This is a genomic window from Shewanella sp. VK101 (genome assembly GCF_056497865.1).
This window is the reverse complement of sequence record NZ_CM151402.1, coordinates 414,700-462,500: the sequence shown is the minus strand read 5'-3', so window position 1 is coordinate 462,500 and position 47,801 is coordinate 414,700. Positions and strand designations below refer to the sequence as shown.

General features: G+C 54.7%; 43 protein-coding genes (2 of these 43 only partly in view). 10 read left to right on the top strand and 33 right to left on the bottom strand.

Annotation, left to right across the window (positions count from 1 at the left end; genetic code table 11):
• Both secA and ACSHSR_RS02165 read right to left on the bottom strand, forming a co-directional pair.
• On the bottom strand, positions 1-1,921 hold the 5' portion of the coding sequence (gene secA / locus ACSHSR_RS02170) for a preprotein translocase subunit SecA (protein ID WP_208137864.1). It extends 803 nt beyond the left edge of the window; the window shows 1,921 of its 2,724 coding nt (coding positions 1-1,921); it begins with the start codon at positions 1,919-1,921; its stop codon lies beyond the left edge, outside the window.
• Positions 1,922-1,979: 58 nt separating this feature from the next.
• Positions 1,980-2,879, bottom strand: coding sequence for a M23 family metallopeptidase (locus ACSHSR_RS02165; protein ID WP_028781130.1), 900 nt, complete (start codon positions 2,877-2,879; stop codon positions 1,980-1,982).
• Positions 2,880-2,907: 28 nt separating this feature from the next.
• Between ACSHSR_RS02165 and ACSHSR_RS02160 the strand changes: the two genes are divergently transcribed.
• Complete coding sequence (locus ACSHSR_RS02160; protein WP_025010897.1) at positions 2,908-3,360, top strand: DUF721 domain-containing protein; 453 nt, start codon at positions 2,908-2,910, stop codon at positions 3,358-3,360.
• An 8-nt stretch (positions 3,361-3,368) separates the two neighbouring features.
• Here the strand turns inward: ACSHSR_RS02160 and lpxC are convergent, their stop codons facing one another.
• The 15 genes from lpxC to mraZ form a co-directional block, all read right to left on the bottom strand.
• Complete coding sequence (gene lpxC / locus ACSHSR_RS02155; RefSeq protein ID WP_025010896.1) at positions 3,369-4,289, bottom strand: UDP-3-O-acyl-N-acetylglucosamine deacetylase; 921 nt, start codon at positions 4,287-4,289, stop codon at positions 3,369-3,371.
• A gap of 178 nt (positions 4,290-4,467) precedes the next feature.
• Positions 4,468-5,640 carry a cell division protein FtsZ gene (gene ftsZ, locus ACSHSR_RS02150; RefSeq protein WP_109247709.1) on the bottom strand — a complete coding sequence of 391 codons (1,173 nt, stop codon included), beginning with the start codon at positions 5,638-5,640 and terminating at the stop codon, positions 4,468-4,470.
• A 35-nt stretch (positions 5,641-5,675) separates the two neighbouring features.
• The gene (ftsA, locus tag ACSHSR_RS02145; protein ID WP_025010894.1) at positions 5,676-6,911 is read right to left on the bottom strand and encodes a cell division protein FtsA; all 1,236 of its coding nucleotides are present in this window, start codon (positions 6,909-6,911) and stop codon (positions 5,676-5,678) included.
• 3 nt (positions 6,912-6,914) lie between these two features.
• Entirely contained in the window at positions 6,915-7,679 is a 765-nt protein-coding gene (locus tag ACSHSR_RS02140; protein WP_106408513.1) for a cell division protein FtsQ/DivIB, read from the bottom strand.
• Positions 7,680-7,775: 96 nt separating this feature from the next.
• Positions 7,776-9,245: a UDP-N-acetylmuramate--L-alanine ligase gene (gene murC / locus ACSHSR_RS02135; protein ID WP_101058280.1), complete on the bottom strand. Its 1,470-nt coding sequence runs from the start codon at positions 9,243-9,245 to the stop codon at positions 7,776-7,778.
• Positions 9,242-10,345 carry an undecaprenyldiphospho-muramoylpentapeptide beta-N-acetylglucosaminyltransferase gene (gene murG, locus ACSHSR_RS02130; protein WP_345873468.1) on the bottom strand — a complete coding sequence of 368 codons (1,104 nt, stop codon included), beginning with the start codon at positions 10,343-10,345 and terminating at the stop codon, positions 9,242-9,244. The genes murC and murG overlap by 4 nt, the downstream gene beginning before the upstream one ends.
• A complete protein-coding gene (gene ftsW, locus ACSHSR_RS02125) occupies positions 10,342-11,559 on the bottom strand; it encodes a cell division protein FtsW (protein ID WP_345873466.1) in 1,218 nt (405 codons plus the stop codon). Before ftsW ends, murG begins: the two co-directional genes overlap by 4 nt.
• Positions 11,549-12,868: a UDP-N-acetylmuramoyl-L-alanine--D-glutamate ligase gene (gene murD / locus ACSHSR_RS02120; RefSeq protein WP_115389378.1), complete on the bottom strand. Its 1,320-nt coding sequence runs from the start codon at positions 12,866-12,868 to the stop codon at positions 11,549-11,551. Before murD ends, ftsW begins: the two co-directional genes overlap by 11 nt.
• Before the next feature lie 6 nt (positions 12,869-12,874).
• Complete coding sequence (mraY, locus tag ACSHSR_RS02115; protein WP_071237737.1) at positions 12,875-13,957, bottom strand: phospho-N-acetylmuramoyl-pentapeptide-transferase; 1,083 nt, start codon at positions 13,955-13,957, stop codon at positions 12,875-12,877.
• Positions 13,958-15,334 carry a UDP-N-acetylmuramoyl-tripeptide--D-alanyl-D-alanine ligase gene (locus ACSHSR_RS02110; RefSeq protein ID WP_025888157.1) on the bottom strand — a complete coding sequence of 459 codons (1,377 nt, stop codon included), beginning with the start codon at positions 15,332-15,334 and terminating at the stop codon, positions 13,958-13,960. It abuts the gene before it with no gap.
• Entirely contained in the window at positions 15,331-16,800 is a 1,470-nt protein-coding gene (murE, locus tag ACSHSR_RS02105; protein WP_025888155.1) for a UDP-N-acetylmuramoyl-L-alanyl-D-glutamate--2,6-diaminopimelate ligase, read from the bottom strand. Before murE ends, ACSHSR_RS02110 begins: the two co-directional genes overlap by 4 nt.
• Positions 16,797-18,533: a penicillin-binding transpeptidase domain-containing protein gene (locus tag ACSHSR_RS02100; RefSeq protein ID WP_025010888.1), complete on the bottom strand. Its 1,737-nt coding sequence runs from the start codon at positions 18,531-18,533 to the stop codon at positions 16,797-16,799. The genes murE and ACSHSR_RS02100 overlap by 4 nt, the downstream gene beginning before the upstream one ends.
• Entirely contained in the window at positions 18,530-18,844 is a 315-nt protein-coding gene (gene ftsL / locus ACSHSR_RS02095) for a cell division protein FtsL (RefSeq protein ID WP_025010887.1), read from the bottom strand. The genes ACSHSR_RS02100 and ftsL overlap by 4 nt, the downstream gene beginning before the upstream one ends.
• Before the next feature lie 8 nt (positions 18,845-18,852).
• A complete protein-coding gene (gene rsmH, locus ACSHSR_RS02090) occupies positions 18,853-19,794 on the bottom strand; it encodes a 16S rRNA (cytosine(1402)-N(4))-methyltransferase RsmH (RefSeq protein WP_025010886.1) in 942 nt (313 codons plus the stop codon).
• Between the two features lie 29 nt (positions 19,795-19,823).
• Positions 19,824-20,282 carry a division/cell wall cluster transcriptional repressor MraZ gene (gene mraZ, locus ACSHSR_RS02085; protein WP_025010885.1) on the bottom strand — a complete coding sequence of 153 codons (459 nt, stop codon included), beginning with the start codon at positions 20,280-20,282 and terminating at the stop codon, positions 19,824-19,826.
• A 604-nt stretch (positions 20,283-20,886) separates the two neighbouring features.
• On the opposite strand from mraZ, the gene ACSHSR_RS02080 reads away from it, so the two are divergent.
• The gene (locus ACSHSR_RS02080) at positions 20,887-21,186 is read left to right on the top strand and encodes a hypothetical protein (RefSeq protein ID WP_479631210.1); all 300 of its coding nucleotides are present in this window, start codon (positions 20,887-20,889) and stop codon (positions 21,184-21,186) included.
• 31 nt (positions 21,187-21,217) lie between these two features.
• Here the strand turns inward: ACSHSR_RS02080 and ACSHSR_RS02075 are convergent, their stop codons facing one another.
• From ACSHSR_RS02075 to leuA, 10 genes are all read right to left on the bottom strand, one after another.
• On the bottom strand, positions 21,218-22,798 hold the full coding sequence (locus tag ACSHSR_RS02075; RefSeq protein ID WP_479631209.1) for a nicotinate phosphoribosyltransferase: 1,581 nt from the start codon (positions 22,796-22,798) through the stop codon (positions 21,218-21,220).
• A 12-nt stretch (positions 22,799-22,810) separates the two neighbouring features.
• Positions 22,811-23,677 carry a ribose-phosphate diphosphokinase gene (gene prs, locus ACSHSR_RS02070; RefSeq protein ID WP_170946761.1) on the bottom strand — a complete coding sequence of 289 codons (867 nt, stop codon included), beginning with the start codon at positions 23,675-23,677 and terminating at the stop codon, positions 22,811-22,813.
• A gap of 152 nt (positions 23,678-23,829) precedes the next feature.
• Positions 23,830-24,543 carry an NUDIX hydrolase gene (locus ACSHSR_RS02065; protein WP_037475415.1) on the bottom strand — a complete coding sequence of 238 codons (714 nt, stop codon included), beginning with the start codon at positions 24,541-24,543 and terminating at the stop codon, positions 23,830-23,832.
• Between the two features lie 89 nt (positions 24,544-24,632).
• On the bottom strand, positions 24,633-26,138 hold the full coding sequence (glpK, locus tag ACSHSR_RS02060) for a glycerol kinase GlpK (protein WP_025888149.1): 1,506 nt from the start codon (positions 26,136-26,138) through the stop codon (positions 24,633-24,635).
• Between the two features lie 26 nt (positions 26,139-26,164).
• The gene (locus ACSHSR_RS02055; RefSeq protein ID WP_144218863.1) at positions 26,165-26,635 is read right to left on the bottom strand and encodes a nuclear transport factor 2 family protein; all 471 of its coding nucleotides are present in this window, start codon (positions 26,633-26,635) and stop codon (positions 26,165-26,167) included.
• A 243-nt stretch (positions 26,636-26,878) separates the two neighbouring features.
• Positions 26,879-28,225, bottom strand: coding sequence for an outer membrane protein transport protein (locus tag ACSHSR_RS02050; protein ID WP_044733538.1), 1,347 nt, complete (start codon positions 28,223-28,225; stop codon positions 26,879-26,881).
• Positions 28,226-28,732: 507 nt separating this feature from the next.
• Complete coding sequence (gene leuD / locus ACSHSR_RS02045; RefSeq protein WP_144218861.1) at positions 28,733-29,338, bottom strand: 3-isopropylmalate dehydratase small subunit; 606 nt, start codon at positions 29,336-29,338, stop codon at positions 28,733-28,735.
• Position 29,339: 1 nt separating this feature from the next.
• On the bottom strand, positions 29,340-30,749 hold the full coding sequence (leuC, locus tag ACSHSR_RS02040; protein WP_107111599.1) for a 3-isopropylmalate dehydratase large subunit: 1,410 nt from the start codon (positions 30,747-30,749) through the stop codon (positions 29,340-29,342).
• The gene (leuB, locus tag ACSHSR_RS02035; RefSeq protein WP_025888147.1) at positions 30,749-31,843 is read right to left on the bottom strand and encodes a 3-isopropylmalate dehydrogenase; all 1,095 of its coding nucleotides are present in this window, start codon (positions 31,841-31,843) and stop codon (positions 30,749-30,751) included. Before leuB ends, leuC begins: the two co-directional genes overlap by 1 nt.
• Complete coding sequence (gene leuA, locus ACSHSR_RS02030; RefSeq protein WP_025888145.1) at positions 31,840-33,408, bottom strand: 2-isopropylmalate synthase; 1,569 nt, start codon at positions 33,406-33,408, stop codon at positions 31,840-31,842. The genes leuB and leuA overlap by 4 nt, the downstream gene beginning before the upstream one ends.
• 470 nt (positions 33,409-33,878) lie before the next feature.
• Here leuA and ACSHSR_RS02025 point away from each other — a divergent pair, with 470 nt between their 5' ends.
• Positions 33,879-35,642 (top strand): diguanylate cyclase domain-containing protein, encoded by a 1,764-nt coding sequence (locus ACSHSR_RS02025; RefSeq protein ID WP_144218859.1) that lies wholly within the window; start codon positions 33,879-33,881, stop codon positions 35,640-35,642.
• Here the strand turns inward: ACSHSR_RS02025 and recQ are convergent.
• On the bottom strand, positions 35,624-37,411 hold the full coding sequence (gene recQ, locus ACSHSR_RS02020; RefSeq protein ID WP_370629027.1) for a DNA helicase RecQ: 1,788 nt from the start codon (positions 37,409-37,411) through the stop codon (positions 35,624-35,626). The genes ACSHSR_RS02025 and recQ overlap by 19 nt on opposite strands.
• 204 nt (positions 37,412-37,615) lie before the next feature.
• Between recQ and ACSHSR_RS02015 the strand changes: the two genes are divergently transcribed.
• Complete coding sequence (locus tag ACSHSR_RS02015) at positions 37,616-38,080, top strand: thioesterase family protein (RefSeq protein WP_025888143.1); 465 nt, start codon at positions 37,616-37,618, stop codon at positions 38,078-38,080.
• 106 nt (positions 38,081-38,186) lie between these two features.
• The gene (gene rarD, locus ACSHSR_RS02010; protein WP_025888142.1) at positions 38,187-39,071 is read left to right on the top strand and encodes an EamA family transporter RarD; all 885 of its coding nucleotides are present in this window, start codon (positions 38,187-38,189) and stop codon (positions 39,069-39,071) included.
• Between the two features lie 53 nt (positions 39,072-39,124).
• On the opposite strand, the gene ACSHSR_RS02005 is transcribed toward rarD, so the two are convergent.
• From ACSHSR_RS02005 to radC, 5 genes are all read right to left on the bottom strand, one after another.
• Positions 39,125-39,655: a PH domain-containing protein gene (locus tag ACSHSR_RS02005; protein ID WP_219012714.1), complete on the bottom strand. Its 531-nt coding sequence runs from the start codon at positions 39,653-39,655 to the stop codon at positions 39,125-39,127.
• A 115-nt stretch (positions 39,656-39,770) separates the two neighbouring features.
• A complete protein-coding gene (gene argA, locus ACSHSR_RS02000) occupies positions 39,771-41,090 on the bottom strand; it encodes an amino-acid N-acetyltransferase (RefSeq protein WP_221051594.1) in 1,320 nt (439 codons plus the stop codon).
• 481 nt (positions 41,091-41,571) lie between these two features.
• Complete coding sequence (gene rpmG / locus ACSHSR_RS01995) at positions 41,572-41,745, bottom strand: 50S ribosomal protein L33 (protein WP_025010872.1); 174 nt, start codon at positions 41,743-41,745, stop codon at positions 41,572-41,574.
• A 6-nt stretch (positions 41,746-41,751) separates the two neighbouring features.
• Complete coding sequence (gene rpmB, locus ACSHSR_RS01990; RefSeq protein ID WP_028769274.1) at positions 41,752-41,988, bottom strand: 50S ribosomal protein L28; 237 nt, start codon at positions 41,986-41,988, stop codon at positions 41,752-41,754.
• 122 nt (positions 41,989-42,110) lie between these two features.
• Positions 42,111-42,788 carry a RadC family protein gene (gene radC, locus ACSHSR_RS01985; RefSeq protein WP_093983855.1) on the bottom strand — a complete coding sequence of 226 codons (678 nt, stop codon included), beginning with the start codon at positions 42,786-42,788 and terminating at the stop codon, positions 42,111-42,113.
• Positions 42,789-42,916: 128 nt separating this feature from the next.
• Here radC and coaBC point away from each other — a divergent pair, with 128 nt between their 5' ends.
• The 5 genes from coaBC to folE form a co-directional block, all read left to right on the top strand.
• The gene (coaBC, locus tag ACSHSR_RS01980) at positions 42,917-44,113 is read left to right on the top strand and encodes a bifunctional phosphopantothenoylcysteine decarboxylase/phosphopantothenate--cysteine ligase CoaBC (RefSeq protein WP_479631501.1); all 1,197 of its coding nucleotides are present in this window, start codon (positions 42,917-42,919) and stop codon (positions 44,111-44,113) included.
• Entirely contained in the window at positions 44,110-44,568 is a 459-nt protein-coding gene (dut, locus tag ACSHSR_RS01975; protein ID WP_025888140.1) for a dUTP diphosphatase, read from the top strand. The genes coaBC and dut overlap by 4 nt, the downstream gene beginning before the upstream one ends.
• Before the next feature lie 24 nt (positions 44,569-44,592).
• Positions 44,593-45,186, top strand: coding sequence for a nucleoid occlusion factor SlmA (gene slmA / locus ACSHSR_RS01970; RefSeq protein WP_025010868.1), 594 nt, complete (start codon positions 44,593-44,595; stop codon positions 45,184-45,186).
• Between the two features lie 129 nt (positions 45,187-45,315).
• Positions 45,316-47,286, top strand: coding sequence for an alpha/beta hydrolase family protein (locus ACSHSR_RS01965; protein ID WP_123115546.1), 1,971 nt, complete (start codon positions 45,316-45,318; stop codon positions 47,284-47,286).
• Positions 47,287-47,478: 192 nt separating this feature from the next.
• Positions 47,479-47,801, top strand: partial view of a GTP cyclohydrolase I FolE gene (folE, locus tag ACSHSR_RS01960; RefSeq protein ID WP_025010867.1) — the 5' portion only. The gene runs 328 nt beyond the window's last position; the window shows 323 of its 651 coding nt (coding positions 1-323); its start codon is at positions 47,479-47,481; its stop codon lies off the right edge, out of view.

Below are 47,801 nucleotides of genomic sequence, written 5' to 3'. Positions count from 1 at the left end.
TATCGAAGTTACGGGCTTCCACTTTGCGCTGGGCATTCTCAATCGCACGAGATACCCAAGGATGTTCGATGGCTTCGCCTTCTTCCATGCCCAACTTCTTCATCATGTTGGCAACGCGATCTGAAGCGAAGATCCGCATCAGGCTGTCTTCCATCGACAGATAGAAACGTGATGAACCCGCATCGCCCTGACGGCCGGAACGACCACGCAGCTGGTTATCGATACGACGGGACTCGTGACGTTCTGTGCCCAGAATGTGCAAACCACCGGCAGCAACCACGGCATCGTGACGCTCTTGCCAGTCAACACGGATCTTGGCGATCTGCTCCTCGGTTGGGTTTTCCAGTTCCTCAACTTCCGCTTTCCAGCTGCCACCCAAGACGATATCCGTACCACGACCGGCCATGTTGGTGGCTACGGTTACCGCTCCACTACGTCCGGCCTGAGCAACAATTTCAGCTTCTTTTTCGTGGAATTTGGCGTTCAGTACCTTGTGAGGGATCTTTTCCCGGTCCAACAGGTTGGACAGCAGCTCAGACTGCTCGATGGAAACTGTACCGACCAATACCGGCTGACCACGTTCACGGCACCCTTTGATGTCCTGGATAATGGCGGCGTACTTTTCTTTGGCAGTGAGGTACACCAAGTCAGCCATATCGTTACGGATCATAGGCCGGTTGGTGGGGATGACTACGGTATCCAAACCATAGATATGCTGGAATTCGAAGGCTTCGGTATCGGCAGTACCTGTCATACCGGCCAGTTTTTCATACTGACGGAAGTAGTTTTGGAAGGTGATAGAAGCCAGGGTCTGGTTTTCATTCTGGATCTTCACGCCTTCTTTGGCTTCCACCGCCTGATGCAAACCTTCAGACCAACGGCGCCCCTGCATGGTACGACCTGTGTGCTCATCGACGATGATCACTTCGCCGTCCTGCACAACGTAGTCGACATCACGTTCAAACAGGGTGTGAGCGCGCAGCGCGGCGTTGACATGGTGCAGCAGAGAGATATTGGCAGCCGAGTAGAGCGAATCCCCTTCGGCCAGCAGTCCGGCCTGGATCAACAGGAGTTCAATTTTTTCCTGGCCACGTTCAGTCATGTGAACTTGCTTGGCCTTTTCATCAACACTGAAGTCACCCTCACCGACATAGTCGTCCGAGTCTTCTTTATCCTGGCGGATCAGATTAGGGATCAGTGTGTTGACCTTGATGTAGAGCTCAGAGCTGTCTTCCGCGGCGCCGGAGATGATCAGCGGTGTACGGGCTTCATCAATAAGAATGGAGTCGACTTCGTCTATCAGAGCATAATGCAATGGACGCTGTACCCGCTCCTGTGGTGAAAACGCCATGTTGTCGCGCAGATAGTCGAAACCAAATTCGTTGTTGGTACCGTAAGTGATATCTGAGTTATAGGCAGCTTTCTTTTCCAGCTGACCAAGACCGGCGACGTTAACCCCAACCGTCATTCCAAGGAATTCAAACAGTGGGCGGTTAGTGTCGGCGTCACGGCGAGCCAGATAGTCGTTCACGGTAATAACGTGAACGCCCTTACCGGTCAGCGCATTGAGATAGGCCGGCAGCGTGGCGGTCAGAGTCTTACCTTCACCGGTGCGCATCTCGGCAATGCGGTTGCTGTCCAGCACCATACCACCTATCAACTGCACGTCGAAGTGGCGCATCTCGAACACCCGCTTGGAAGCCTCTCGCACAGTGGCAAAGGCTTCGGCCATGATGTCGTCAAGGGTTTCCCCTTTTTCGAGCCGATCACGGAACTCCTGGGTTTTGGCCTTGAGCTGCTCATTGCTGAGTTGCTCATATTCACCTTCGAGCGCGTTGATCTTGTTGACTATCTTGCCCAGGGTTTTAAGGGTGCGGTCGTTACGACTACCAAATACTTTTGTCAGTAATTTACCTAACATCTGAATCACTTATTCTGTTGTAGGCCAAGCCTCTTGCGAGTCTGGCGGCCAGTTCCAATTAACCTGCTTTGCGGTAGACGTACTTCTTGGGATCTATCTGCTGTCCACCCCGCAACACTTCGTAATGCACATGAGGTCCTGTCGAACGCCCAGTGCTTCCCATGGTGGCAATTTTCTCGCCCTTGGCGACCACATCACCTACAGTTACTGACAAAGCTTTATTATGGCCATAGCGGGTGCGCAATCCGTTACCGTGATCTATCTCCACCAACTCACCATAGCCAAACATATTCCCGGCCCATGTCACCACACCACCACCGGTGGCGATCACATCGGCTCCTTCTGTACCCGCAAAGTCTATGCCTTTATGCACAGTTCTGCGGCCATTGAAAGGATCATTACGTAAACCGTAGGGCGAAGATAACCAACCTTTATTGATTGGCCGCCCTGATATATAACGCTCTTCATCTATATGGAGATTGGAAGCCACTGTTTCAAGCAGTGACAACTGAGCATTATTGCTATCAATTCCTGATGCCAGCCGATCCATATCAGAGATCAGCTGCTCCAGCTCTATGCTGGTACCCAGCTCGCTCAAACCACCCAGACCTACCTCGGCGCCGAAATCGAACTGTTCTTCAAGTTGGTAATTCTGGGCAAGAGTTTGCCCGAGAGCCTCAAGCCGGGTCAGTTTGGCCTGCATTCTGGCGACATGCGCCACCAGAGTTGCCAACTGAGTCTCTGTTGCTTGCTTGAGTTCTTTGACTTGTTTCTGTTGCTGCTCACGAGCCTGACGCTCGTTGTCGACGTTAGCCTGTTGCGACTCAAATCGCTCGGCGTTGTAATGATAGAGCCCAGTGCCCGCAGCGAGGAGCAAAATAGGCAACAGCAACCAGCGTTTGCCCGGTTGCCAGCGCGTCACGCCATTCCGACCTTGAATAAAAACTGTTACACTCATAGCCTAATTCAGCCATCTTATTATCGTAATGAAGAAGCTCCCTCAGCACCTCAGCCAATTACTGCATCAGTCGGGACGTTTGCCCGATCTGGCCGAGAAAGCGGAGCTTTTGTTGTATCTGAACCAGCATGTCAAACAACTGCTGTCAGGCCCTGTCAGCGAACAGCTGAAAGTTGCCAATCTGCGCCAAAGTGTGTTGGTTATTGAGACCCCTTCCGCCGCTTGGGCCGCCAGGATTAACTTTCAAAAAACCAAACTTCTTGCCCAACTTCAGGCAGAAACGCTCCCAATGCTTACCGCTATTGAGGTTAAAGTCAACCCGGCACTGGCAACATCGGGGGCAAAACCCCAAGTGGTTCACAGACAACTGAGTGAAACTGCAGCTTCACATATTAATGCACTGGCCGAACACACCGAGGGCGAGCTGGGCCAGAAACTAAAACGGCTGGCTGCATTAGCCAGCCGTAAAAGGCAGTCCTAGTTTTACGATTAAGCCATCACGACATTGGATGGCATCATAAAGCTGACAGGCACATCCGCTTCTTTTTCGAAGCTGACCAACTCCCAGGCATCCTGCTGAGCAAGCAATGCCCGCACCAGCTGGTTGTTCAGGGCATGCCCCGTCTTGTAGGCACAGAATTCTCCGACTATGGCGTGACCCGCCACATACAGGTCACCAAACGCATCCAGAATCTTGTGCTTAACAAATTCATCCTCATAACGCAGGCCATCGGGGTTGAGGACACGATATTCATCAAGCACAACCGCGTTTTCCATACTGCCGCCCAATGCCAGGTTGTTGGCACGCAGATACTCGATATCACGCATAAAACCAAAGGTTCTGGCACGACTGATATCTTTCACAAAGGCAGAAGAGGAAAAATCCATCACCATATGCTGTTGACTACGGGCGATTTCAGGGTGATTGAAATCGATGGCAAAATCGACTCTGAAACCTTTGAAAGGTCGCAGTTCAGCCCACTTATCACCGTCTTCAACACGCACTGTGCGCTTGATTTTCAGATATTTCTTGGCCGCTGACTGATCTTTGATCCCCGCGCTTTGCAGCAGGAATACAAAAGGGCTGGCACTGCCATCCATGATAGGGATCTCGGGAGCATCCACTTCAATAACGGCATTGTCGATTCCCAAACCCGCGAGTGCAGCAAACAGATGCTCAATCGTTGAGATGCGAACACCTTCATCATTGACCAGAGCCGTACACATAGTCGTTTCACGCACCTGCTCTGCCTTGGCAGCAATCTCCACTGCCGGCTGCATATCGGTGCGCACGAGTACGATCCCTGTATTGACTGGTGCGGGCTTGATAGTCAAAGTCACCTTATTGCCGGAGTGCAAACCGACACCGGTGGTCTTTACCATTTTTTCAACAGTTCTTTGAAAAATCATTTAGTTACCCGTATTCATCTCAACAAAAAGCCCTGCCTTTGACGATAAAATCGACACTCGTCAGGCGCGGCTGGTCGGATATCCTAGCATAAATTGGTAATTTCACAAAAATTTACCTGCCTTTGCTTAACAGAAACAAAGGAGATCACCCAATTTACACCAGCGATAACCGCCAGTATCAGTCGGCTTGCTTACGCAAAAACGCCGGAATATCCAAATAATCAAGCTCGTTTTTGTGCGGGTTGGGCGCAGGCTGTGACGCAGGAACCGCATTGCTCTTGTGAGATACAGGCGTAACAGCTTCTTCCTGAGGCACGTAAGCTTCGACCTTAGGCTCTGGTACAGGTTCCTGACGTGGAGCAGGTTTGGATACCAGCTGAATGTCAGGTTTTCTTTCCGAACCTATGCCGGTAGCAACTACAGTGACTCGCAGCTCATCGCTCATTTCCGGATCTATAACAGCACCAACTACCACTGTCGCGTTGTCAGAAGCGTAAGCCTTGACGTGGTTACCCACAGTCTCGAACTCTTCGATGCTCATATCCATGCCGGCAGTGATATTGACCAGTACGCCGCGGGCGCCTGCCAAGTCGATATCTTCCAGCAGCGGACTGGCAACGGCCGCTTCGGCAGCTTCTTCGGCGCGGTCTTCACCACGAGCCACCCCTGTGCCCATCATGGCGTTACCCATTTCGGACATAACGGTTTTCACGTCGGCGAAGTCGACGTTAATCAGACCGGGACGGGTGATCAGCTCAGCGATACCCTGCACCGCGCCCAAGAGTACGTTGTTGGCGGCAGCGAAGGCATCCAGCAGTGATGTACCACGGCCCAATACCTTGAGCAGCTTCTCGTTGGGGATAGTGATCAGCGAGTCAACATGTTTGGCCAGCTCTCCAATACCCTGATCGGCATAGGCCATACGCTTCTTGCCTTCGAATGGGAAAGGCTTGGTGACCACGGCCACTGTCAATATCCCTTCTTCGCGGGCAATCTGCGCCACCACAGGAGCAGCACCTGTCCCCGTACCACCGCCCATACCGGCAGCGATGAAGATCATATCCGAGCCCTTGATGGCCTCACGGATATTTTCACGATCTTCTTCGGCAGCAGCGCGACCGACTTCCGGGTTGGCACCGGCACCCAGGCCCTTGGTGACATCGCGCCCCAGTTGAATTGTGGTGCCCGCGGCAGACTTACGCAGTGCCTGGGCATCTGTATTGGTGGCAACAAACTCAACACCTTCGATGTTGTGTTTCACCATATGTTCGACGGCATTACCACCGCCACCACCGACGCCGATGACCTTTATCACCGCCTCGTCAGAATGAGTATCCATGATCTCAAACATGGTTGAATTCTCCGTATTACCTGCGTTTACGTAAGTTAAAACTCACCTTTAAACCAGCTCTGAACCCGATTCCAGAGACTGGTCACCCCTTGACGCTCGGGTCGTTCAAACTGACGTTCGATAACCCTGCGCGCGCCGTAATGTAACAGCCCAACACCTGTGGAGTAGATGGGCTGATCCACATATTCATACAAACCTTTCACCGGCAGCGGTGATGCCACCCTGACCGGCATGCCGAACGTGGCTTCGGCAACATCCACCGCCCCTTCGATAGAGGCTGTGCCACCGGTCAACACTATGCCGGCGGCAATTTGATCTTCCAGGCCACTGTCCTTGAGCTCTTTGAATACCAACTCGAACAGTTCCTGATATCTGGGTTCAACCACTTCGGCCAGAGTATGACGCGACATGGTCCTTGATGGCCGGCCACCTACGGACGGCACCTCTATGCTGTCTTCACGGCTCACCATGGAGCTGCGGGCACTGGCATGCTGCACTTTAATCTGCTCGGCATGCGACAGCGGCGTGCGGAAAATTTTGGCGATATCACTGGTTACCTGATTGCCGGCCACCGGCACCACGGCGCAGTGACGCAGAGCGCCATTGGTATACACAGCGATATCTGTGGTGCCACCACCGACATCCACCAGACAGACACCCAGATCTTTTTCATCATTGGTCAGTACCGCATCGGCCGAAGCGATACCGGAAAACACCAGGTCGTCCACCTTGAGGCCACAGCGCTCAACACTCTTGGTGATGTTCTTGGCCATATCATTGGCGCAGGTAACTATATGCACCTTGGCTTCCATCCGCATGCCGGACATGCCGATAGGGCTGCGGATCCCTTCCTGAACATCTATGGCATATTCCTGCGGCAGTACGTGCAAAATGCGGCGCTCGGTGGGGATCTTCACCGAACGGGCCGTGTGAATGACGTTGTCCACGTCTTCCTGGGTCACCTCTTCATCATTGATGGAGACCATGCCGTTTTCGTTCTGACAATCAATATGCTTGCCGGAAATGCTCAAATACACCGAAGACACCTGACAGTCTGCCATCAGCTCGGCCTGATCCAGGGCCCGCTGCACACTGCGCACGATAGAATCGAGGTCGTTGACCCCGCCTTTATCCATGCCGCGTGATGGATGATTACCCAGACCGACGACACTGATTTCGCCATCAGGCAAGACTTCACCTATGATCACAGCGACCTTGGATGTCCCTATGTCCAATCCGACGATCAGATTTCTATCTTGGTTCTTGGTCATTAATTAACGGCTCTCTTCTTGTGCGTCTTCCCAGCCTACTGCCAGACCCGTGTCATAGCGTAGATCCACTCTGGCGACACTCTTTTCCTGTTTAACCAACTCGGGATACACGTTGATAAAACGCTGTATCCGCGCCATCTTGTCCTCTCGTCCCAACTCCAGCATGATGCCGTTGCCCAAAGTCGCCTCCCAGGCATGTCTCGGGCTGAGACTCAATCTATCCAGCTTGAAGCTGTTTATCCGCAGCAGTTCATCCATCTGCCGAAAGGAGATTAATACCTCCTTCGCCATAGGTTCAGGTCCCGCCAGCCAAGGCAGATTTTCCAGCCCGGGTTGCGGTGGCGCCAGGAACACCTCGCCGTGTTCATTGAGCCATTCATCCTGATTCCAGTGCGCCACGGCGACCTGCTCCTGCAGATAAACCTTCAGCTTGGCCGGCCATTCGCGCCGAACCGAGGCCCGGTATACCCAAGGCAGGGCCTCCAGCGCCTGCTGCACCTCGGCCACATCAGCACTGAAAAAGCTACGCTGCATCAAGTCCTGCAAGGCGCCACGGATTTCCGCATCCGTGGTGTACTGGCGCTCGCCTTTTATCGCCACTGCCTCAATGGGCAAAGCCTCGGCATCATTCAGCACCAGTCCCAGTTTCCAAGCCGCCATGCCGAATGCCGCCAGTACCAACAGCAGAAAGCCAATCCCGCTGCAGAGATACCAATTGACTCCGGCTAGCCTTGCCCGGCCCTTGTGCAACCTGTCCTTCAGCGCCATGGTCCTGCCCGTTAGCTTGGCGGAAAACCGGCCATTATATAGGGCTGGTTTTCTTGGTCAAAAGATACTGTTTTCAAGCCATTAAGCGGCGAAAATCTATTCAGCAATCGTATCTTTCTTATCATCACTAAACCCCAGTTTGCTGCTCGCCAGTTGGCGCGCCAGGGCGCCTATGTTACCTGCGCCTTGGGTCATCAGCAGATCGCCGTCCTTGAGCACATCCGGCAGTATCTCCTGCAACTGCTCCGGCGTAGCGACATAGATAGGGTCGACCTGACCACGTAATCTGATGCTGCGGCACAACGCGCGGCTGTCAGCTCCCGCGATAGGTGCTTCACCGGCGGGATAGACCTCCAGCAGCAATAGGCCATCGACCTGAGACAATACTTCGACAAAGTCCTCGTACAGATCCCGGGTGCGGCTATATCTGTGTGGCTGATAAGCCATCACCAGGCGCTTATTAGGCCAACCGGCACGAGCCGCCTTGATAGTGGCTGCGACTTCGCTGGGATGATGGCCGTAATCATCAACCAGCATCACCTCGCCCTTGGGAGTATCGAAGGCCCCCAGGTGCTGGAAGCGGCGGCCAATTCCCTGGAACTCCGCCAGCGCCTGCACTATGGCGGCATCATCTATATCATCTTCACTGGCCACGGCAATCGCCGCCAAGGCGTTCAGCACATTGTGCCGTCCCGGCAGATTCAGCAGCAGCTCCAAGTCGTCCCGCCCCTTGCGACGCACGGTGAAACGGCATTGATGCCCTTCCTGGCTAAAGTTGAGTGCCTGCACATCAGCCTCATCACTGAAGCCATAGGTCACCATGTGGCGACCAATACGCGGCATGATCTCTTTCACCACAGGATCATCGATACAGAGCACGGCCACGCCGTAGAACGGCAGGTTATGCAGGAAGTCCACAAAGGTGGTTTTCAACTTCTCAAAATCGCCGCCATAAGTATCCATATGGTCGGCTTCAATATTGGTTACCACACTCACCATGGGCTGCAGATGCAGGAAGCTGGCATCACTCTCATCGGCCTCGGCGATAAGGTAACGGCTGTGCCCCAAGCGAGCATTGGTGCCGGCACTATTGAGCAGACCACCTATTACAAAGGTCGGATCCCGCTCGGCCTGGCCATAAACACTGGCGATAAGGCTGGTTGTAGTGGTTTTGCCATGGGTGCCGGCAATCGCCACACCATGACGGTAACGCATCAGCTCGGCCAGCATCTCGGCACGGCGCACTATCGGAGTGCGGCTGGCTCTGGCGGCCGCGACTTCCGGGTTATCCGCTTTAATCGCGGTGGAAACCACCACCACATCAACGTTCACCACAGCCTCAGCACTGTGGCCAATAATGATGCGAGCACCCAGAGCCGCCAAACGCTCAGTCACGGCATTTTCAGCAATATCTGAACCACTGACCTGATAACCTTCGTTGACCAGAACCTCGGCAATGCCCCCCATGCCGGCACCACCTATGCCAACAAAGTGAATACGACGCACCCGGCGCATTTCCGGGATCATGGCGCGAAGCTGGGCGTATTTCTCTGCTCTGTTATTCATCTATTTCCTTTCTCTGCCAGTTCGATACAGACTTGGGCGACTTTATCTGTCGCATCCAGCACGGCGGCCGCTCTGGCTCTTTGCCCCATCAGGGCCAATTCATTTCTATCACTGCCAAGCAAGGCCAGCTTATTCGCCAGCCTGGGCACATCGACAATCGGCTGCGGCAACAGGAAGGCCGCGCCCGCATCCACCAACACCTGGGCGTTGCGGGTCTGGTGATCATCCACCGCATGGGGATAAGGCACCAACAGGCTGGGTAGGCCAACGGCCGCCAGCTCGGAAACGGTTAAGGCTCCGGCGCGGCAGATGACCACATCGGCCCAGCGATAAGCGGCTTCCATATCATCGATAAACTCAGCGACTTTGACTCTGCCGTCCTGTCCCAGCTGCTGATATTCAGCTTCCACCGGCACCTGATTACCCTTACCCACCTGATGCCAAACTGTCACTGACTGTGACTTGCTGACCTCGGCAACCACGGCCGGCATAAGGTCGTTGAATACCTTGGCCCCCAGGCTGCCACCGACGACCAGAATTTTCAGCGCATCCTGATGCTGAGCTCTGGGCTGCCCACCCAGAGTGATAAGCTCCTGGCGAATAGGGTTGCCCACCACTTCGGCTTTACCCGGCTCGAAGGTGTTGGCAAAGGCGCACAGCACCTTAGTGGCGATACGGGAAAGCAGCTTATTGGTCATCCCCGGAATGGCGTTTTGCTCATGCAACACCAGCGGAATACCACTGAGCTTGGCGGCAACGCCGCCCGGACCGCTGGCAAAGCCGCCCATGCCCAACACCACATCCGGCCGAAATTCGCGGATGACCCTGCGCGCCTGGATAATCGAGCGCAGCACCTTGAAAGGCGCTGCCAGCTTGCGCACTACTCCGTTGCCGCGCACGCCCTTGATGTCAATAAAATCTATGTCAAAGCCGTGTTGAGGCACCAAGCGTGCCTCCATCCGGTCTGCCGTGCCCAGCCAACGCACCTGCCAGCCCTGCTGTGCCAGGCGTCGGGCCACTGCCAACGCCGGAAAAACGTGACCGCCGGTACCACCGGCCATCACCAAAATACGTTTGTTATTCAAATTGTTACCTTTCATGACTTCAGCCTCCCATGCACCGCCTGGATCAGGCTGAGACGCCGCTCATGATCTATCCGGATCAGCATCATGACCGCAGCCGTCATCACCCAGAGACTACTGCCGCCATAGCTGATAAAGGGCAGTGTCAGCCCCTTGGTCGGCAAAATGCCGATACTGGCGCCCACGTTCACCACAGTCTGGAAACAGATCCAGATCCCTATGGCGTAGGCCAGATAACCCTCAAATGCCCGATCCATGGCCAAGCATTGACTGCCGAGACGAATTGCCCGCAGCGCCACAAACAGCAGTACCGCCAGCACAGCGATAATGCCCATAAATCCAAGCTCTTCCCCTATAACGGCAAAGATAAAGTCAGTGTGCGCCTCCGGCAGGTATTCCAGTTTCTGGATACTGTTGCCAAGTCCCTGACCAAACCAGTCGCCGCGGCCATAGGCCATCAGCGACTGAGTCAACTGGTAACCACTGCCGAACGGATCCTGCCAGGGGTCGAGGAAGGAAGTTACCCGCCGCATCCGGTAGGGCTCCCGCAGAACCAAAGCCACAAAGGTCATAACCCCTGCAAGGATCAACGCAAAGAAGTCCAGCAAACGGGCGCCGGCCAAAAACAGCAGCCCGACTGTGCCAACAAACAGCACCACCACAGTTCCCAGATCCGGTTGCATCAGGATCAAGAAGGCATAGACGGCAAAAACCGCAATCGGTTTGTAAAAGCCCTTGGCGTTTTCACGCACTTCCTGATGCCGCCGTACCAGATAACCGGCCATGTAGACCGCAAAAGCAAACTTGGCTATCTCGGCTACCTGAATTCTCACCGGCCCCAGAGACAGCCAGCGGGTCGCCCCGTTTACTGTGGTGCCCACTATCAGCACAGCCACCAACATGACTCCAACCAGCAACAGCATCAGCGGACTCAGTTGCTGCCAGCGCTGCATCTCTACCTGCAACACCACTGCGGCTATCACCACGCAACCCACCAGATAAAACAGATGACGGGTCACAAAGTGAAACGGATTACCTGTCAGGCTCTGGGCTTCCGGCATAGAAGCCGACATCACCATCACAAAGCCAAAGGCGATCAACGACAAAACGGCAAGCAGCAAACGCCGGTCATACAGTTGCATGCCCTGCGATTGCTTCTCACCGAACCAGTCGGGCCAGCGCCACTTGAGGCTGGTCCCGAACAGGCTGAGTTGTCGTTCATCACTGCTCATCCAGCGCCTCCACCAGTTGGCGGAAATCATCGCCTCTGGCCATAAAGTTACTGTACATATCCAGGCTGGCACAGGCCGGTGACAACAAGACTATGTCTCCGGAACTCGCCAGCTCGGCGGCTTTGCTCACGGCTTCTGCCATGGAGCCAACCTTGATGGCGCCCTCTTTCAATGCCGCAATCTTGTCACCGTCTCGCCCCAGGGTAATAAGGTGAGTCACAGAGCCGAGCGCATTGGCAAGCGGCCGGAAATCGGCTCCTTTACCATCACCACCGGCAATCAGGATCACATCACCGAGGTAGTCGCTGAGCCCTTCGAGCGCAGCCACGGTAGCGCCCACATTGGTGGCCTTGGAATCGTTGATCCAGGTGGCGCCATTCTTGACCGCCACCAGTTCACATCTGTGCGGCAAGCCTTTGTACTCGCGGGCCACTTTGGCCATGGCTTCCTTATCAACTCCGGCCGCATCGGCCAACGCCATGGCGGCCAGCAGATTGGCGTGGTTATGGCTGCCGAGCAGTGCCACATCCATCAGATTCATGATTTCACTGCTGCCGTGGAAAATCTTGCCGTCGGTGATCCCCCACTCATCCCCTTCGGGGTTACCCAAACCAAAGCTGTTGTTGTTCATGGGTGACATGGGCTGAGTTTGCGGATCATCCCGGTTGAAAATCGCCAGTCGGCTCAGTTCATAGAGACGCAGTTTGGCCTGGCGATAGGCTTCCAGGTCGCTGTATCTGTCCATGTGGTCTTCAGAAATGTTCAGGCAAGTTGCCGCCAAACACTTGAGACTATGAGTGGTTTCCAACTGGAAACTGGATAGCTCCAGCACATAGTGGCTGACGTTTTCGCCCAAAAGCTCCAACGCCGGCACCCCTATGTTGCCGCCGATGGCGGCTTGCTTGCCACCGGCTTTGAGCATTTCACCGACCAGAGTCGTCACAGTCGACTTGCCATTGGAGCCGGTAATCGCCAGCACACATGGGCCCTTGTCGGCGATGGCGCGGGCAAACAGTTCCACATCGCCGATCACTTCTATGCCCATATCCAACGCCGCCCTTACTTCGGGGGTATCCATGGGGATCCCGGGACTGATGATGATCTGCTCGGCCTGCACCAGACCACGGCAATCGAAACCACCGAAGCAAAATTCCAGATCCGGAAACTCATTTTTCAGCGCCTCGGCACCGGGTGGATTGCGGCGGCTGTCCATCACCATAGGGGCATGCCCCTGAGCCACCAGATAGCGCACCACAGACAAGCCTGTGGCCCCCAATCCCAACACTATGTGCGAACAGCGACTCATCATGACTGTTTACCTCAACTTCAGGGTGGCCAATCCCAGCAGAACCAGGAACAAAGAGATAATCCAGAAACGCACTATCACTCTGGGCTCGGGCCAACCTTTCAATTCATAGTGGTGGTGTATGGGTGCCATACGGAAAATCCGTTGGCCACGCAGCTTATAGGATCCAACCTGAAGGATGACTGACACAGTCTCCATTACGAATACACCGCCCATGATCACCAGCAAGATTTCCTGTCGTACCAGCACTGCCATGGTGCCGAGCGCCGCGCCCAGTGACAACGAGCCCACGTCGCCCATAAACACTTGTGCCGGATAGGTGTTGAACCAAAGGAAACCAAGACCGGCACCGACTATCGCGGTGCAGACAATCACCAGTTCACCGGCGCCAGGCAGATGCGGAATATGCAGATAGCCGGCAAATTGCGCATGGCCGGAGAGGTAAGCAATAAGCGCGAACGCCGCCGCAACCATAACGGTCGGCATAATCGCCAAGCCATCGAGGCCGTCGGTCAGGTTAACCGCATTGCTCGAACCCACTATGGTGAAATAGGCCAGTACCACAAAAAATAGCCCCAGCTGCGGCATCACATCCTTGAAGAAAGGCACCACCAATTGGGTTTCACCCGGCAGGGCCGCGGTGGCGTAGAGATAAAAGGCCACAGCAATTGCCGCCAGCGACTGTAAAATGTACTTCCAACGGGCCACCAGCCCCTTGGGATCCTTACGCACCACCTTGCGGTAATCATCGAGGAAACCGATGAGGCCAAAGCTGCCCAGAACGAATAACATCACCCAGACATAACGGTTACCGAGATCGCCCCACAGCAGGACACTGATAAAGATCCCCGCCAGCACCAGCAATCCACCCATTGTTGGGGTGCCACGCTTACTGAAATGTGACTCAGGGCCATCGTTACGCACCACCTGGCCTATCTGCAAAAGCTGCAAACGTTCAATCAACTTGGGCCCCCACCAGAGCGCGAAGCTGAGGGCGGTTAACAACCCCAGAATAGCTCTGAAGGTCAAATAGGAAAACACGTTAAACCCGGTATAAAACTGGGTTAGATACTCCGCCAGATACACCAGCATCTACACTAACTCCCCACGCCCGAAGGCTGATTTAAGGGCCTCGACCACACGCTCCATACGCATGCTGCGTGAACCCTTGACCAATACAGTGACACTCCCTGACAACTGATTGATATATTTGATTAAACTTTCCACCAAACGCCCTTGGGTATCCAGATGTTCCGTACCAAACCCCTGGCTGGTGTTCTGGGTTAATTGACCGCTGCAAAACAGGGCATCTATCCCGGCCTCCCGGGCATACTCACCCAGCTCGCGATGCAAAAGGGGGGCATTGTCGCCTAATTCCCCCAAATCGCCCAGTACCAGAATGCGATTTCCGTGAATTTCGTGAAGCCAGTTGATCGCAGCCTTGACCGAGGCCGGATTGGCGTTATAGCTATCGTCGATCAGCTGCACTCGCCCAAGCTCAGTGGGCAGCATGCGTCCCTTGACCGGCTGCATCTGTTGCAAGCCAGAGATAATGCTTGCCATATCCAGGCTCAGCGCCAGGCAAACCGAAGTTGCCGCCAGGGCATTGGCCACCTGGTGTCGGCCGGCCAGCGGCAGCGCCAGCGAATACTCCTGTTGCTGCCAGCAAAGAGTGCAGCGATAACGCCCCGAGGCATCGGCCTGTAAATCTTTGGCTGTCAACTCGGCTGCTGCGTCAATGCCATAGCTTAACTGACGGTAGCCTAACGCAGCCTGACGCATTACCTCGGCGTATCTGTCATCGGCATTGATAATGGCGCAGCCGTCTGGGGCCAAGTGATTGAAAATCTCGGATTTGGCCGCCGCCACACCGGCCTCTGAGCCAAACCCTTCGAGGTGGGCGCTGGCAACATTGTTCACTAGGGCAACATCCGGGCGCACTATGGCCGAGGTGTAATCAATTTCACCCTTGTGGTTGGCACCAAGCTCAAATACCGCGTATTCGTGTTCAGGCTCCAGTCGCAAGGCTGTCAGCGGCACGCCTATATCGTTGTTGAAGTTACCGGCTGTGTAGAGCACCTTGGCATGTTGCGACAATATGGTCGCCAACATCTCCTTGACGCTGGTCTTGCCGTTGGAGCCGGTCAAGGCAACACACTTGAGTGATACCAGGCTGCGTACCATAGCCGCCAGTTGCCCCAGGGCCTGGTGAGGGTCGGCCACCAGCAGCTGCGGCACATCGAGTGCCAACTCGCGGCTGACCAGGAGCGCTGCGGCGCCATTTTTGACCGCCGTTGGCGCAAACTCATGGGCGTCGAAGCGCTCACCCTTGAGGGCGATAAACAAACCTTTGGTGCCTATATCGCGGCTATCTGTGCTGACACTCTCAACCAGCTGCTCTGCGGCAGTCGCTGGAATCAACTTGGCATTCAGCGCCGTGGCTATCTGTTGCAGAGTTAAAGGGATCATGCCTTGCCTCCGCTAAGTTCCAGCGCCAAGGCCCGCTCATCGTAGTGATGACGGCTTCCTGCCACTTCCTGATAGGTTTCATGCCCCTTGCCGGCCAGCAAAATCACATCTCCCGCCTCGGCCTGGGCGCAAACCTGTTTAATGGCTGTCACCCTATCGACACAGGAGAATGCCGCCTCGGGTTGAGTCAGCCCGGCCATGACTTCATCAATGATGGTTTGCGGCTCTTCGCTGCGAGTATTGTCACTGGTGACCATCAAGCGGTCGGCAAAAGCCTCGGCAGCGCGGGCCATCAGCGGCCGCTTGCCCCTGTCACGATCGCCGCCGCAGCCAAAGACACACCAGAGGCGGTTGTCGGTATGCAGCCGCAGCGCCTTGAGCGCTTGCTCCAGCGCATCCGGGGTGTGGGCATAATCCACCACCAGCGAAAAACCTTTGTTCGACGGGAAACACTCCATCCGTCCGGGCACGGGCTTCAGGGCCGGTGACAGCGACAGCAGCTTTTGCAGCGGATACCCCATGGCATAGAGCGCCGTCAGCGCCGCCAACAGATTGGAGAGATTGAATTCGCCCAGCAGCGGGGTCTCCAGCACGCCTTTGCCTTCCGGCCAGTGGATCTCGGCGCGCACGCCCTTGGCGTGATATTGAGGATTAACAGCAACAACTGCCGCTCTGGGATCTTGCTTAATGCTATAGCCGAGCAACTTGGCCTTGGGCAGTTCCTCGAACCAGGCCTGCCCTGTGGCGTCATCCAGGTTAATCACCGCGTGTTTGAGACAGGCAAACCGCATCAGCCTCAATTTGGCGGCGGCATAAGCCTCCATAGTATGGTGATAATCCAAATGATCCCGGCTCAGGTTGGTAAACACAGCCACTTCAAAGGGCGCGGCTTCTACCCGCCCCTGCACCAAACCGTGGCTGGATACTTCCATGGCACAGACGCTGACATCCATCAGCTCAAAAGCCTTGAGCTGGGCCATTACGGCCAAGGCATCACTGGTAGTATTGGTCGCTTCCTGGAGTTTCCCCAGCAAACCGTTCCCCAAAGTGCCCATGACACCGGCCTTTTCGCCGAGCAAAGACACCCACTGGGCGATTAGCTGGCTGACAGAAGTCTTGCCATTGGTGCCGGTAATCCCCACCAGACGAGGCTTGACCGCGTGAATGCCATAGAACTGGGCCGCCAGCGCCGATAGCTGCCGACTCAGTTGAAAAAAGTAGATGGTTAAGCCTTGCTCCCGCTCCACCTTGCCGTGGGCATCCGGATCGTCCGTATGCAGCAAGGCAGCCGCGGCTCCCTTGTTGAAGGCGGCGGCAACATACTCCCGACCATCGGCCTGATGTCCGGGAACGGCCACGAAAAGGCCGCCTTCAACCACTTTCCGGCTGTCTAGACAGGGCTCGGCCACCGCCTCCGCGCCGGAGTAATGAAACCAGGGAGCCAGCAGATCCCGCAATAACATCATTCTGCTCTCCTAGGTACCTGAGCCAGTTGCACGCGAGTATCATCACTCACAGGCTCCACATTCAACATCTGCAACGCGCCGGACATCACCTTGCCAAACACAGGTGCCGCCACCACGCCGCCATAATATCTGTCCCCTTTGGGCTCGTTGATCACCACTACCATGGCAAGCCTGGGGTTATTGGCCGGCGCGACACCGGCAAACAGGGCAACATAATCATCGCCATAGCCACCGGCTATCGCCTTACGACTGGTGCCCGACTTACCGGCAACCGGATAGCCTTCAATGTGCGCCCGAGTACCTGTGCCGCCCTTCTCGGTCACGCCCACCAGCATGTTGATCACATCGCGGGCCACGTCCGGGGCTATTACCCGGGTGCCTTCCGGCGGTTGCTTCAGTTTAAGAATCGATACCGGGTAAAGCATGCCGCCGCTGCCCAGAGTGGCGTACATACGCGCCAATTGCAGCGGGGTAGCGGTCAGGCCATAGCCGAAGGACAGAGTCGCCCGTTCAAAGTCGGACCATCTGTGTCTGTCCTGCACCAAACCGGCACTCTCGCCGGTCAGGTTGATCCCTGAATAGTTGCCGAGCCCCATGGACTGATAGGTGCCCAGCAGCTGCTGCACCGGCATTTCCAGTGCCAACTTACTGATCCCCACGTTACTGGACTTGATCAAAATCTTCGCCAGTGACATATCGCCATAGTTGCGAGCATCCCGCACCTGCCGACCACCGATACGCATCCAACCGGGTGATGTCGGGATTAGCTCATCGCTCTTGACGATTCCGGCTTCCAGCGCTGCTACCACCACAAAGGGTTTCACCGTCGAACCCGGCTCGAAGGTGTCTGTCAGGGCGCGGTTACGCATCCTGTGGCTCTGCAGATTTTCCCGCGAGTTGGGGTTATAGGAGGGGGTGTTGACCATCGCCAGCACTTCACCCGTGTGCACATCCAGCACCACCACAGAACCGGATGTTGCCTGGTTCATTTCGGTGGCACGCTTGAGCTCACGGTAAGCCAACTGTTGAATACGCTGATCTATGCTGAGCACCAGATCATTGGGGCTCTCGCCCTCCTGGATAATATCCAGCCGCTCAACCACCCGGCCGTCACGGGACTTGCGCACCTTCTGCTTGGAGGGAGTGCCGGTCAGCCAGCTATTGTAAGTGTTTTCAATGCCTTCGATGCCGACATCATCGATATTGGTGATCCCGACCAGCTGAGCGCTGATCTCACCGGCCGGATAGTAACGGCGTGATTCAGACTTGAGGTAAATACCGGGTAGCTTCAGTTGTTCGATATAGTGCGCTACCGCCGGGGTAACCTGGCGCTTGAGGTAGGTAAAGCGTTTCTTGGGGTTGGACTGCACCCTTGCCAACAGGTCATCCAGCGGCTCGTGCAATACATCGGCCAGCGCCCGCCAACGGCGCATATCATTGAAGCCATCCTTGTCGTGAACCACCTTGGGGTCGGCGTAGACGGCACGTACAGGCACGCTGACGGCCAGCATCTCGCCGTTGCGGTCAGTGATAAGCCCTCTTTGCACCTCGTTGGAGGTGGTTCGCAGAGTGCGCATATCACTCTCATGACGCAGTTTTTCCGGTTCTATCACCTGGATGTAGGCGGCACGTCCAACAAGCGAGACAAACAACAGGCAAACAAAAGCCACCACCACTTGCAGTCGCCAGTGGATCAGTTGGGGCTTTTGAATCCTTTTAGCCTGTTTTCTCATGGGAGTCTCACTACCACCTCTTCATTGGGTAAGGGCCTTATCATGTCCAATTCCTTGGTCGCAATCCGGGTTATCCGGCTGTGCTCTGCCTGCGACTGTTCTTCCAGCAACAGGTTGCGCCACTCGATATCCAAGCGATCCCTTTCCTGTAACAGCTTGTCCAACTCACTAGTTTGGGTACGGCTGATGTGGCTGGTATATACCACGGCAACCGCATTACCCAGTACCAGCATGCCCAGCAAGAGGATCCATTTGTGCTGCCAAAGATCCTGCAGCACTATGCGCGCCAGATTGAGTTGCGACTTACTCACCGTCAACCTCAGTAAGGCAAACGCTCGGCAATTCTGAGTACAGAACTGCGGGCCCGGGCATTAACGGCAATCTCTTCATCCGACGGTTTCATCGCCTTGCCTATGGGCAACAGCTGCCGCGAGCGGTTGAGCTCGGCCTCGGTCACCGGCAAACCGTAGGGCACTTCCTCGCCTTTGCTGTGACGGCGGATAAAACGCTTCACCATGCGATCTTCAAGAGAATGGAAGCTGATGATCGACAGCCGTCCCTTGGGCGCCAGTACTTGCAGTGCCCCTTCCAGTGCTTGATCTATCTGATCCAGCTCGCTATTGATATAGATGCGAATCGCCTGAAACACTCGAGTTGCCGGATGCTTGTTGCGCTCTTTGTGTTTGGTGATCCTTTCGATCAAGCCGGCCAAATCTTTGGTGCGCAAAAACGGCTTCTCATCACGGTCGGCGGCGATACAACGGGCGATATGGCGGGCGTTTTTCTCTTCACCATAGGTCTTGAATACCCAAGCCATATCTTCGACTTCGGCCCTGGCGAGCCATTGAGCCGCCGTTTCGCCCTGGCTGTTATCCATCCGCATATCCAGTGGACCATCACGCAGAAAACTAAAGCCACGCTCGGCATCGTCAAGTTGCGGTGATGACACACCGAGATCCAGTAAGACACCGTCTATCTTGCCCACCAGCCCAAGTTGCTCAACATAGTCGGCCAACTGGCCAAAACCGCCATGGACTATGGTGAAACGCGGATCATCGGCAAACTGTTTGGCAGCTTCAATGGCCGCCGGGTCTCTATCGATGGCAATCAGCCGCCCCTGTTCTCCCAGGCGGGAAAGGATCTGACGTGAGTGTCCGCCTCGACCGAAAGTGCCGTCGATATAGATGCCATCTGGGCGGATATTGAGCCCGTCTACCGTTTCTTGAAGCAGGACAGACAGGTGGGCAAAGTTTTGGCTCATCACTCTCTTCTTTAATCTGGTCTCACTCATCAGAGTGAGAAATCAGCCAGCCGCTCACTGGCGGTCAATCCCTGGCTCTTAATCATCTCCAGGCTGTCGGCCAGCTGCTGCTGCCAGACCTGCTCATCCCAGAGTTCGAATTTGTTCAACTGCCCAACCAACATGGTCTTCTTTTCCAAAGAGGCGTATTGCCTGAGCGGCGGAGTCAGCAAAACCCGGCCGTTGGCATCCAACTCACATTCCTGGGCATAACCCAACATCAGGCGCTTCATCGCCCGCTCCTGTGGTTGAAAATCAGACAGACCGAGCAGCTTGTCGGCGACTTTGTTCCATTCGTTTATCGGATAGATCAACAGGCAGGGAGATTGGATATCCACAGTGATTACCAGCTTGCCTTGATGATCGGCATGCAGAGGCTCGCGGTATCGCGTTGGCATAGCGATCCGCCCCTTGGCATCCAGATTCAAAGCACTTGCGCCGGAAAACACTTGGTTTCATCCTTGCTCAGTTAATAGATCCACAAATATCCACAAATTCCCACAGATGCTAAGTTTAGGGATAGTCAACAAGGATTGTCAAGCAATGCAAACTCGAATAAAGCCAGTCACCAAGCGGGTTAGCAGCGTGTCACAACATTTTTTGAACAGCCGAATTCCAAGTGGCAAAAAGTGGTGCTACGGCCCCTGGCAGTGGAAAATTTCAACACTGACAGGGGAGATTTTCACAGTGAAAAGAAACGATTGTGGAGAAGTTTCCCGGATCCGGGCATTCTGGAGTGCGATCCAGTGCAAACTTCTGTGGCGGCAAAACTCGGCCAGGATAAACCACTATGCCAACCTAACAGCCGTATCTGAGGGTTAAATGTTAAATCATGGTTAACTAAAATTTCTTGCCCATATCAGAACGACAGGCTTTTCCTACATAGTGTTCAGAGCCTGAGTCAAAGATTTCAGCACTGTTTTGATACAGCCGGAACCCCAAAGGATAAATTCAGTCTAATTTTTAGGCAAAACAGGCCGATAAAGGATACAGAATAGGCTAACAGTTAAAGCATCTAACCGGCGCAAAAAGCCGCCGGCACGGGGAACTCTAATGGGATTGGACAGCATTTACGCCATGTTGGCGCGCCCGGTCAAGGCGATATTTCAGCCCAAACGCGAAGTGGAGCAGGTCAAGACCAGCTCCGCCATAGCGCCCGACAGCCACGAAGCCCCGCAATCGCAACTGCCTCCCGAAATAGACAAGCGTGAAAAAGTCGCTGATCGCCGCAAAGAGCAGAAAGGCTTTGCCCACGAGCGGCGTAAACATAACCGCCGCCAGGAAGATGAAGAAAGGGATGACTCCAGGGCGCAGGAAGAAGGCAAGGGTCAGATCATAGATATCGATGTCTGACCCTGCCGGTAAATGTCATTGAATCAAGGCTTCACAGCTGCGCCGCCACCCGCTGACGTATCTCGGCCAAATTGGTTTCGCGAAGTAGTTTGCCATCCTCATAAACGGTTTGCAGCAGCCCCTGGGCTTCTTCAGTCACCGAAACATCGTCTCTCAGCACTAGCTCCCCGTCTTGCATAACCACTTGCAGTAGCCCCTTGGCGGAACGCTTTTGGCTATCAGTCTTGGGTGCCTTGAAAATCGCCAGCGGCTTGCCGTCTTTTATCACGTGGGTCGCCTTGACTGCCGAGCCATGGGTATCTCGGGTGACATACTGATAGCTGTATGAGCCAATCCCCAGCACGACTTTGGAAGCAAAACCTTTATCCATCAAACGCTGCAGTATTTGTCGTTGGCGCTCGAGCGTGATGGCATCGCCATAAATGGCACCCACATGGTTATCCAATAACTTGTAACCCTTGTCGGTCAAGGTGCCACCAAAAATGACCCACAGGCACTCGATAAGCCCCTTCACCTCGCAGGCCATCAGGGTTTGGCGCTGCAGACCGATAAACTCACCATGCCAACTTATCGCCTCATAACCGTTATCGGCCGCCTTTTGCAATGCTTCATCCAGGCCACATTCGCGGATAAGTGATTCAGGCGCCAGCTTATAACCGCTGAGAATGGTCACGGGATCGCCGGAATCGGGACGGATCACCAGGGTGCCGTCACGCTCGAGGATCTCCTGCTTGAGTTCAGGTAAGTACTGAGTCACCAGAGTCCAGAAATCCCAGGTATCGGACACCACACTGAGGATCCCCTTGGGAGACTGGGTCTGCATCAGATAACGGAAGAAGGCGATCTCCCCTTCGAGGATCCAGGAACAGGTCACCGAGTGCTCAGTGGCATCCACTGAGGCGCCGACCAACTCCTTATCGACATCGGCACCATAGTACTTCTCGGCAAACAGCACCGCCGGAATGGTGTCGGTTCCAACAAAACCGCTGGCCAAATGGCCAAAACCACTCATGGCAGCGGCCTGCTTACCGAACATGCCGCGAAAACTGAAGTCATGCCCCTGAAACGCTACCATCTCGGCAGGCAGGCCTGTCTTGTCGGCGAACTCTTTAAAGGTACGCAGGTAAGCAACGGCCGTGGTGGCACTGGTTTGTATCGGCCAGTTTTCACAACTGAGCACGGTTTCTATCATGTTGGTCAACCAGGGGAAATCCGGATGGGTGTTGACTATGGTCAACGGCGGCACCAGATAAGGCACCAGAGTACCCTCTTCCAGCGCCTTGATCCTCAGCGGTAAATACCCAAGGTCGTGGAGTTTTTCCAGATAAGAAACATCGACACTGTACCCCAGCATGGCACTGAGTATGCGCTTATGGGCGGCCACGGCCTGCGCCTTCGGCTGACTAAAGAAGCTGTCCCACTCCTCCATCAAATAGCTCTTGATAAAATACTGCAGTCCAACAAAGGCGACTTTGTCATTGTCTGCTATGTTGGCATTGCGACCGCTGCGGGAAGTGAAGTTGGCATACACCTCGGTCACCTGAGGATGATAGGCGCGACCATGAAACTCTTTGTAGACATCCTTCTGCATTGAGGGGGCGATGATACTCATAATAAACTCCTTTTATTCAAACAGTTTCAAGGTGTGCAGCTCGACAATTTGCGACTCAAACGGATGCAATGGGCACACAGAATCTGTGGTAAACACGGCATCAATCAAACCTTCCAGCGGTTCGATTCCGCGGGAAAACAGGCCATGGGTCACATAGAGTCCCACTCGGGCGGCGCCTTTTTGTTTCAAAAGCCGCGCCAGCTCGATAAAGGTTCTGCCACCGTCACAAATATCATCCAGGATCAGCAGACTGCGGCCAGCGACATCGGCGTCCAACTCGGATGCCAATATGGCGCCCGTCGCCGGATCCCGGCGTTTACTGGCCTGAAACACTTCGGCCTCAATCCCGGCGGTACTCAGCGCATCGGCAACCTTGGCTATCTTGTGGCTAGCGCCCTTGTCCGGCGCCAGCAGTGCCGCCTGGTGGGTTTGCAGCCACTGCTTCAGCTGCGCAAACTGACAAACCAGCTGCGCCTGATGTACCTGCTCGGCCTCCAGCAGTTGCTCACTGACCACCGAGTGCAGATCCCAGCAGCGGATCTGGCTGAAGCCGGCATTTCGCAGCAACCCCGCCATCACGGCGGCGGAAAAGGCCTCACCGGCGACGCAAACCCTGTCTTGGCGGGCATAGGGGAAATAGGGAAGTTGCAGTGAAACCTGAATGCCGGGGGCGGCGCGGTCCAAAGCATCTTTGATCAGCAGCAGCTGCATGATGGCATCACTGCTCTGCAACCTGGCGTAGATAATCGCGCTCTGTACCTGTTGTCCATCAAAACCCGCCAGACGCACATGCTGCTCACCACCAGCAAACTGCCATTGCTCAACAGTCAAAGCCTGTCGGGTTGCATCTTTGTTTACTAGCTCAATACTGATATCCATATCGCTCACCATTAAGTGTCTTAGTGACACTTAATCTAAAGCAACGAGCTGGAGTGGTCAAGCTTATTTTGAGTCAAAAGGACACTTATCTAAAAAGAAGAATTAAAACAATGGATAAGATAGTGGTAAACCAAAGAAGCTCAAATGAAGTTTCAAGCTTCCAGGTTGCGTACAAAGCGATAATCGGCAGCTTCAGGCAATACCCGGTAGAGCTGGGGTGGGCGACCGACTTCGACCCGGCCCTCTCCACAGGGGGCGAGCACGCCGGCCTGCTCGATTCGCCGCCGGAAAGATTTCTTCTGCAGTGGCTTACCCAGAATGGCTTCATGCACTCGCTGCAACTCGGCCAGGGTAAACAATTCCGGCAGGGCAAAAGCCGCCACCAGGCTGTATAGCGCCTTTTGGCGTAAGCGCTCCTGTGCCAAGGCTATGATATCGGCGTGATCAAAGGCCAAGTGTTCGGGCAGCGACTGCAAGCTGAACCAGCGGCTCTCTTCAGACCCTTCCATGACGGGCTCAAGATGAGGCATCAGCGCATAATAGCTGATGGTGACCGACCAGCCTCTGGGATCCCGGCGGCCATTACCTATACTCTGTAACTGCTCCAGGTAGGGTGGCACTATGCCGGTCTTTTGCTTAAGTTTGCGCTTGGCCGAAGCATCGATATCCTCATCCTGCTGCAGATCGATAAAGCCTCCCGGCAATGCCCACATCCCTTTGCAGGGAAACCCGGAACGCTTGACCAAGAGCACACACAATTCCCCTTCTCGCACACAGAGCAGCACGCTATCGACACTGGTCAACGGCAGCGGATAATCATGGATATTGTATTGCGCCAGATATTCGGCTTCGGTCGTCACTGTCATGGCGGGCTCACTTTGGTGTCTTTGGGGCACTATTTTGAGTCACTATTCAATGGGAGACAATAACAGCCGACAAGAAACCACCCGGCACATCACAGTTCGTCGGTTTCATGCCAGTGGCGACAACGGTCCACTGCCTTCTGCCAACCGCGGTAATAAAGCTCCCGCCGTCCTTCATCCATGGCCGGCTCGAAGCAACGTTCAACATCGCTCCGGTGAGAAAGATCTTCCACCGAGTCCCAGAAACCACAGGCAAGACCGGCCAAAAATGCCGCTCCCATGGCGGTAGTTTCGGTCAAGGCCGGCCGCAGTACCTGAGTATCTGTGATATCGGCCTGGAACTGCATCAGGAAGTCATTACTCACGGCGCCGCCATCCACCCTCAGCTGCTTGAGTGCAACAGCGCTGTCTTTACTCATGGCATCCAGCAGATCCCGGCTCTGATAGGCGATGGATTCCAGCGCCGCACGTATGATGTGGTTGCGGTTTACGCCGCGGGTCAATCCTTGCAAGGAGCCACGGGCGTTGGCGTCCCAGTAAGGGGCTCCCAGCCCGACAAATGCCGGCACCAGATAAACCCCATTGGTATCTTCTACCTTGGAGGCAAAGTACTCTGTGTCCTGGGCATCACGAATAAGCCCCAATTCGTCCCTCAGCCACTGTATGGTCGCGCCGCCCATAAATACCGAGCCTTCCAGCGCGTATTGCACCTCGCCCTTGGGGCCTACAGCCACAGTTGTCAGCAACCCATGCTCTGAGCGCACCGCCTTGTCACCTGTGTTCATCAGCAAAAAGCAGCCGGTGCCATAGGTATTCTTGGCCATGCCGGGTTCGACGCACAGCTGGCCGAACAGCGCCGCCTGCTGATCCCCGGCCATGCCGGCGATGAGAATTTCACTGCCCTCACCGGCAATCCGGGTTGTGCCATAGATAGCCATCGACGGCTTGACCTCGGGCAACAACGAAGCAGGGATGTCCAGCGCCTGTAACAGGGTCTGATCCCAGCATTGTTTGTGGATATTGTAGAGCATGGTGCGCGACGCATTGGTGGGGTCGGTCACATGCACCTTGCCCTCGGTCAGCTTCCATACCAGCCAGCTGTCGATAGTACCAAAGAGCAACTCGCCTCTTTCGGACCGCTCGCGGGCACCCTCGACATTATCCAGCAGCCACTTAATCTTGGTGGCCGAAAAATAGGGATCCAGTAACAAACCTGTATTGTCGCGGACATAGTCCTCCAGCCCCTCGGCCTTGAGCTGCTCACAGATCTCCTTGCTGCGCCGGCACTGCCAAACAATGGCGTTGGCAACTGGCTTACCTGTGAGCTTATCCCAGATGACAGTGGTTTCCCGCTGATTGGTAATGCCGATGGCCGCCACTTCGTCACTGTGGATCCCGGCGCGGGCGATGACCTCTATCAGTGTCGAACTCTGGGATGCCCAGATTTCCATGGGATCATGCTCGACCCAGCCGGGTTGCGGGTAGTGCTGACTGAACTCTCGCTGGGAGACGGCCACGATATTGGCCTGTTGATCGAAAATAATCGCCCGTGAGCTGGTAGTACCCTGATCCAGGGCAATAATATATTTCTTTTGCACGTGAAAGCTTTCTTGGGTTGGCTGAATTAATTTTGCTGCCAAGGCTGATCGCCTCGGGGTAAGCCGATTTCCGCTTCGGGAATATCACACTCCTGCGCCGGGTAGTACCAGACGGCGGCAATCTTATCGCCCCTCAAGGTATAAACGCCCATATTACATTGGCTATTTTGCTCGCCATCCTGCTGCCAGCTGACCTTTTCCAGGGTGCTGACATAGTTACCCGAGCTCAGCGAGCCAAGAATACTGGCCTTGGCCCCCGGCAAAGTTTGAAAATAGTCGGTCATAGCCGCGCCCAATTCCGAATGCCCGGAAGCCTGCAGATCGACCTTGGTGATGCTGACATTAAACCAAGTCACGTCTTCCGTGGTTTGCGCCAACATCAGCTCAATCTTTTGCTCATTGAAACCTTGAATAAACATACTGACAGGATCTGACTCGGCCAAACTCGGCATTGAAATCAGTGAGATAGTACTGGCAAACAGGAATGGATATTTCATGGGCTTATTATTTTTTGTTGGCAATAGCATGAATATAAGCCCTGAGCTCGGCCACGCCAAGTATAAAACAGCCCTGAGCGCGCTCCTATCAGCGATTAAACAGCCCTGATCTCGCTCCACCAGCGATTAAACAGCCCTGAGTGCAGCCGCGCCAAGTTTAACACCGCCTTGAGCCAGACTTGGCCAGATATGAAAAAGCCCCGCTTGGCGGGGCTCTTGTCTCATTCCTTGGCCGGAATGGTATTACATCTTATAGGTCACTTGCAGACCCGCCAACCAGACGTGGCCGCTGGCATCGCCCTGGAAGGCAACCTGAGCCAGGCCCATCAGATCCTGAGTCTCGTTGATAGGGGCATCACCGTGGGCACGGATATAGGTCAGACCCAGATCCACTGTCAGGTTCTTGCTGGGTGCATAACCGGCACCCACGCTGAACCAGAGACGGTCGGTATCTGGAATAGTGATAGTACGGTATTCATCGTCAACCGCTGTCTTATCCAAGGCCACACCGGCACGCAACAACCACTCGTTGTTCAGCTGGTAGCTGGTACCCAGAGCAAAGCGCCAGTTGTCTTTGAAGTTTTCTTCCTTCACCAGATCGGATTCCAGGCCGCCGATAGGCTTCTGCTCACCAGGGAAATAAGCCACCAGCTTGTTGAACACACTCCAGTCGGTCCAGTTGATGCTGGCGTGCATCGCCCAGTTGTCAGTCAACTGATGGTAAGAAGCCAGCTCGGCAAATGCCGGCAGCTCCAATGGCAGGTAGCCTTCAACCTCGGCTGTACCGCCGGTATAAAGGGCGCCACGGGCTTGGCCGTCCAGATCCAGCTCAACCCGGCTGTGATAGGCGATACCCAGGCGGTGATTAGCATTGATCTGCCAGCTGGCACCTAGCTGCCAACCATAACCAAAGTCATCACCTTCCAGATGCTTGAGCTCGGTGCCGGCGGCAGGCAGACGAGAAGTCACCTCTGCCGGCAAGCCAGGGATAGCACGAACACCTTCTATCCAGCCAGGAACCGAAGCACCGATCTCACCGTCACCATACACACCGCGCAGACCGGCACCCACAGTGAAGTGCTCATCAATGCGGTAAGCAATATTGGTGTTCAGCTCTACAGTAGTCACCGCTGTCTTGTTACCAAAAATGGAGGCGGCATGGGCGGCCGGCAGTTCGGTAGACAAACCATAGTTGGAGTTCAGTGCCAAACCCCAAGTCCAGCTGTCGTTGAGCTGGTTGGAGTAATAGAAGTTAGGCACTAAAGCGTTGTCAGCCACATCCAATGCATCGGCATTCATGGTCATGGCCTGAGGCAATAAAGGCGACGCCAACGAAACCTGACCCAAGGCGTCAACTTCCGGCATCACATAGATGGCACCGGCAGAGATCTGCCGACCTTCAAGATAGCTGAGCATGGCAGGGTTACGCCCCTGAGCCGCAGGGTTATCGGCCATGGCCGCTTCACCGGCGAAGGCACGTCCAAGTCCGGTCGCTGAAGATTCTGCCAGTTGGAAACCAGCTGCTTGAACCTGAGTCGTTGCTCCCACAAAGCTGGCCGCAATGGCGACAGCAATAAGTTGTTTCTTCATTGTTATTCTCTGTCTGTTTATTTAGCAATTTCTGAATAGAGTAATAACTCCATTTTGTTGCGGCGCAGTTTACTGACACAGAATATCTTTGCAAGCAGCAAGCAAAAAACAGGATAAACAACCACAAAAATCGAGAAAGAAAGACAAAAAAGTGACACAAGTCACTCTGTAGGTGCTTAAAACAGAGAGGGAACGGCATTGATGTTTGCTGAAAAGTATTGAAATCCAAAAGAAAACAAAACTATCAATTTGAAAAATAACTATAAATTATCAACTAACCATAAAAACACTTGTTCACTTAATTCAAGTCAGACAAACAGCATAAATCACTAAGCATTCAAAGTTGCAGTCTACTTCCCTATGAACAAAACCTATAACCAAATGTTTTTAAAAAATAAATTATAGGTAATTACAGTCAACATGCTTGTTTGGAACACAAGAGAGCAGACCTGTTACCAAGCCACTGGTCTGCTCTTGTACAAGTGTACGCTGAAATAACAGGCGGGATTAGGTGCGCCAGCCCGGCAGCCCGGCTTCATAATCGGCGATGGCCTGCTCATGGGACAGAGTCAGGCCGATAGCATCCAATCCATTGAGCAGCTTATGACGGGCAGATTCAGCCAGTTGAAATGCAAAGTGTTTCCCGGAGGGTGAAACAACCTGGCACTGCTGCAGGTCGACTTTGATTTCACTGCCTTCGGTCGCCGTTACCTCCTCAAACAACTGCTGCACCTCAGCGGCCTCAAGGATCACCGGCAATAACCCATTATTGATGGCGTTGCCGTAAAAGATATCGGCAAAGCTGGGCGCAATAATCACCCGCAAACCATAGTCGGCCAGGGCCCAAGGCGCGTGTTCACGGCTGGAACCACAACCGAAGTTTTCCCGCGCCAGTAAAATAGAGGCTCCCTGATATCTGGGTTGGTTCATCACAAAGGCAGGATCCGGCTGCTCACCGGCATCGTCCAGATAGCGCCAGTCGTGAAAGAGATGGACACCGAAGCCATCCTTGGTGACCTTGGACAGAAACTGTTTGGGGATGATCTGATCCGTATCCACATTGGCGCTATCCAATGGCACCGCAATTCCCTGATGAATAGTAAAAGCCTGCATTTTATTTCTCCTGGCCAGCGTGGCGGATATCGACAAAGTGCCCGGCAATGGCGGCAGCGGCTGCCATGGCAGGACTCACCAGATGGGTACGACTGCCGCGTCCCTGCCGCCCCTCAAAGTTACGGTTACTGGTTGAGGCGCAGCGATCGCCGCTTTCCAGGCGATCATCATTCATCGCCAGGCACATGGAGCAGCCCGGCAAGCGCCACTCAAACCCGGCCTCGACAAACAGTTTGTCCAAGCCTTCGGCTTCGGCCTGAGCCTTCACTTGTCCCGAGCCCGGCACCACTATGGCGGTCACGCCGTCAGCCACCCGCCGACCACGGATCTGCGCCGCGGCGCTACGCAGATCTTCGATGCGCGAATTGGTGCATGAACCGATAAAGACCTTGTTGATGGCCACATCCGTCATCAGGGTGCCCGGCGTCAAACCTATGTAATTCAGCGCCTTTTCCATACTGCCGCGCACTGTGGCATCGGCCTCCTCGGCGGGGTTGGGCACAGGTTTATCTATGGCCACCACCTGGCCCGGATTCGTGCCCCAGGTCAGTTGCGGCGCGATTTCACTGCCTTCCAACTCCACATAGGCATCGAAGATGGCATCTTCATCGGACTTGAGCGTCTTCCAGGCTGCCAGGGCGGCATCCCAATCGGGGCCCTTGGGCGCAAACTGACGTCCCTCAAGATAGGCGAACGTGGTTTCATCCGGCGCGACCATGCCGGCCTTGGCACCCATCTCAATCGCCATGTTGCACAGCGTCATGCGCCCCTCCATCGACAGGGCGCGAATCGCATCACCGCAAAACTCCACCACATAGCCGGTGCCGCCATCCATGCCTATCTTGCCGATAATCGCCAGTACCACATCCTTGGCGGTAATGCCCTCACCCAGTTGCCCCTTGACCTCAACTCTCATGGTCTTGGCCTTGAGCTGCCGCAGCGTTTGGGTGGCCAGCACATGCTCTACCTCTGAGGTGCCAATACCAAAGGCCAGCGCGCCAAAGGCACCGTGGGTAGCTGTATGGGAATCGCCACAGACAATAACCGTACCCGGCAGGGTAATGCCCAGCTCAGGCCCCATCACATGCACTATGCCCTGATTGGGGTGGTGAATGTCATACAAACGCACACCGAATTCGCGACAGTTCTGTGCCAGGGTTTCAACCTGAGTGCGCGCCATGGGGCTCAAGGCGTCCAGACTGGCGCTCTTGGTCGAGGTGTTATGATCCATGGTGGCAAAGGTCTTATCCGGTGCCCGAAGTGTGCGCCCGGCCATCTTCAGACCACTGAAGGCCTGGGGTGAGGTCACCTCGTGCACCAGATGACGGTCGACGTAAATAATCGGTGCTTCCCCCGCCGGCGTCGCCACCAGGTGGGCATCCCACACCTTTTCATACAATGTTTTGCCCATTACACCCCCTCCCGAATCGCATTGGCGATATAGTCGCCCATCTCTGCCGTGGTCTTGGCATTATCCCGCTGCTCCGGCGCCAGCAACTCACAGGTAAAGAAGCCATCTGCCAGCGCCTTGCCAACGGCGCGCTCTATCGCTGCCGCCGCCTCTTCCTGCTGTAAGCTGTGGCGCAACATCAAGGCCGCCGACAGTATCTGCGCTACCGGGTTGGCAATCCCCATGCCGGCAATATCCGGGGCACTGCCACCGGCCGGTTCATAGAGACCAAAACCACTGCTGTTGATGGAAGCCGATGACAACAGCCCCATGGAGCCGGTCAACATGGCGATTTCATCGGAAAGTATGTCGCCGAACAGGTTGGAGCACAGCATCACATCAAAGTCCCAGGGGCGACGCAGCAGTTGCATGGTGGCATTGTCGATATAGATATGTTCCAGTTCCACATCCGGATACTCGCTCGCGACCTGCTCCACCACTTCACGCCAAAGTACCGAGCAGGCCAGCACGTTGGCCTTGTCGACCGAAGTCACCTTGCCGCGGCGGCCGCGGGCGGCCTCGAAGGCGATATGGGCGATACGGCGGATCTCGGCGCGGCTGTATCTCATGGTATCAAACGCCTCTTCGCTCTCGCCCTCCCCCTGACGCCCCTTGGGTTTGCCAAAGTAGATACCGCCTGTCAGTTCACGCACGCACAGCACATCAAACCCTTTGGCCGAGATATCGGCGCGCAGCGGCGACAGATGTTCCAGCCCCTGATGTAACTTGGCCGGTCTCAGGTTACTGAATAAGCCGAAATGGCCCCTCAGTGGCAACAGCGCGCCGCGCTCGGGCTGTTCATTGGGAGGCAGTTTTTCCCATTTGGGGCCGCCTACCGAGCCGAACAGAATTGCATCTGCCGCTTCACAGCCGGCCAGGGTCGATGCCGGCAACGGGCAGCCATGGTTATCTATCGCTATGCCGCCGACATCATATTCGGCGTACTCCATTGCCAGGCCGAAACGTTGCTCTACCGCCGTCAGCACCTTACGGGCCTGGGCCATGACTTCCGGGCCTATGCCGTCGCCGGCCAATACCGCTATCTGATAACTCATACGCCACCCAACTCCTTTCTCTGTTGTATTTTCTGTTTATGATCCGCCACCTGGTCGGCGCGCTGAATAAGGTTCATCACATGCACCAGGGCCGCGGCCGAAGCCTCGACCACATCGGTAGCCAAGCCGACACCGTGGAAATTGCGCCCCTGATACTGAGCCGTTATATCCACCTGCCCCAGCGCATTCTGGCCTTCGCCTTTGGCGCTCAACTTATAGCTGCAGATATCTACGCTCTGACCGCTGGCACGGGCTATCGCCTTATAGGCGGCATCCACAGGGCCATTGCCGGTGGCGGCTTCGGTCACTACCTCACCGGCGGCTTCAATACGTACAGTGGCGGTGGCCATGCCCTCGGTAGAGTCGGATTGCACCACCAGCTGCTGCAACTGGAAGTGGTCGTCGGCCGCCGCCCGGCCCTCCATATACACCAAGGCCTCCAGGTCATAGTCGAACACCTGACCCTTCTTGTCGGCCAGTTTCAGGAAGGCGTCGTACAGTTGATCCAATGAATAATCCTGCTCTGAATAACCCATCTGCTCCATTCGATGCTTGATCACATGGCGGCCGGAGCGTGAGGTCATATTCAGGTGATTGCGATTCAGGCCTATGCTCTCAGGTGTCATGATTTCATAGGTGTTTTGCGCCTTTAACATGCCGTCTTGATGGATACCGGATGAATGGGTAAAGGCATTGGCGCCCACTATCGCCTTGTTGGCCTGGATCGGCATATTGCATAGCTGGCTCACCATGGAGGAGGTGCGGTGAATTTCCTGAGCCTTGATGCCAGTCTCCAGCCCCAGGATGTCTTTGCGGGTCGCCAGGATCATGGCAATCTCTTCCAGTGAGCAGTTCCCGGCTCTTTCACCTATGCCGTTGATTGTACACTCAATCTGCCGGGCCCCCTGTTGCACCGCCATGATGGAGTTGGCGACCGACAACCCCAAATCGTCATGGCAGTGCACAGAGATCACCGCCTGATCGATATTGGGCACCCGGTTGAACAGAGTTTGAATAATGCCGCCGAACTCGCTGGGAATGGTATAGCCCACTGTGTCCGGAATATTGATGGTGCGGGCACCGGCTTCGATGGCCGCCTCAACCATGCGACACAGATTATCTATCGGAGTCCGGCCGGCGTCTTCGCAGGAAAACTCCACATCATCGGTAAAGCGCCTGGCATACTTCACCGCCCCTACCGCCATCTCCAGCACCTGGTCGAAGGAGCGTTTCAGTTTGCTCTGCACATGGATATTTGAAGTTGAGATAAAGGTATGAATGCGGAACTGATCCGCGACCGACAAGGCCTGGGCCGCAGCGTCGATATCTTTCTCCAGTGCCCGCGACAGGGCGCAGACCCGACTGTTTTTGATGGTACGTGCTATGGTCTGTACCGACTCAAAGTCGCCGGGAGAGGAAACCGGGAACCCCACCTCCATGATGTCGACCCCCAGGCGCTCGAGAGCCATGGCTATCTGCAGTTTTTCTTTCACTGTCAGGCTGGCAGCCAGCGCCTGCTCGCCGTCCCGTAATGTGGTATCGAAAATAAACACTCTGTCAGACATCTGGATTCTCCATTCAGGGGTTTCGATTGATTTTTCCCGTGCCAGAAACAAAAAACCCCGCGGTTTCTGGCGCGGGGTTTTGAGTTCTGGCTTGCTAATCGACGTGCAAGTCTAGCTCCTCCGCGCAGGGACTGCGAGAGTAAGGAGGAGGAGAGACAGTTGCATTTGTGGGTTCATTTAGCCGTTCTATACCAGATAAAAATTCGTTAAAAGTGGGTTTATATTCTTCCCACCGGGTTCAATAATTAACTGCCTCCTTGCTCGCTGTCAAGCCTATATTTCTCAGCATCAGTTGAAAATTTCGGCTTAAAGTGCTGATTTGCACCATTCAAGCCTTGGTGATCCAAAGCTAAATAGATGAATAAAATCTTGCCGATAGCATCATTTTTTGTGCCAAAAATGATAAAAAATAGTTATTATCTCAACACGGTTTCGCCCGGCAAAACTCACCTTCACTCAGCGGAGAAAAAATGGATTTTCGCCTCTTGGCACTGAGCTTGCTCCTGTGGTCATTTTCTTGTGTGCTTTGGGCCGCGGAGCGGTTGGACACACTGGCCAACACCCTCTATCAATATCCTACGCTGGCGCTGACCCAAATCAACGAGCTTGAGCGTCAGGCCTCAGAGTTGAGCCAGGCTCAAGTGCTGAGATTACAGTTATTTAAATGTGAAGCACTACTGCAATTAGGAGACAACGGCGCCGCCATCAATCTGGCCGAACTGGGAGAAGCCAGAGCCAAGCAGCTAAGGCTGGAACAGGCAGACAGTTATTTTCAAATTTGCCGCGCCGATGCCTATGCCAATTTCGACGATCTGAAACAATCACTGCTGTTACTCGACGGCGCCATTGAGCAGGCCAAACGCCACAACCAACCCCAGGCTCTGGTCAACGCCCTGAGACTCAAGGGCCAGCTGGAAAACGACCTTGGCAACTATGGCACCGCCATCGAAGATCTGCGTCTGGCGCTGGACATCTACCCGGATATCAGCAGTCAAAATCCGTCCTGGCTATGGCCACCTCTGGCCTATGTTTACGGCGACATGGCCAGCCTGATGTATTCCACCGGCGACCTGCGCCAAGCGGCCTACTATCTCAAGTTGGCACTGGACACAGATGAAGCCAAAGGCAAGGTTCGCCATGTGCTGTTATTGATGGCCGCCAGAGTCGCGCTGGCGCAAGAGGATATGGCCCAAGCCGACAGCCTGCTGAAACAGTCCAAAATACTGCTGCCCGAGATAGGCTCACCGCTGGAGCTTGCCAACAGTTACAGCCAAATAGCCGTGATAGAACTCGCCAGGGGCAGAACCGAGATTGCCGACGAGTTAGTGGGTATTGCCCTGCAGACCTATGAAAAACAAGGCAAAGTAAACAACTATATGCGTGCTACCCGGCTATTGGCCAGGGTACGTCTCGCCCAGCGCAACGACGATGAAGGCATAAGGCTGTTGATGCAGGCGGCGCAACAGGCCGAGCAGCTGCAACTGGCCGATGAAGTGGCCTATACCCAACAGCTTATCAGTGACTATTACGCCGAAAGAGCAGAGTTCAAACCGGCATACGAGGCGATGAAACTGGCGGCCCAGGCCGCGGCCGAGGCCCAAAAGCAGCTCAACAATACCCGCTTTATGCAATACAAGGCCAGGCTCAGCCAGCAGGAGCAGTTGCAGGTAGAAACCCAGCAGAACATTCGTCTTGCCAGTGCCAATCAGCGCTCCAAACTGAGCCAGGCCTACGGCACCATCTCTGTGCTGACACTCGCCATCATAGGTGCGCTGATCTGGTTGGTCAGTCGCCGTAACCGCTGGCAACAACCGAGTACCGTGGCACTGGAAAAACTGCCTGCGGCCCAGCAGCTGGATGCCATGCTCAGCAGTGCCAAGAAGGGCAACTACCCCTTGAGCCTGTTATTGCTGAGTACCAGCCATATACGTCAGGTGGATCTTTCCGCCCTGCAGCGGGCGCTGGAACAGAAACTCAGAGAGCAAGACAGACTGCTGCGCTACAGTATGGATGAGATAGTGATCCTGCTGCCCTACACCTCGGTCCAGGGCGCCTTGCAGGTCAGCGAGCAACTCAAGCCGATAGTGCAGAGCTGGCAAGTGGCTCATGCCGTGCGCATTGGAGTGGCCTCGCTGCAGCAGCCAGATACCCTGGATAGCCTGGTGAAGCGTGCCGGCGTCAACCAACTCAGTCAGCAGAAAGCCGCCGAGCAACATCAGTCACCGGCGAGATAAGCCTCTATCTCGTCGAGGAACTGATCGCCAAAGCGGGCCAACTTGCGCTCACCAACACCATTGACCGCCAACATCTCGCCCTGGCTGGTAGGCAAAATCGCCGCCATTTCCGCCAGGGTTGCATCGTTGAATACCAGATAGGGCGGTACGTCCTGCTCTTCGGCTATGCTGCGCCTTAACTGCTTGAGGCGGGCAAACAGCTTGCGATCGTAGTTGAGTGGCGCCTTGCTGCTGACGTTGCGCCTGCGGGTAACATGCAAGTCAATTCTGGGTTCGGCCAACATCAGTGCAACTTCGCCCCTGAGCACAGGCCTGGCGGCCGGATTCAGGCGAATACTCGATCCGCGGGTAATATCCTGGCTCGCCAGCCCCAAATGGATAAGCTGCCTGGTCACACTGAGCCAGTGTTCATGGCTCTTGTCTTTGCCGACACCCCAGGTGGATAACTTGTCGTGCCCCCGGTCGACCACGGCGGCCGATTTGGAGCCTCTGAGCACCTCTATCAGCTGGTTCATGCCAAACTTCTGCCCCAAGCGATATATGCAGGACAACACCTTCTGTGCATCCTCGGTGCCGTTGTAGCGTTTCGGCGGGTCCAGGCAGATGTCACAGTTGCCGCAGGGCTCCAGCGCCGGCTCATCGAAATAGTGCAGCAACACCTGGCGGCGGCAGGTCTGGGCTTCGGCAAAGGCCGCCATGGTATTGAGTTTATGCAGTTCCACCTGTTGCTGCGGCCCGGGTTCACCCTGCTCAATCAGGTGGCGCACCCGGCCGATATCGGCGGGCTCGAACAACATAAAGGCTTCGGCCTCGAGACCATCTCGCCCAGCGCGGCCGGTTTCCTGATAGTAGGCCTCTATGCTCTTGGGCAGATCGTAATGCACCACAAAGCGCACGTTGGACTTGTTGATCCCCATGCCAAAGGCGACCGTGGCCACCACTATATCCAACTGTTCCTTGAGAAATCTGTCCTGGACACTGGCGCGCTCGTCGCTGCTCATACCGGCATGATAGCCTTCGGCGGCATAGCCCTGTAACCGCAGCCTTTCGGCCACTTCATCGACCCGGCGGCGGCTGGAGCAATAAACAATCCCGGCGGCGCCGTTTTGCGCGGCGATAAACTGGCGCAATTGATTGGCGGCGTTAAGCTTTTCCGCCACTGTGTAGCGAATATTCGGCCTATCAAAGCTGGAAAGAAGCACATAGGGGGCGATATTGAGCCGCTGGCAGATATCATCCCGGGTCGCCTTATCGGCGGTGGCGGTCAGCGCCATTACAGGCACGCCGGGAAACAGCTGTTTCAGGCGGCCAAGCTGGGCATATTCGGGGCGAAAATCATGGCCCCACTGGCTGATACAGTGCGCCTCATCCACGGCAAACATCGACAGCTGCAGGGATTGCAGCCGCTCAATAAACTCATGCTGCAGCAAGCGCTCCGGCGAGACATACAGCAGGCGGATCTCCCCCTGATGCAACTGGCGCAGCACCTTGAGGCTCTGCTCCCTGGGCAAGGATGAGTTGAGATAAGCAGCATTGACCCCAGTCTGCAGCAGGCTGTCGACCTGATCTTTCATCAGGGAGATCAGCGGCGAAACCACCAGGGTCAGCCCTGGCATCAACAATGCGGGCAGTTGGTAACACAGACTCTTGCCGCCGCCGGTGGGCATGATCACCATGCAGTCTTCCCCGGCCATCACACGTTCAATCACCTGGCGCTGCCCTTCACGGAAAGTGCGGTAGCCAAATACCTGCTGCAAGGCTTGCTGCATAGGGTCTTGGGGATGATTTAGGCTCTCGGGAGCGATACTCAGCGGCTGATCCATGACTGTCTGTGTCCAAAGAAGAGGCCGCTATTCTAAATGAAGCCAACACCAGAGTGCCAGCCAAGAGGGGATTTTTCCGCCCGGACTAGGCAAACGGCCATATTAGCGTTAGATTGATTGCTCTAAAAAACAACAACAGCAGGAAGCCCTATGAGCCAGGACATTCAAGCCGAGGTACTCGCCAAGGTAGCAGAAGTATTTGATAAACATGTGCCTTTTCACAATCTTCTCGGCCTTGGGATCCGCCGATACGACGCCTCTGGTGTCGAAGTGGAGATCAAAATGAAGCCGGAGCTAATCGGCAACATACATCAAAAAATACTCCATGGCGGGGTTACCGCAACCGTGCTGGATGTGGTTGGCGGCCTAACGGCATTCTCCGGCTTAGTTATCAGTCGCGACAACTGGACAGTGGAGCAGCTGCAACAGCGACTGCAAACCCTGAGCACCATAGATCTCAGGATCGACTATCTGCGCCCCGGCTGGGGAGAAGTCTTCAGCGGCACAGGAACAGTGATCCGTGCCGGCAACAGGGTCTCTGTCTGTCGAATGGAGCTGCATAATGAAAAAGGCAGCCATATCGCTTTTGGTACAGGGACTTACATGGTCGGCTGAGTAGCTGTTTAAAACTCAAACACTGAATCTGTTGTCGATAACTTGAGCCGAGGGGCTTTGCCCCCTACAATCGCCCTTCTCTCCTTTTCGTCATTGTGTAGTACCTATGCCTGAAACCGAATACCGCAAGGGGGTCATTCTCGCCCTTTGCGCCTATATTTTTTGGGGCTTTGCGCCGCTGTACTTCAAGTTGTTGCATCATGTCTCGGCCCCCGAGATCCTGCTGCACCGCATCATCTGGTCCTTCGTCTTTATGGGGATCCTGATGCAGTTTATCGGTGGTTTCGGACAGCTCAGGCTGTTGCTCAAGCGCCCGAAACAGTTGGCGGTACTGCTGCTGACTTCGATTCTTATCGCCGGCAACTGGCTGCTGTTTATCTGGGCGGTCAACAATGATCATATGCTGGATGCCAGCCTGGGCTACTTTATCAACCCGCTGTTCAATGTGTTGCTCGGCATGCTGTTTCTGGGGGAGCGGCTCGGGAGACTGCAATGGGTGGCGGTAACGCTTGCCGCCGCCGGGGTGGTGATCCAGCTGGTTTCTTTCGGCTCGATTCCGCTGGTATCCCTGGGGCTCGCAGCCTCCTTCGGTTTCTACGCCCTGCTGCGCAAGAAGGTCAATGTCGACGCCAAGACTGGCCTTTTGGTCGAAACTGCAGTGTTAATGCCGGCAGCGCTGGGCTTTTTACTGCTGGGCACCGGTGAAGCCGGCGCCAATATGCTCAGCAACAGTTGGGATCTCAACCTGCTGCTGATGGCCGCCGGTATCATCACTACCATCCCCTTGCTGTGCTTTGCCGGTGCAGCAGTGCGGATCCCGCTGATCATGCTGGGCTTCTTCCAGTACATAGGCCCAAGCATCATGTTTATCATGGCAGTGACCCTGTTCGATGAACCCTTCGATATCGAAAAGAGTATTACCTTCGGCTTTATTTGGGCCGCCCTGGTGGTGTTTACTTTGGATATGCTGCGAAAACGCTCTCGCAGGTAACAAACACAACCGGGCCGGATGGAGTTTCCGGGCCGGTTGGCAATATTCAACGTTTATCCCGGCTGGTTCTGTCCCAGTCCCTTAAGCAAACTCTCCGCCTCGGGCATACTCAGCAGCAGGCTGTAACCAAGGTCGGTCGGCAGTAACAAGACGCTATCTTTTTCCGTCAGAACCACAAACGCTTTGCTGCCATCGTTGAGCCGATACCACCCCAGGGTGTAACCGGGCAGACCTATGCCCTGGGTACGCATGCCAAGCCTGGGGCCGCTGGCATCGCCGAGATTAATCACTTTCGCCTCTGAGAAAAGCAGATGCTCTGGAGCCAGGCTCTGGCCGTAGAATGGCACCTCGACCACCAGGCTTTGAGCCGTCAATTCCACCTTGGATGCCTGCGCCTGCCAAAATACCCACACAGATCCCGCCAGTGTTACCAACAGCAAACCCGAGGCGGCGCTCTTGGCCGTTGCCGGCATCTTCCGAATGCGGATCAGCAGCAAGATGGCAGCCAACATCAGTATCAAGGCGATAAAACTGCCACTGGCGATGCCGGTCAATGGCGCCAACTCGTAACTTCCACTGTTCATCTCTTGCTCCTTAATGGATAGGCATAAGTGGGCTTAGCTTAGGAGTTAAAGACATAATATGTCAACAAATGGAATATACCTGCTTACAAAAAGCCCCGCTGAGCGGGGCTGGTTTTTACAGGTCAAGCGCCAAAATTTTGGAGCGACGCTGGTAGTTATAGAGCTGCTTCTTCTTATTCGGCAAGGCATCGACCTCCACCAGCTCAAAGCCGTGTTCCAGGAACCAGTGAATGCTGCGGGTCGTCAGCGCAAACAGCCTGGAATAACCACGCACCTTGGCCTGGCCTATGATGTTCTGCAACAGCAGGCTACCGCGATCGGCGTCGCGATAGTCAGGATGCACCACCAGACAGGCAAACTCGCCGGCGTTGTCCTCTTCAAAGGGATAGAGCGCCGCGCAGCCTATCACCAGGCCATCACGCTCAATCAGCATAAACTGCTCTATTTCTATCTCCAGTTGCTCACGGGAGCGACGCACCAGGATCCCCTGCTCTTCCAGCGGGCGGATCAGGTTGAGTATGCCGCCAATATCGGCAATGGATGCGCGCCGCAAGCGCTCGGCACTCTCTGTGACTATCTGGGTACCTATGCCCTCACGGGAGAAGAGTTCCTGCAACAGGGCACCATCTTCCAGATAGCTGACCAGATGGCAACGGGGCACACCGCTGCGACAGGCATCAATACTGGCCTTGAGAAATGCCATGGTGCCGACACAGCCTTCACCCTGGCCGACCAGTTTATCGAGAATTTTTTGGGCATCGTTGGGCATCAGCTCGGCAATCACATCACCGTTGCGATCCAAAATACCATTCTGGGAGCTGAAGCCTATCATCTTGTCGGCCTTGAGCTTGATAGCCACCTGAGTCGCCACTTCTTCGGCGGTGAGGTTAAAGCTCTCGCCAGTGACTGAAGCCGCTATCGGCCCCATCAGGATAATGCAGTTGTTTTCCATCTGCCGTTTGAGTCCCTGAACATCGATACGACGCACCTTGCCTGAGAGGCAATAGTCAATACCATTGTCGACCCCCAAAGGCTGGGCGATGACAAAGTTACCACTGACCACGTTGATCTGTGCGCCCTGCATCGGCGTGTTCGACAGGCTCATGGACAACCTGGCTGTAATATCAAACTGCAAAGAACCGGCTACCTGCTTAATGACCTTGAGAGTGGCTTCATCGGTGATCCGCACGCCTTGATGGTAGGCAGGCTCAATCTGATTGTTAGCCAAGGCTTCGTCTATCTGTGGCCGGGCGCCATAGACCAATACCACCTTGATCCCCAGGCTATGCAGCAGAGCAACATCATTGATGATGGAGCGAAACTTAGGCTGAGCCAACGCCTCACCCCCCAACATCACCACAAATGTCTTGCCCCTGTGAGCATTGACATAGGGAGCAGAATGACGAAAACCATCAACCAATTCTGTGGTACGCACCTTGGGATTTACCTCACATTCGTTAAAGCCGACATAAAATGAATGCCACCTCCGTGGCACGGACAACATAATAATGCATTTAAATTCACTTAAAAAGAATTTATTTGCACAAATACTTATTTTAAATCTCTAACTATTCACATGAAGGGTAAGCTATATCCTGCATCTTCCCCCCTGAGACTCAAACCGAGTAAATATTCGCCGCTGCGGTTCAAGTGATTGCATAGAAAGGTATAGCAGGGATCTGTTTAGAAAGTATGAATCCACCTGAACCGCAGAAGGCCAGCAGCCGGATCCTTACGCGGAATAACTCAGGGCTAAAATGGGTTGAAGGTGATAGAGGCAGTTGCTTGGTGACTGAGGAGATAAGCTTAAGGGCAACGAGAGCCAAACCGGCTCGACTACGGCCGCGGCGGCTAAATTCAAATCAAAAAAAAGCCCCTGCGAGAGGGGCTTTCCAAGAATTCAAATACCAAGTGAATTACTTGATTTTGGCTTCTTTGTAGATAACGTGCTGACGAACTACGGGATCAAACTTTTTGATCTCCATTTTCTCAGGCATGTTACGCTTGTTCTTGTCGGTAGTGTAGAAGTGACCAGTCTTGGCGCTTGAAACCAGCTTGATCTTCTCACGATTGCCTTTAGCTTTAGCCATTTTCTATTACACCTTCTCGCCACGGGCACGAAGTTCAGCAACAACGACTTCGATACCTTTCTTGTCGATAATGCGCATACCCTTGGTAGAAACGCGCAATTGTACGAAACGCTTTTCGTCTTCTAACCAGAAACGGTGGTTCTGCAGGTTAGGTAAAAAACGACGACGAGTTGCGTTTTTTGCGTGCGAACGGTTGTTACCAACCATTGGTCGCTTGCCAGTAACTTGGCATACTCTTGACATGTCAATCTTCTCCAAAAAACAATTTTAACGCTCGAGCATTAATGTACCTCGTATGGCCGTCGCCCGAGGCACAAAGAGGGCGCATGTTATACAGGATAACTGAGGAAAGATCAAGCGATGGATCAATCCATCCATCCGCGTTCTGCGAAGGAAACTATCTCGCAATCCCCTACAACCATATGATCCAGAAGTGAAACATCTATGGTTGCGAGCGCACATTTCAACCGCTCAGTAATTCGCCTGTCAGCCTGGCTGGGCTCAGCCACGCCGGACGGGTGATTATGGCAAACTATGACCGCCGCGGCCTGTTTTTCCAGCACCAGCCTAACCACCTCTCGTGGGTAGACAGATGCAGAGTCCAGGGTGCCATGGAATAATTCCACGAATTGGATCACTCGGTGCTGGCTGTCCAGCAACAGAATCGCAAACACCTCGGTGGCACGGTCTGCTAATTGTCTCATTAAATAGTCGCGAGTCAAATCCGGATTTGTCAAAACCGCCCCTCTTTGCAGCTTTTCCCGGGAAATTCGCCTCGAAAGTTCAGCAGCCGCCTGCAATTGGGTATATTTTACCGGTCCCATTCCCGGAATTCGGGCAACCTGATTCAGTGGTGCCACCAAGAGTTGCCGCAGTGAACCGAATGCCGCGAGCAAATCTCTGGCCAATTCGACCGCACTCTGCCCCGCCAGGCCGTTACGCAGCAATACTGCCAGTAACTCGGCATCACTCAGGCCCTTGGCTCCCTGCTGCAACAACTTTTCCCTCGGTCCCTCGCCCGTTGGCCAGTCTCTGATCCCCATCCTTGGCTCCCATCCCTGTGCCCTATACTTTGTTTCAATTATGGTCGAGATTTTTGAAGCTGCATCCTGCCAAGTCGGGGGAGCTTTGTGATATCTTAGCCGCCAATTACCATCAGTTGATTGTCTCTATGAGCCTGAAGCATAAAAAAATCCTCTTGGGGATTGGCGGTGGCATTGCCGCCTACAAGAGTGCCGATCTGGTGCGGCGCCTGCTGGACAGAGGTGCCGAAGTCAGGGTCGTCATGAGCCAGAGCGCCATGGAATTCATTACCCCGCTGACCTTGCAGGCGTTATCCGGCCATCCTGTGGCCTCAGATCTGCTGGATCCTGCGGCCGAGGCTGCCATGGGACATATCGAATTGGCCCGCTGGGCCGATCTGGTTATCATTGCCCCCGCAACCGCCAACCTGTTGGCCCGTATTCGTGCCGGTATGGCCGATGAACTGATCACCACCACCTGCCTGGCAACGGCGGCTAAGGTGGTGCTCTGCCCGGCGATGAACCAACAGATGTACCAAAACGTAGCAACTCAGGAGAACCTCAAGGTGCTGGCCGAGCGCGGCTATGGTATCTGGGGCCCAGATAGCGGCAGCCAAGCCTGTGGTGAAGTCGGCCCGGGGCGTATGCTGGAACCCAATGATATCGCCCAGCGAGCCGCCGCTTGCATTGAGCCACAGCTGTTGGCAGGCCAAAAGCTGCTGCTGACTGCCGGACCGACCCGCGAAGCGATAGATCCTGTGCGTTATATTTCCAACCACAGCTCAGGCAAGATGGGGTTTGCACTGGCCACCGCAGCGGCGCAGATGGGCGCCGAAGTGACTCTGGTCAGCGGCCCGGTTAATTTGGCGACCCCGGCAGGGGTGACCCGAGTCGATGTGCAATCGGCCAAAGAGATGCTCGATGCCGTGATGCAAAGGGTTGAACAGCAGGATATTTTTATTGGCTGCGCCGCAGTGGCAGACTATCGTGTCGCCGATGTCGCCGAAGCCAAGATAAAAAAATCTTCCGAAACCATGGCATTGGCACTGGTGCGTAACCCGGATATTCTGGCAACGGTCGCCAGCCATCCTATCCGGCCCTTTACCGTGGGTTTTGCGGCAGAAACCCATGAGGTGGAGACCTATGCGCGTGACAAGCTCAAGCGCAAGAAACTCGATATGATTGCCGCCAACGATGTGTCTGTTCCGGGTCAGGGTTTCAACGCCGACCGGAATGCCCTGAAAGTATTTTCTGCAACAGGTTGTGATGAACTGCCGGCCACCGACAAGTTGAGCCTGGCCAAACAGTTGCTGATCCTGATAGCGAAGCATAAAAACAACTCATGAAAACACCCATAGAACTGAAAATTCTCGACTCGCGTATTGGCAGTGAATTTCCGCTGCCAAGCTATGCGACCCCAGGCAGTGCCGGCATGGATCTACGCGCCATGCTGGACACCAGCATCACCATAGCCCCGGGTGAAACTGTATTGATCCCGACCGGAATTGCGGTTCATGTGGCCGACCCTTCTCTGGCGGCGGTGATCCTGCCCCGCTCGGGTCTGGGCCACAAAAACGGCATAGTACTCGGCAACCTGGTCGGCCTGATCGACTCTGACTATCAAGGCCCGCTGATGGTTTCCTGCTGGAACCGCAGCCAGACACCTTTCACCTTGGAGATAGGTGACCGCTTGGCCCAATTGGTGTTTGTGCCCGTCGTTCAAGCCCAGTTCAAACTGGTGGATGAATTTGACACCTCGGACAGAGGCGAAGGTGGCTTCGGCCATTCAGGCACTCAATAATTCCTGCCACTGACAGAGCGAAACATGGCTGTAAAAGAAAAAATCAATCGTCGTGAACACATACTCCAATCCCTTGCCAGAATGCTGGAAACCAATCCGGGGCAAAGGATTACCACCGCCAAGCTGGCCTCGGAAGTTGGCGTGTCGGAAGCGGCGCTCTATCGCCACTTTCCCAGCAAGGCGCGGATGTTTGAAGGCCTGATTGAGTTTATTGAAGACTCTCTGCTGTCACGCATCAACCTCATCATGGATGAGGAGAAAGACACCATGAAACGCTGCCAACAGGCACTGCAGCTGTTATTGGTGTTTGCCGAGCGCAACCCAGGGATCTCCCGGGTACTGAGCGGTGATGCCCTGCTGGGCGAAAATGAGCGGCTCAGAGAGCGGATCAACCTGTTGTTTGCCAAGTTGGAAACCCACCTGAAGCAGATCCTGCGGGAAAAATCCCTGCGAGAAGGGCAAAAATTCGCCCTGGATGAAGCCATTCTGGCAAACCTGCTGTTGGCCGTGGCCGAAGGCCGTATTGCCCAGTTTGTTCGCAGTGAATTCAAGCTCAAGCCAACGGCTCACTTCGAGGAGCAGTGGCAGTTTATTCAAAGCCAGTTATTACAGAGCTGAGCCCCCTGTTTTCGAGATCAAGGACGGTAAAAACCGTCCTTTTTTTATGGATTTAGCCTTGTCCAAACCCAAGCATTTCATTAACATCAAACAAACATAAACTGCCAATAATAAATACAAGGATGTCAAATGAAGTTCCAACCTTTGTTGGCTAGCACGTTACTGCTGGCACCCACTCTCGCTTTGGCCCAGAGCAATCAAGCACCCACGCCGGCAGAAATTTTCAGCCAGGGTGCGCAATACACCAATGTCAAAATCTCCCCCTCAGGTGACTATCTCAGCGTGATCATGAATCACGAAGGAAAAGATAAGCTACTGATCCTCAATACTGAAGATCTCAGTGCCAAGCACATTGTTTATTTCCCGGGCAATGCCCAAGTGGGCAGTTATTCCTGGGTCAACGATGAACGTGTCGTGGTCGCCAAGGAATACCTCAAGGGCTGGGATGATCGCCCGCTCTACTATGGTGAGTTGATGGCGGTGAATGCCGATGGCTCCAAGGCCGCCTATCTGTTCGGTTACAATTCGGGCCAGCAGCAAACCGGTTCCCACCTGAAGAAAAACACCGCTATCCAGGCCACGGCCTATGTACTCGATCCCTTGCCGGATGATGACCGCTACATGTTGGTCAACGCCATCCCCTGGAACGGCGGTCGCAGCCTGGATTATGAACAGTTGCAGGATGTCTATCAGGTTGATGTCTACCGCGGCACCCGCAAGAAAATCACCCGCTCTCCCATAGGTATGGCCAGCTTCATGACAGATGATGACGGTGAAGTGCGCTTTGTTGCCGGTCAGGACAGAAGCAACAACACCCGGATTTTCTACCGTAACGACGGCGAATGGATTGACACAGACAAGCTGAACATAGGTCTGAAGGACTTTACCCCTATCTCCTTTACCGAAGATCCCAACAGTGTCTATGCCTCCGCCTCCCTGGCCGGTGAGCCCAAGGCCGTATATCGGGTCAACCTGAAAACCGGTGAAAAACAGCAGATAGTCAGTGATGCCAGAGTCGAGCCGGACAACTTCTGGATCAACGGCCAGAACAAACAGCTCTACGCGGTGGAATTTGCCAACGGTTACCCAACCTACGCCTTTGTTGACTCTGAAGATCAGCATGCCGTGTATCTGAAGCAACTGTTGGCCAGCCTGCCGGGGCACCAGGTGCGCATCGTCAGCGAGACCCGTAACGCCGACAAGATGGTCATTCTGGCCTTCAACGACCGCAACCCGGGCGACTACTATCTGTTTGACACTAAAGCGGTCAAACTCAGACACCTGCTGCGTACCATGGAAAGCATAGATCCGGCCCAAATGGCCGAAGTGAAACCCATGGATATCAAGGTGCGTGACGGCATGACAATTCAGGCCTATTTGACCTTGCCTCCCGGCAAAGATCCCAAGCAGTTGCCTCTGGTGGTCAACCCGCACGGCGGCCCACACTATGTCAGGGACAGCTGGGGCTTTGATCCTCAAAACCAGATGCTGGCCAATCAGGGCATAGCCGTATTGCAGGTTAACTTCCGCGGTTCGGGTGGTTATGGCGAAGCCTTCCAGCAAGCGGGCTACCGCAAGTGGGGCAGTGAAATTCAGTACGACATCATAGACGCCACCCGCCATCTGATAGACCAAGGCATAGTGGACAAGCAGCGCATCTGTATCGTCGGCGGCAGCTTTGGCGGCTACAGCGCGCTGCAAAGCTCGGTCATGGAGCCGGATCTGTTCAAGTGTGCCATCGGCTTTGCCGGGGTGTACGACCTGGAAATGATGTTTAAAGAAGGTGACGTGCAGGAACGTGACTCGGGGACCAGCTACCTGCGAACTGTGCTTGGTCAGGATCAAGCCGTGCTGCGTGCCATGTCGCCCACTCGCAACGTCGACAAGCTCAAGGCCAATCTGCTGTTGGTACACGGTGGCAATGATGAGCGCGCCCCCATAGAGCAGTTTGAAGCCCTGGAAGATGCGCTCAAGAAGCGTAACTACCCCTACCAGAAAATCATCATGGATGATGAGGGCCACGGTTTCTACGATGAAAGCCACAGAGCCATCTATTATCAGAAAATGCTAAACTTCCTTAAGCAGAATCTGGGCGTTTAAGTTGAACAGCCGTAAACCAAGCCGCTCTCCAGGGAGCGGCTTTTTTCGTGCTATGGGGCTTTTCTGGTATGAATTTACAGCAAATAGCGGTATCCTCCGCTTCCCGCAGATAAATGTGAAAAGCGTCACAGCTTGCGCGGACAGTAACAAACGGAAGGCGCTGGCTTGGCGCCTATCCGCCGGAGGAAAACAATGGCATTGAGTGAAGCAGCTTTGATGGTTCAGACCGCGCTCCTGGAGCGAGGACTCGAGACCCCCATGGTACCCTGTGGCTTGTCGGCCGAGGAGCGCAAGGAAAAAATAGAGGCCCATATGAAGGCCATTTTGACCTTGATGTCGCTGGATCTGAGCGACGACAGCCTGATGGATACGCCGAAACGTATCGCCAAGATGTATGTCGACGAAATTTTCTCCGGCCTCGACTATGCCAACTTCCCCAAGATCACTGTTATAGACAACAAGATGGGCTTCGATGAAATGGTGCGGGTGCAGGACATCAGCCTCACCAGCACCTG

Excerpts from the sequence above, each read along its gene's own strand:
- ACSHSR_RS02165 (WP_028781130.1), bottom strand. The coding sequence starts at position 2,879 with ATGAGTGTAACAGTTTTTATTCAAGGTCGGAATGGCGTGACGCGCTGG.
- ACSHSR_RS02160 (WP_025010897.1), top strand. The coding sequence starts at position 2,908 with ATGAAGAAGCTCCCTCAGCACCTCAGCCAATTACTGCATCAGTCGGGA.
- lpxC (WP_025010896.1), bottom strand. The coding sequence starts at position 4,289 with ATGATTTTTCAAAGAACTGTTGAAAAAATGGTAAAGACCACCGGTGTC.
- ftsZ (WP_109247709.1), bottom strand. The coding sequence starts at position 5,640 with ATGTTTGAGATCATGGATACTCATTCTGACGAGGCGGTGATAAAGGTC.
- ftsA (WP_025010894.1), bottom strand. The coding sequence starts at position 6,911 with ATGACCAAGAACCAAGATAGAAATCTGATCGTCGGATTGGACATAGGG.
- ACSHSR_RS02140 (WP_106408513.1), bottom strand. The coding sequence starts at position 7,679 with ATGGCGCTGAAGGACAGGTTGCACAAGGGCCGGGCAAGGCTAGCCGGA.
- murC (WP_101058280.1), bottom strand. The coding sequence starts at position 9,245 with ATGAATAACAGAGCAGAGAAATACGCCCAGCTTCGCGCCATGATCCCG.
- murG (WP_345873468.1), bottom strand. The coding sequence starts at position 10,345 with ATGAAAGGTAACAATTTGAATAACAAACGTATTTTGGTGATGGCCGGT.
- ftsW (WP_345873466.1), bottom strand. The coding sequence starts at position 11,559 with ATGAGCAGTGATGAACGACAACTCAGCCTGTTCGGGACCAGCCTCAAG.
- murD (WP_115389378.1), bottom strand. The coding sequence starts at position 12,868 with ATGATGAGTCGCTGTTCGCACATAGTGTTGGGATTGGGGGCCACAGGC.
- mraY (WP_071237737.1), bottom strand. The coding sequence starts at position 13,957 with ATGCTGGTGTATCTGGCGGAGTATCTAACCCAGTTTTATACCGGGTTT.
- ACSHSR_RS02110 (WP_025888157.1), bottom strand. The coding sequence starts at position 15,334 with ATGATCCCTTTAACTCTGCAACAGATAGCCACGGCGCTGAATGCCAAG.
- murE (WP_025888155.1), bottom strand. The coding sequence starts at position 16,800 with ATGATGTTATTGCGGGATCTGCTGGCTCCCTGGTTTCATTACTCCGGC.
- ACSHSR_RS02100 (WP_025010888.1), bottom strand. The coding sequence starts at position 18,533 with ATGAGAAAACAGGCTAAAAGGATTCAAAAGCCCCAACTGATCCACTGG.
- rsmH (WP_025010886.1), bottom strand. The coding sequence starts at position 19,794 with ATGAGCCAAAACTTTGCCCACCTGTCTGTCCTGCTTCAAGAAACGGTA.
- ACSHSR_RS02080 (WP_479631210.1), top strand. The coding sequence starts at position 20,887 with ATGGGATTGGACAGCATTTACGCCATGTTGGCGCGCCCGGTCAAGGCG.
- ACSHSR_RS02075 (WP_479631209.1), bottom strand. The coding sequence starts at position 22,798 with ATGAGTATCATCGCCCCCTCAATGCAGAAGGATGTCTACAAAGAGTTT.
- prs (WP_170946761.1), bottom strand. The coding sequence starts at position 23,677 with ATGGATATCAGTATTGAGCTAGTAAACAAAGATGCAACCCGACAGGCT.
- ACSHSR_RS02065 (WP_037475415.1), bottom strand. The coding sequence starts at position 24,543 with ATGACAGTGACGACCGAAGCCGAATATCTGGCGCAATACAATATCCAT.
- ACSHSR_RS02055 (WP_144218863.1), bottom strand. The coding sequence starts at position 26,635 with ATGAAATATCCATTCCTGTTTGCCAGTACTATCTCACTGATTTCAATG.
- ACSHSR_RS02050 (WP_044733538.1), bottom strand. The coding sequence starts at position 28,225 with ATGAAGAAACAACTTATTGCTGTCGCCATTGCGGCCAGCTTTGTGGGA.
- leuD (WP_144218861.1), bottom strand. The coding sequence starts at position 29,338 with ATGCAGGCTTTTACTATTCATCAGGGAATTGCGGTGCCATTGGATAGC.
- leuC (WP_107111599.1), bottom strand. The coding sequence starts at position 30,749 with ATGGGCAAAACATTGTATGAAAAGGTGTGGGATGCCCACCTGGTGGCG.
- leuB (WP_025888147.1), bottom strand. The coding sequence starts at position 31,843 with ATGAGTTATCAGATAGCGGTATTGGCCGGCGACGGCATAGGCCCGGAA.
- leuA (WP_025888145.1), bottom strand. The coding sequence starts at position 33,408 with ATGTCTGACAGAGTGTTTATTTTCGATACCACATTACGGGACGGCGAG.
- ACSHSR_RS02025 (WP_144218859.1), top strand. The coding sequence starts at position 33,879 with ATGGATTTTCGCCTCTTGGCACTGAGCTTGCTCCTGTGGTCATTTTCT.
- recQ (WP_370629027.1), bottom strand. The coding sequence starts at position 37,411 with ATGCAGCAAGCCTTGCAGCAGGTATTTGGCTACCGCACTTTCCGTGAA.
- ACSHSR_RS02015 (WP_025888143.1), top strand. The coding sequence starts at position 37,616 with ATGAGCCAGGACATTCAAGCCGAGGTACTCGCCAAGGTAGCAGAAGTA.
- rarD (WP_025888142.1), top strand. The coding sequence starts at position 38,187 with ATGCCTGAAACCGAATACCGCAAGGGGGTCATTCTCGCCCTTTGCGCC.
- ACSHSR_RS02005 (WP_219012714.1), bottom strand. The coding sequence starts at position 39,655 with ATGAACAGTGGAAGTTACGAGTTGGCGCCATTGACCGGCATCGCCAGT.
- rpmG (WP_025010872.1), bottom strand. The coding sequence starts at position 41,745 with ATGGCTAAAGCTAAAGGCAATCGTGAGAAGATCAAGCTGGTTTCAAGC.
- rpmB (WP_028769274.1), bottom strand. The coding sequence starts at position 41,988 with ATGTCAAGAGTATGCCAAGTTACTGGCAAGCGACCAATGGTTGGTAAC.
- radC (WP_093983855.1), bottom strand. The coding sequence starts at position 42,788 with ATGGGGATCAGAGACTGGCCAACGGGCGAGGGACCGAGGGAAAAGTTG.
- coaBC (WP_479631501.1), top strand. The coding sequence starts at position 42,917 with ATGAGCCTGAAGCATAAAAAAATCCTCTTGGGGATTGGCGGTGGCATT.
- dut (WP_025888140.1), top strand. The coding sequence starts at position 44,110 with ATGAAAACACCCATAGAACTGAAAATTCTCGACTCGCGTATTGGCAGT.
- slmA (WP_025010868.1), top strand. The coding sequence starts at position 44,593 with ATGGCTGTAAAAGAAAAAATCAATCGTCGTGAACACATACTCCAATCC.
- ACSHSR_RS01965 (WP_123115546.1), top strand. The coding sequence starts at position 45,316 with ATGAAGTTCCAACCTTTGTTGGCTAGCACGTTACTGCTGGCACCCACT.